This window comes from Mycobacterium sp. URHB0044 (genome assembly GCF_000620625.1).
GTDB lineage: Bacteria > Actinomycetota > Actinomycetes > Mycobacteriales > Mycobacteriaceae > Mycobacterium.
Genome location: NZ_JIAW01000009.1, coordinates 114,274 through 171,944 on the forward strand (window position 1 = coordinate 114,274; position 57,671 = coordinate 171,944).

Here is a 57,671-nt window from a genome sequence, read left to right on the forward strand (position 1 = left end):
CCGTAGGGGGCGAACGTGCCCAGCAGCGACATCACCCCGAGGTTCTGGCCGCGGGCGCGGCGGCGGTAGGTGCCGTCCAGCTGGGTGCCGGTCATGATCATGGCGCCGAGGTCGCAGAGGTTGGACTTGCCGTTGGCGCACCACTGGCAGCGCCCACAGGCGGGAAGGAAGGAGGCGACCACGTGGTCGCCGACCTTCAGGTCGCGCACGCCGGGCCCCACCTCCTCGACGATGCCCGCACCTTCGTGTCCGCCGACCATGGGCAGTGGCGCTCCGGTGAGGTCCCCGTTGCGGATGTGTTCGTCGGAGTGACACAGCCCAGTGGCTTCGAAGGAGACGAGCACTTCCCCGTCTTGGGGTGCGTCTAGGTCGATCTCTTCGACGCTCCAGTCGGCGTTGACTTCCCAGCAGATCGCCGCGGTTGTCTTCATTGGTGGTCTCTTTCCGTAGCCGTGGGTTATCGAGGCGTCAGCTCGTATCGGATGGGGAGGTGTTTGAGCCCGCCGACGAAGGTTGTGGCGACGTGTTGTGGGGGCCCGGCGACCTCGATGTCGGTCAGCCGCGGCAGCAACGCGGCGAAGAAACTGCTGATCTCCATGCGGGCCAGGGCGGCGCCGAGGCAGAAGTGCACGCCATGCCCGAACGCGAGGTGCCGGTTGGGATCTCGGGTGATGTCGAATCGGAACGGGTCGTCGAAGACCTCGCCGTCGCGGTTGGCCGACACGTAGGACAGCAGCAGTGATTGTCCCGCGGCGATGGGGATGCCGCGCACGGTGGTGTCGTCTGCGGCGGTGCGCATGAAGGCCTTGACGGGGGTGACCCAGCGGATCATCTCCTCGGTGGCCAGTGGTTGCAGGCCGGGGTCGGCTTGTAACCGTTGGCGCTGGTCGGGGTTGTCGATCAGGGCGTGCAGACCGCCTGAGATGGTTGCGCTGGTGGTGTCGTGTCCGGCGGTGGCCACGATGACGTAGTAGGAGATGGTGTCGATGTCGGGCAGGGGTTCGCCGTCGATGCGGGCGTTGGCGATCGCCGACCCGAGGTCCTCGGTGGGTTTGCTTCGTCGGTTGGCGGTCAATTCGGTGAAGTAGCTGAACATCTCGAGCAGCGCTGGAGCCTGTTCTTCCAGCGAGGGCCGCTTGTATTCGTCGTCGTCGCTGCCGAATAGTTCCTGGGTGAGTTTGAGCATGAGGGGAAAGTCGGACTCCGGAATGCCGAGCAGCGTCATGATGACGTACAGCGGGAACTTGACGGCGATGTGTTGGACGAAGTCACATTCACCGCCGGCGTCGGCCATGTCATCGACGTACCGCGCGGCCAGTTCGTCGATGCGGGTCTGCAGGGCGCGCATCGCTTTGGGCCGAAACCAGTCCGCTGCCACGGCGCGGACTTTGCGGTGTTGTTGCCCGTCGAGGTGGATCAGTGTGCTGACCCCGCTGCCGGCTTGCAGGTCATCGGCTTCGGCGGTGATCAGGATGGGTCGTGGCGCGTTGGTGAACGTCGCGTTGTCGCGTTCGACCTCGGTGATGTCGGCGTGTTTGGTGATCGCCCAGAAGGGCCGGTAGCCGGGCTGGTCGACCCAGGAGACCGGGCTTTGCAGGCGCAGCCGGGCCAGTGCGGTGTGCAGGGCGATCTCGTCGGTGTAGGACTGAGGGTCGGCCAGAACTCGGGCGAGCTGGTCCTCGGTGGGGGCAGTCATGGATGCTCCTCGTAGCGGTGGAGATCGTCGCGCGGGGCTGGGCGCGGCGTGGTGGTTGGTCATTCACCCGATAGCGACGGTGATCGGGGTGAGGTCGGGGTTGTCGGGAACGCACAGGCTGCCCAACCCGTGGAATCGTTCCGACTTCTGTTGCAGGACGGGGCCATCGGCGCAGGCCGCCCATGCGCAGGCCTTGAAGGCCCGGGCCGCCGAGGTGAGGCGATGCTCCATGGCGATGAGGTGTTGGCGCATTTCCTCGGGAGGGTCGCCCCACAGCGTGACTTCGGCGCAGCCGCGGCGCAGCCGGGTCAAGATGTCCTGGTAGATCTCGTCGCTACGCGCCAGCGCGGCACTAGACATTGCCAGCGCAGAAAAAGTCCTCAGCGGTGCCGGGGCGTCGATGCCGTCGTAGGGCAGCCCGAGGGCGCCGAGGATGTCCAGCGGGCGCGGGTCGAGGTCCTCGAAGACGAAGACTCTTGCGGTCCAGCCCCTGTGGATGCGGTCGAACATCAGGCCGCCGGCGGCCCGCACGGCGTCGGCGGCGTCGATGGCCACGACGTCGAGGGTGTATCCGCAGGGTTTCATAGCGGCGACGTTGGCCATCCGCCCCCAGACCCGGCGAGGATGGTGAGTCGTCATCGGCAGTGGACTCCGTTCTGCGGAGCTCTGTGCGGCAACGACGGTGCAGTCATCGGGGTGTGCTCCTGGACGCTGTCTCCGGCGCCGGTGCCGCGTAGGCCGGTTTACCCAGTCCTAGAACGTATTGGGCGATCATGTTGCGGAACACTTCGACGGTGCCGCCGTAGATCGCGACGAGCGGCGCGAACCGGAACAGGTATTCGCATGCGCCGTCGTCGGCGGCCCCGCCGACCCCGATCGGCAGCGCCGCAGCCGAACCCAGAGTGTCCATGACGTCGGCGGAGACCTCGCGCAGGGCTTGGGCGATGGCCACGCGCCCAAGGATGTTCGGGGTGGAGAGGGCGGCCTCCACACGGGCATAGTCGCGGCCCAACCGGTAGCGCACAGACTGGTCGTCGGCGAGACAGCGGCCGTGCGAATCGGGTTGGCAGGCACGGGCGATGGCGCCGTCGACGGCTTCGGCGAGCATGTCGGCCTGCTGCTGCATCACGGCGATGTCCTGCAAACCGTCGGGGTCGGCGTCCACGGCGCCGTGCTCGGCATTGAGCGGGTCGCGCAGCACCGTCCAGCCGCCGTCGACCTCGCCCATGCGGTATCTGTCGGGGACGCGGACGTCGTTGTAGTAGGTGAGGTTGGTGCGGTCCCCGTCGATACAGCGCACCCCGTGGACGTCGATGCCCGGCAGGTTCAGCGGCACCAGGAACATGGTCAGACTGTCGCGTTTGGGGGCGTCGGGGTTGGTGTTGGTGATGAGGAAGACGTACTGGGAGACGTGCGCACCGGTAGTGAACATCTTGGCGCCGTTGATGATCCAGTCCTCACCGTCGCGCACCGCGCGGGTCTTGCAGGCCATGATGTCCGAACCGCCCTCGGGCTCGGTGTAGCCCAGACACAGCCGGATCGTTCCACTGCACACCCCGGGCAGCACTTCGTTTTGCAGTTCTGGGCGGGCGAACTTGCGGACCGCGCGCGCCACCATGGCGGTGGTGCCCCACGCGATGTAGGGCGCGCGGGCGCGGCGCTTCTCCAGGTCGAAGATGCGCCGCGGCAGCCGGCTGAAGCCGCCTTCGGCGTGCGGGGTGAGCTGGGCGGCCAGCCAGCCACGGTCTCCCAACGCCAGATGCACTGTCTCGTCGAAGCTTTCGCCGGTGTCGTGCACGCGGTGTTTCACTTCGTCGGTGACGTGAGTGTCAAGGAAGTCGCGGGCTTGGGCGGCGAACGTGGCGTCGTCGTCGGCCAGGATGACACGGGAGAAGTCCATCGGTGTCCTCCTAGACCGGGGTGGGTTCGGCTGCCAGCGCGGCGGGTGGGGTGCGGGCGGCCAGTTCACGTTCGGCGACCAGTTTGGTGATGTGCTGCGCGGTGTGAGCAGGGTCTCCGCCGGCCAGGGCCCAGCCGCGGGCACGTACCAGATAGGCGCTGGCGGCCGCTTCGGCCGACACCCCCAGGCCGCCCTGAACATGCACGGCCACCGCCGCGGCCCGGGGTGCTTCACCGGCGATATAGACGAAGGCGCAGCTGGCCAGTTCGGGGCGCTCGCCGGGTTCGTTGTCGGCGAACCACGCCGCGCGCCGAGTCAGGTTGCGGGCGCCGCCCACGGTGATCGCGATGTCGGCCAGCGGATGGGAGATCGCCTGCAGGCTGGCGATCGGCACGCCCAGGGTGAAGCGGGTCTTGGCGAATTCGGCAGCGATCGTCATGGTCGCCTCGGTCAGGCCGGTCAGCGCTGCGGCGGTCAGCAGCCGCCACTCATCCAGCGCACGTTGATAGGCGACCGTCGCCTCGGGTCCGGAGGCCAGGACGTGGCGTTCGGCGGCCAGGGCGGGGTCCACCCAGGCCATCGGGAGGCGGCCGATGTTGTCGACCGCCGCCGGACGGCTCTCAAAGCGCAGGAGCACGACGTCGTGACCGTCGCGCACGATGAGATGGTCGGCGACCGCCCCCGCCGGCAGCAGCCGGGGCCCGCTGAAGTTGTCCTGGTGAGGATCCAGCGTGCAGATCTGCGCGCCGGTGACGACATCGGCGGGCACCTCCCCCACGGTGGCCCACAACCGGACCGCGGCGACGTGATCGAGCCAGGGCACCGGCGCTAGGGCGCGCCCGGCTTCCTCGGCGACCAGGGTGAGATCGACCAGGGTGGCGCCGTCGCCGCCGGCGGTTTCGGGTAGCGCCATGGTGGTGGCCCCTGTGGCACACAACCGTTCCCAGAGGTCCTTGTCGAAGCCGCAGGGTTCGGCGGCGCGCACCGTCTCGATCGGGCAGGTCGCGGTGAAGAACTCCCGGTAGGCGCGCTGCAGGTCGGTGTGGTCGGCAGACAGGCTGTAGTCCAGGCGGCGCAGCTCGTGGCGGTCCATGGCTCAGCCAACCTCGACGCTGAGGCCGGCGTGGGTAGTGGCGGTGCGGGCGGTGAAGAAGAACTCTTCGGCATTGTCGTGCAGGTACTTTCGCAGGACCTGCTGGGGCAAGTCCAGGGCGGCGGCTTCCGGCACGACGCGCTGCTGGCGCAGCACCGGGTAGTCCGAGGCGAAGATGACCTTGTCCGGTCCGCGGGTGCGCATGTAGTGCAGCAGGGATTCGGGCAGGCGTTTGGGCGACCACGCCGAGGTCATCAGCCGAAGATTCTGAAACTTGATGAGCATGCGGATAGCGACGTCCCACCACGGGTCGGCACCGTGAATCATGCACAGCTTCAACTCGGGGAAGCGCACGCACGCCCGGTCCAGATGGATCGGGTTTTGCACCTCGCCCGGTATCGGCGGTCCGGGAATGCCGGTGTTGACACACAGCGGCAGGTCGATCTCAGCGCACTTGGCGTACAGCGGGTAGTACACGGCGTCGCTGGGCGGGTACTGGCCATCGCCCCAGAAGCTGGGACCGACGACGGCATAGGCGACGGGCAGGTCGGCGGTCAGCGCGGTCAACTCGCGCAGGGAGGCCACCGGCCGCAGCAGGTTGACCCCGCCCATGGCCAGCGCGAACCGGTCGGGCCGTTCTTGCACGAACTTGCGGGCGGTCACCGATGGTTTGGCGATGTTGTCCATGAGGATCGCCTTGGTGACACCGTGGGCGTCCATCTCGTCGAGCAACGCGGGCAGTTCGATCTGCTCGTAGAGCGAGGAGGGTCCCTTGAAGTAATCATCGCGGACCTTGAGCATGAACTGGGGCTGCTGCGCGGTCTCACCGAAGTGGACGTTCACCAGGCAGTCGATCACATTGGGGCTCATACCTTCTCCGCATCGTGGGCCGCGGCGTCGACCGCTGCGGCGTCGGCGGCGACCTGCTTTGCCCACCGGTAGTCGGCCTTGCCGGTGCCCAGGCGGCGCACGGCGTCGACGAACACGATCGCCTTGGGGGTCTTGAAGCCGGCGAGCTGGGCGCGGCAGTAATGGCGGAGCTGGTCGCCGTCGGAATCGTGCCCGACGGTGGTGCTGACCACGGCGGTGACCTCCTGGCCCCAGCGCGGATGGGGGCGACCGACCACCAGGGCGTCGGCGACCGCGGGGTGGGTGCGGAGGACCTGCTCGACCTCTTCGACGAAGACCTTCTCCCCGCCGGTGTTGACCACCAAGGAGTCGCGGCCCAACAGGTGGATGGTGCCGTCGGATTCGATGGTGGCCCGATCCCCCGGGATCGATACCCGGAGTCCGTCGATGACCGGGAAGGTCGCCTCGGTGGCGTCGGGGTCGTCGAAGTATCCCAGCGGGATGCGTCCGGTCTTGGCGGCCCGATCTCGGTGTCGCCGGGGCAAAGGACGCGGCGACGGTCGTCCGAGAGCACCACTCCGCCGTTCCACGTCGAGAAGGTGTGTGACTGCCGGCCGTGCTGGCTCTGCCCGTAGCCCAGGCCGCCGGTCTCCGAGGAGCCGTAGCCGTCGATGATCGACAGTTGCGGCAACCGGGCCATCAAGGCCTGTTTGTGCTGCGGATGGGTGGCCGCACCGCCGGTGGCCAGGGCGACCAGTGTGGACAGGTCGTAGTCGGCGCGCTGCAGTTCGGCGGCCAGCGGTGCAGCGTAGGCGTCGCCGACGATGCTCATCATCGACACCCGGTGACGTTCGGCGGTGTTCCAGACCGCCCGGGGATCAAAGGGCTGACGGTCGTCGTGCAGGACCACGCTGTGCCCGCCGAGGATGGCGGCGAACGCGCTCCACAACCCGAGGGCGTGCATCAGCGGTGATACCGCGAACCAGGTCTGCCCGCCGGCGCGGGCGATGTCGGTGATCACCGAGGCGCTGGGGTGATCGGCGCCACCCATGGAGGAGACGTACATGTCACCCTGGCGCCACAGCACTCCCTTTGGGCGCCCAGTGGTGCCGCCGGTGCAGATCATCACGAGGTCGTCCGGGGACGTCGGCGTCGGTCGGGGATCGCCCATGGTGATCGCGGTGTCGTAGTCGATGGCGCCAGGCAGCAGCGGAGTGTCGCTGCCATCGTCGACCGAGATCAACAGGTCGGTGATCGCCGGTGTGATGGACTGGGCGACAACCGGTCCGAAGCTGCGGTGATAGCAGACGGCGCGGGGTCGCACGTAGTCCAGGAGGTCGGCGACTTCGGCGGCGGTGTAGTTGTAGTTGACGTTCACCGGAACCGTGCGGGCCTTGGTGGCGGCGATGAACGCCTCGGGATAGCGGTCGTTGCGCATCAGCAGCGCCACCCGGTCCTGACGACACTCCCAGCGCGCAGTGTCCTGGTGGCGTGCGTGGGCGCCCAGTCCCCGACTGGACAGGAAGTTGGCCAGCCGCGTGCTGGTCTGTGCCGACGCACCGAACGTCGTGACCCGGGGACCGCAGCGGGTCATCACCCGCTCGGGAACGGCCTCGGCGATGGTGTCGAGGACCGCGGCGAAAGACCATTCGGTCATGGGGTGCCTTTCCGGTGACGTCTCGGTGTCAGCGTGTGGGGGTGCAGTCGCCGGCCCGGCGACGGTGCCGCTCCTCCCCCGTGCCGCCGTTCGGCTCTGGCGAGATGAGTGGTTCAGGTGGTGGCCGGCACGGATATGCCGAGCAGCGTGAGGGCGTTGTCGCGCATGACCTTTCGGGTGTCCTCGGCACTGAACTCGGGGAACTGCGGGATGTCGGCGGTGAAGCTCATCGGGTCAGCCAGGCCTTCGCCGTGCGGCCAGTCCGAGCCGAACAGGATCTTGTCCACCCCGATGGTGTCGGCCAGTAGTTTCACGTCGTCCTCGTAGTAGGGCGTCACCCAGACGTTGTTTTTGAGCTGCTCGACCGGGTCCTCGGTGAAGTGATACGGCGCGGTGTTGGCGGCCTTGCGCAACCGCTTGATCAAGCGGTAAACGAAGTACGAGCCGTTCTCGATGCTGGCGACCTTCAGCGCGGGATGGCGGGTGAACACCTGATGGACGATCATCGAAGCCATCGTGTCGTGGATCGCGCGGTCATCGGCCAAGAACATGTCCAACGGATCCCGCTTCCCGAACCCCTCGAAGGTCCCCGTGCCACCCCACAACGCCGAAATCGCCAGGTAGCCACTGTCGGACAGATGGAAGATCACCGGCACGCCGGCTTCGGCCAACCGCGCCCACACCGGATCGTGGCTTGGGTCGCCCAGCGAGCGCGGCTTGACTACCCCAGGCACCGGCGCTGGGCGCACCAGCACCAGCTTGGCGCCGCGGCCCAGCACGAACTCGACCTCGTCGACGGCCTTGTCCGGATCGGCCAGTGAGATGATCGGCCCCGCCAGGATCCGGTGATCAGGCCGGTCGTAACCCCAGTCCTCGTCCAGCCACAGGTTGAACGCGTGCACCGACTCCATGGTCGCCTCGACGTCGCCTTTGAGGGCCTCCTCGACACCGCAAGCGAACGTCGGCAGGATGAAAATGGTCTCGAGGTTCTGCTTGTCGAGGATCCTCACCCGGGCATCCCTGTTCTGATACTCGGGGTGATCCGCCATCCTGTCGACTTTCATCAACGACGCCGGATCGACTCCCTCGGGGATGTCGCCGCGGAATAGCAGGTCCAGGCAGCCGGGCTCGATGATCGGATCGAATGTCGGGTTCGGGATGAAGTGGTTGGCCCGGCCCCCCATCAAGGCGATCGTGCGTTTGCCGTCCTGCACCATCTGGACACCACGGCGCTTGAACTCTTTGGGCAGGTGCCGGGTGAAGGAGTCGATCGGCTCGTAATAGTGCTCGTCGACGTCGATCGCCCGATAGCCCAGCGTGTTCATTGGGGTGACCTTCCTAGCGGCGGTGGTAGTGGACCGCTGCCCGACATCCTTCTGAAGAACAAGAATACTATTCTGAAGAATAAGATTCTTGATCGGGAAACGCAAGCAGCCAGCTGAGGGACTGCCGCCTAGGAGCGCACCCGGCTCTGCCGGGCATCTCACGGCCATTACGGCGCGCGGGCAGGTTGTGGCGGGACAGATCGGTCGGCGGCAGAATAGAATTCTGGTCATGCAGAACGCAGTGGAGTCCGGCGCAGGTGTGGCCGCCCGGATCGCAGCCCAGACCGCGGCGCGACGGACCAACTACCACAACGAGGTTCGGGCACTTATGGATGCCGCGGTGAAGATCATGGTCACCAACGGCATCGCCACCCGGGTGCGGGTATCGGACATCGTCGCCGCTGCCGGATTGTCAAACGATGCGTTTTACCGGCACTTCCCGTCCAAGGACGCCTTGGTCGCCGCCCTTGTGGAAGACGGCTCCGAACGCACCGCCGCGGGCATCGGACGGCGGATGGCCAAGGAACGCAGCCCTGAAGGACAGGTCAAACGATGGCTGGACGGGGTGCTCGCCCAAACCGAGGACGCCAACGCCGAAACGACGCTGGCGGTCCTGTGGAACAGCGTCAACCTCAACTCCGCGATCCCGATCGGCAGCCAGGTCTCCAAGCGGCCGCTGGCCAACCTCCTGCGGGAGCCGTTTACCGCATTGGGCAGCACCGACCCCGAATTGGACGCTGAGCTGGTCACCCAAGCCGTCGTCGGCCGAGTAGCCGGGCATTTGTGGGCCAAGACCAAACCCAGCCGCACGGAGGCCGAGCACCTCTTGAGATTCTGCCTGTCGGTGCCACGGTCCAGCTGAACCCGGCCTCACCGACAGTCGGTCTGCAATCGCCATCGAGAAGGGCCGGCGATGCCGCCCGTGGCCTCGCTGAGTGTGCTGGCCCGCGCAGGCGTCAGGAGGTCACCGCGGGTGTAGTCACAGCCGCGGCCGCGCCGGTCTTATCGGTGGCTTCGATCTGGTGCAGCGCGGCGACGAGGTCGGCCACGTCGGCGTCGGCGGGGGTGTAGCTGGAGAAATAGCAGCATACGTCGCTGGCGTGATCGCCAAAGCGCTCGCGGATCTGCACGGCACATTCCTCCGGCGTGCCGATGATGCCGAAGCTGCGCACCATGTCATCGCTGATAAGGGCACGCATCTCGGCGAACTTGCCCTCCTTGGACAACGCGTTGAGCGTGGGCTGCACGTCGGCGAAGCCCTCCTGCGCGAGCACCGGAAGATACGCAGGGGTGGATCCGTAGAAGCCGATTTGAAACGCCACCCCGTCGATGGCCTTGGCGAGGTCGGCCTCGGTGCGCCCCATCGCGACCATGGCCTGGGCCATGATCTGGCAGTCGTCCGGTGTCCGTCCCGCGCGCGTGAGTCCCTCGGTGTAGGAGGCCAGCGTCTTCTCCGCAAAGAACCGGTCACTGGTCAGCGGATGTATCAGCAGCCCGTCGGCGACCTCGGCCGCGGTGCGGGTCATCAGCGGGCCCAGCGCACCCATCAGTACGGGCGGCGCCCCGAACGGATTGGGTCCCGGATTGAACGCCATCGTCATCAGCGTGTGGGAGTAGAACTCACCGCGAAAGTCCAACGGGGCGGTACCTTCCCAGGCCGCGAAAATCGCCTTGACCGCCCGCACGGTCTCGGCCATCCGGGCCGCGGGCTTGCCCCACTGCGCACCATAACGTTTCACGATGTGTGCCCGGGTCTGCGAGCCCAACCCGAGACGGAACCGGCCCCCGCTATAGATCTGCAGATCATTGGCGGCGTGCGCCAGGTGGAGCGGGCTACGAGGGCCGGCCACGGCGATGTTGGTCATCAATTCCAGCTCAGTCTGGCCCGCGGCGGCCACCAGCGGAAAGAACACGTCGTTGGGGCCCTCGAAGCTGAACAATCCGTCGGCGCCCAGCTCGGCTATTTCACGTGCCCGCGCGGCCGCCTTGTCCGGCTGCCCCTTTCCCTGCAGATGTACCTTCATGCCGATACCTCGCGCCTTCTATCACCGGGGCCATGCGCAGCCACCACACGGTCAGTCCTACAGTCTTCTTCATGACCAGAATATGATTCTGAATCTACAGAACGCAATGCGCGTTCTCGACTGGCAGGTTGCACGGGTGCGCCATCGCGGCAGCCTTCTGCCAGCGCTTGCGCGCGTTCGGCGCGCAGCCGATCTACATCGCTCTGACCGAACGCCGACGCCCGATCATCTTCCTTACTCCGGCCCCCTCGTCTTTTCCTCCACTCACAGAGACCGCAATTTCCCGACAATTCCCACCCAACCTTGGTTACCTAACCGAAGTCTCTTGTGCTCCAGGGCAATTCGTATCGATTGTCCCAATTTCGCTATGGCACATTTGCACAAGGACGTGCGAGATTGGCGTTAGCACACGTAGGCGGTGCTGCCTGCGGGCGAGTGTGCCAGGCAATGTCGACGAGTGGCGGTGACTGAAGTGTTGACGATCGCGGAGCTCAAGCGGTGGTCGATCAACTACTACAACGACACCGCACGCGCGGCTGGGCAGGCGGCTAAAGACGCCAGGAAAGCCGGTGGCGGGACTTGGCACAGCCGGGGTCGCCCGTCGGGATGTATAGCCCCGTTTGAACTGGGCGAACATTGGTGGGCGCGGACGGTATCGAACCGCCGACCGCTGGTGTGTAAAACCAGAGCTCTACCACTGAGCTACGCGCCCGTGCTCGGGCAGGCTACACGCCGACGGCGGGCGACGGGAAATCCCGTCAGCCGACCTTCAGAGCGGCGAGCGCCTCATTCCACAGCGCCTGGTCGCGAACCTCCCCGGGCGCCTTCATCTCGGCGAACCTGATCACTCCTGCGCGATCGATCACGAACGTGCCGCGGTTGGCGAAACCGGTGACGTCGTTGAACACGCCGTAGGCCTGCGCGACCGCCCCGTGCGGCCAGAAGTCGGAGAGGATCGGGAACGTGAAGCCACTCTGGCTCGCCCACACCTTGTGCGTCGGCGGTGGCCCCACCGAGATCGCCAGCGTCGTGATGTCGTCGTTGTCGTACCTCGCCGGGTTGTCCCGGATCTCGTCGAGCTCCCCCTGACAGATGGCGGTGAACGCCAACGGGAAGAACACCAGAAGCACGTTCTTGGCGCCCAGGAAGGCACCCAGCGTGACGGGCTGGCCGCCCTGGTCCTTCAGCGTGAAGTCGGGCGCCTCGGTTCCGGCTTCCAGCACTAGCGCGCTTTGGCCTTCGACTTCGGTTGGACGAGGCGACTGGCAATCCAGTCGCCGAGGTTCGCCGATGACGTCTGCATCAGACCCGCGGTGGGCGCCGATTCGGCGATCTCCGCAGGCTGCACGTGTCCTGGCTTGCCGGTTTTGGGCGTGACCACCCAGATGACGCCGTCCTCGGCCAGCGGTGTGATCGCATCCATCAGGCGGTCGACGAGATCGCCGTCGTCGTCGCGCCACCACAGCAGCACCACGTCGACGACATCGTCCGCGTCCTCGTCAAGCAGCTCGCTGCCACACGCGTCCTCGACGTCGGCACGGATGTCGTCGTCGCTGTCCTCGTCCCAGCCAAGCTCCTGGACAACCTGATTCTTCTCGATGCCCAATCGCCGGGCGTAGTTCGGCGAGTCCGCCGCAACCACCGTGTCCTCCTTCAGCTTCAGCCTTCGGCCTGCATGTTTTGCTCGGACCTATACTCGCACGCCTGCGGCCAAGAGCCGACGCCTGGCACGCAGGTTGGTCAATATGCGGCGTCGCAGAGGGTCAGCGCGGCGGTCTTCGAGTCGTTCAACCGGCCGATCGCAGCGTTGAAGTCGTCCATTGACGCATTCCCCGAAATGGCTGTCGCCAGCGCCCTTGCCGCGTCCATCCACGCGTTCAGCGCTCCGGCGAGCTCGGGCGACAGCGGATCGGACAGGCTGCCGCCGACCAGGTCTGCGGTCCGGTGCAGCGCGTCGATCGCCGGGCCCGCGGTCGCGCCGACGTCCGCCGGGTGGTCGTTGTAGGCGTCGACGTACTTGTTCACGGCGTCGATCGCGTCGACGCTGCTGGAGCTGAGCGCCTCGCAGGACGTGTGCACCGCCTCGGTGGACAACGACGCCTGACGCTGCGATTCCTTCGAACTGGAGCTGGCGGACGACTCCTCGGCCGACGCCGAAAACGATGCCTGGTACACCGGCGCGTCGGCGCGATCGATGGTGGCGTTGCCCTGCGTGACGCTGGTGCAACCCACGATGATCATGGCCAGCGCAGCGAGGCAACCGATGGCCAAGCCGGCCACGCGCAACCGACGCACGCCCTGCCGCCACGCCGTCACGGTCTCCAGACGTTACCGGTTTGGCCCTGCGATCGCCGATTCATGCGAGTACGTCAACCCCGGCGGTGCATCTGCGGCACGATAGGAGCACGATGGAGACCGCCACGAGCACTGATTCCATTACCCAAGGAGCGGCTTTGACCACCGAGTTCGCGCGCCAAGACCTGGCCCAAAACTCCGGCACCGCAGGCGAACCCGACCGGGTTCGCGTGATTCGCGAAGGTGTTGCCTCGTACCTGCCCGACATCGACCCCGAAGAGACCACCGAATGGCTCGAGTCGTTCGACCAGTTGGTGGAACGGTCGGGTGCGGCGCGGGCGCGGTACTTGATGCTGCGACTTCTCGAGCGGTCCAGCGAACAGCGGGTCGCGATCCCCGCACTCACGTCCACCGACTTCGTCAACACCATTCCCACCGAGCTGGAGCCATGGTTTCCCGGTGACGAGGACGTCGAGCGCCGCTACCGCGCCTGGATCCGGTGGAACGCCGCGATCATGGTGCACCGCGCGCAGCGGCCCGGAGTCGGTGTGGGAGGCCACATTTCGACGTACGCGTCGTCGGCCGCGCTCTACGAGGTCGGCTTCAACCACTTCTTCCGCGGCAAGTCGCATCCGGGTGGTGGCGACCAGGTCTTCATCCAGGGTCACGCCTCCCCCGGCATCTATGCGCGCGCGTTCCTCGAGGGCCGGCTAACCGCCGACCAGCTCGACGGGTTCCGTCAGGAGCACAGCCACCCGGGTGGCGGGCTGCCCTCCTACCCCCACCCACGGCTGATGCCCGACTTCTGGGAGTTCCCCACGGTGTCGATGGGGCTGGGTCCGATGAACGCGATCTACCAGGCCCGGTTCAACCACTACCTGCACGACCGCGGCATCAAGGACACCTCCGACCAGCACGTGTGGGCGTTCCTCGGCGACGGTGAGACCGACGAGCCGGAGAGCCGCGGTCTGGCGCACGTGGCCGCGCTCGAGGGCCTGGACAACCTGACCTTCGTCATCAACTGCAACCTGCAGCGCCTCGACGGTCCGGTGCGCGGCAACGGCAAGATCATCCAGGAGCTGGAGTCGTTCTTCCGCGGGGCGGGCTGGAACGTCATCAAGGTGGTGTGGGGCCGCGAGTGGGATGCCCTGCTGCACGCCGACCGCGACGGCGCACTGGTGAACCTGATGAACACCACGCCGGACGGCGACTACCAGACCTACAAGGCCAACGACGGCGGCTACGTCCGCGACCACTTCTTCGGCCGCGATCCGCGCACCAAGGAACTGGTCAAGAACCTGTCCGACGCCGAGATCTGGAACCTGAAGCGCGGCGGCCACGACTACCGCAAGGTCTACGCGGCCTACCGGGCGGCCATGGAGCACAAGGGCCAGCCCACGGTGATCCTGGCCCACACCATCAAGGGCTACACGCTCGGCAAGCACTTCGAGGGTCGCAACGCCACCCACCAGATGAAGAAGCTTGCGCTGCAAGACCTCAAGGACTTCCGGGAAGCGCAGCGCATCCCGATCACGGACGCCCAGCTCGAGGAGAACCCCTACCTGCCGCCGTACTACCACCCCGGCCCCGACTCCCCGGAAATCCGGTACATGTTGGACCGCCGCCGGACGCTCGGCGGCTTCCTGCCGGAGCGGCGCACCAAGGCGAAGGTGCTCGCGCTGCCGGGCCGCGATGCCTACAAGGCCCTCAAGAAGGGGTCGGGCACCCAGGCGGTGGCCACCACCATGGCGACGGTCCGCACGTTCAAGGAGTTGTTGCGGGACAAGCAGATCGGGCCGCGCCTGGTGCCGATCATCCCCGACGAGGCCCGCACCTTCGGCATGGACTCGTGGTTCCCGAGCCTGAAGATCTACAACCGCAACGGCCAGCTGTACACCTCCGTGGACGCCGAGTTGATGCTCGCGTACAAGGAAAGCGAAATCGGGCAGATCCTGCACGAGGGCATCAACGAGGCCGGCTCGACGGCGTCGTTCACCGCCGTCGGCACGTCGTACTCGACGCACAACGAGCCGATGATCCCGATCTACATCTTCTATTCGATGTTCGGCTTCCAGCGCACCGGCGACGGGTTGTGGGCCGCGACCGACCAGATGGCGCGCGGTTTCGTGCTGGGCGCCACCGCTGGACGGACGACGCTGACCGGTGAGGGCCTGCAGCACGCCGACGGGCACTCGCTGCTGCTGGCCGCGACGAACCCCGCGGTGGTGGCCTACGACCCGGCGTTCGCCTACGAGGTCGCCTACATCGTGGAGAGCGGATTGTCCCGGATGTACGGCGACAACCCGGAGAACATCTTCATCTACATGACGATCTACAACGAGCCGTACGTGCAGCCGGCCGAGCCGGAGAACTTCGACCCCGAGGGGCTGCTGCGCGGCATCTACCGGTACCGCGCCGCCAAGGAGAAGCGCAGCAGCGTGGCGCAGATCCTGGCGTCGGGCGTCGCGATGCCCGAGGCGCTACGCGCGGCCGACGTGCTGGCCGCCGAGTGGGACGTGGCCGCCGACGTCTGGTCGGTGACCAGCTGGGGCGAGTTGAACCGCGACGGCGTCGCGATCGATCGGGAGCAGCTGCGCCATCCGGACCGCCCGGCAGGCGTCCCGTACGTCACGAAGGTCCTCGGCGACACCGCGGGCCCGGTCGTCGCGGTGTCGGACTGGATGCGGGGCGTACCCGAGCAGATCCGGCCGTGGGTGCCCAATACCTACGTGACGTTGGGCACGGACGGCTTCGGCTTCTCCGACACCCGTCCCGCGGCGCGGCGGTACTTCAACACCGACGCCGAGTCCGTGGTCGTGGCGGTGCTCGAAGCGCTCGCCCGCGACGGGGAGATCGACCCGTCCGTGGCGATCGCGGCTGCCAAGCAGTACAAGATCGACGACGTGCTGGCGGCGCCCGTGCAGACCTCGGATCCAGGCCCCGGAGCGTAGCGACTCGACGTGTTGGAGGAATCTGCCAGAAAACTGGCGTAGCTTTTAGGGGTGCTCGACAAGCAACCGATTCAGCCGCGCTCGCCGCTCGAGCTGATCGAGAACGTTCCGGAGGCACTGCAACGCCGGCTCAAGCAGTACTCCGGACGTTTGTCGACCGAGGCGGTCCAGGCGATGGCCGATCGGCTGCCGTTCTTCGGGGAACTGGAGGCGTCGCAGCGGTCCAGCGTTCAGCTGGTGGTGCAGACGGCGGTGGTCAACTTCGCCGAGTGGATGCGCAACCCGCACAGCAACGTCGGCTACACCGCGGAGGCGTTCGCCTTGGTTCCGCAGGATCTGACCCGTCGGATCGCGCTGCGCCAGACCGTCGACATGGTGCGGGTGAGCATGGAGTACCTCGAGGAGGTCGTGCCTGCGCTGGCCCGCAACGAGGAACAGCGCATCGCGTTGACCGTGGGCATCCTGCGGTACAGCCGCGAACTCGCGTTCGCCGCCGCGTCGTCCTATGCCGTGGCGGCGGAGACGCGCGGCGCGTGGGACACCCGGATGGAGGCCAACGTCGTCGACGCGGTGGTCCGTGGAGACGTCGGGCCGGAGCTGCAATCGCAGGCCGCGACCCTGAACTGGGACGCCACCGCCCCCGCGACGGTGATCGTCGGGTTGCCGCAGCCGGGCCGGATCGACATGGCCAGCGAAGACGTGCACGCGTTCGCGGCGCGCAGTGGGCGCGCGGCACTGTCCGACGTGCACGGCACGTGGCTGGTCGCCATCGTGTCCGGTCCGCTCTCGGCGACCGACAGGACGTTGGGTGAGCTGCTCGAGGTGTTCGCCGACGGGCCGGTCGTGGTCGGTCCGACCGCGCCGACGCTCAACGCAGCGCACTACAGCGCCACCGAGGCGATCGCGGGGATGAACGCGGTGGCGGGCTGGAGTGGCGCGCCGCGGCCGGTGGCGGCCCGCGAGCTACTTCCCGAACGGGCTCTGCTCGGCGACGCCACGGCGATGGCAGCGCTCGAAACCGAGGTCATGCGTCCGCTCGCCGATGCGGGGCCCGCGCTGGCAGAGACGTTGGATGCATACCTGGATTCCGGTGGCGCGATCGAAGCCTGCGCGCGGGCATTGTTCGTTCATCCAAACACCGTCCGCTACCGACTCAAACGGATCGGCGACTTCACCGGACGCGATCCGACCACGCCGCGCGACGCGTACGTTCTGCGGGTGGCTTCGACCGTCGGGCGGCTCAGTCGTCAGGCGACGCATCCGAGCACGACAAATGCCGCTGTGGCGCAGCGCACACCTGCGTTCGCCGACCCCGGAAGTTCGCAAAGTGGATTGACAGGTCGCGGCGAGGTATCGGTGTAGTCGCATCACATGCCGTTTTGTAGAGACCCCACAAAAACATAAGACGAGGTTCATATTCTCTTACACCGCGCAAAACCGTCTTCACAGTGTTCTCTTAGAGAGTGCTTGCATTGCTTGCGCCCGGACAGGGCTCTCAGACTCCCGGCATGCTCACCGCGTGGCTCGAACTGCCCGGTGCTGCCGAGCGTCTCGCTGCCTGGTCGGAGATCAGCGGTCTCGACCTGGCCCGCCTCGGTACCACCGCGACGGCCGAGGAGATCACCGATACGGCCGTGACGCAGCCGCTGGTCGTGGCCGCGACGCTACTTGCGCATCAGGAACTCATCAACCGCGGCCTACTGGCCGGCGCCGAGACCGTCGTGGCAGGCCACTCCGTCGGTGAGATCGCCGCCTATGCGATCGCCGGCGTCATCTCGGCCGACGACGCCGTCAAGCTGGCCGCCACCCGGGGCGCCGAGATGGCCAAGGCCTGCGCCGTCGAGCCCACCGGCATGTCCGCGGTGCTCGGTGGCGACGAGGCCGAGGTGCTTGCCCGCTTGGAGGCGCTCGACCTGGTGCCCGCAAACCGGAACGCTGCAGGACAGATCGTGGCCGCAGGCGCGCTGTCGGCGCTGGACAAGCTGGCCGAGGATCCGCCGGCCAAGGCCCGCGTCCGGCAACTGGCCACGGCAGGCGCGTTCCACACCCGCTACATGGCATCCGCGCTCGACGGCTACGCCGCGGCCGCCGACGGCGTGACCGCCGCAGAGCCCACCACGAACCTGCTGTCCAACGCAGACGGCCAGCCGGTGACGTCGGCCGCGGATGCGATGACCAAGCTGGTCGCGCAGCTGACCCGGCCCGTGCGCTGGGACCTGTGCACGGAGTCGATCCGCCAGCGCGAGGTGACGGCGATCGTCGAGTTCCCGCCCGCGGGCACGCTCGTCGGAATCGCCAAACGAGAACTTCGGGGAGTGCCGACGCACGCCGTCAAGACCCCCGCAGACCTGGACGGGCTCGCCGAGCTCTGAACCAGTACAACCGCACGACGACGTTCAATACGGCGCTCCACGAGGGAGCGCCGATCACGAAGAAATATATGAAGGAGCCAAAATGGGCGCCAGCCAAGAAGAAATCATCACCGGTCTCGCGGAGATCATCGAAGAGGTCACCGGCATCGAGCCGTCCGAGGTGACCCCCGAGAAGTCGTTCGTCGACGACCTGGACATCGACTCGCTGTCGATGGTGGAGATCGCGGTGCAGACCGAGGACAAGTACGGCGTGAAGATCCCGGACGAGGACCTCGCCGGTCTGCGCACCGTTGGTGACGTCGTCGCCTACATCCAGAAGCTCGAGGAAGAGAACCCCGAGGCCGCCGCAGCACTGCGCGAGAAGTTCGCACAGTGACCAGGCCTTCCACTGCTAATGGCGGTTTCCCCAACGTCGTCGTGACCGCCGTCACGGCGACCACCTCGATCGCGCCGGACATCGAAAGCACGTGGAAGGGTTTGTTGGCCGGCGAGAGCGGCATCCGCGTTCTCGAGGACGACTTCGTCAGCAAGTGGAATCTTCAGGTCAAGATCGGCGGGCACCTCAAGGAGCCCCTCGATCCCCTGATGACCCGGCTGGAACTGCGTCGCATGTCCTACGTCCAGCGGATGGCGAAGTACCTCGGCAACCAGCTGTGGGAGACCGCAGGTCGCCCCGAGGTCGATCCCGACCGGTTCGCGGTCGTGATCGGCACCGGGCTCGGCGGTGGCGAGAAGATCGTCGAAACCTACGACGCGATGAACGAGGGTGGGCCCCGCAAGGTGTCCCCCTTGGCCGTTCAAATGATCATGCCGAACGGTGCGGCCGCGGTGGTGGGCCTCGAGCTCGGTGCCCGCGCCGGTGTCATCACGCCGGTGTCGGCCTGCTCGTCGGGCTCGGAAGGCATCGCGCACGCATGGCGGCAGATCGTCATGGGTGACGCCGACATCGCCGTGTGTGGCGGTGTGGAAGGCGGCATCGAGGCACTGCCCATCGCGGCGTTCTCGATGATGCGCGCCATGTCGACCAACAACGACGATCCCGAAGGGGCGTCGCGTCCGTTCGACAAGAACCGCGATGGATTCGTGTTCGGCGAAGCCGGTGCGCTCATGGTCATCGAGACCGAGGAGCACGCCAAGGCCCGTGGCGCCAAGCCACTGGCCAGGCTGTTGGGTGCGGGCATCTCGTCCGACGCCTTCCACATGGTGGCGCCGGCACCGGACGGCCTTCGGGCCGGGCACGCAATGAAGCGTGCGATGGAGACTGCGGGGTTGTCCCCCAAGGACATCCACCACGTCAACGCCCACGCCACTGCCACGCCGATCGGTGACACCGCGGAGGCAAACGCTCTCCGTGTCGCCGGTGTGGAGCACGCCCCGGTGTATGCGCCGAAGTCGGCGCTGGGCCACTCCATCGGTGCGGTCGGTGCGCTGGAGTCCATCCTGACGGTGCTCACGTTGCGTGACGGTGTCATCCCGCCGACACTCAACTACGAGACACCCGACCCCGAGATCGATCTCGATGTCGTTGCGGGTAAGCCTCGATACGGCGAGTACCAGTACGCCCTCAACAATTCGTTCGGCTTCGGTGGACACAATGTCGCTCTGGCCTTCGGGCGCTACTGACCGCTGGTGAAGTACGGAGAGGAACGTTCGGAGCAGTAATGGCAGGGTTGGCCACGGGGAAGGGTTTCCCCAATGTCGTCGTCACCGGTTTTGCCATGACGACTGCCCTCGCTACCGATGCTGATGGCACCTGGAAGAGGCTGCTGGACGGAGAGAGTGGCATCCGCACGCTGGATGACTACTTCGTCGAGCTGTACGACCTTCCGGTGCGGATCGGTGGACATCTCCTGGAGGACTTCGACGCGGAGTTGACGAAGGTCGAACTGCGTCGGCTCTCCTACCTTCAGAAGATGTCCACCGTCATCGGTCGACGGGCTTGGCAGGATGCCGGCTCACCGGAAGTCGACACCCGGCGGCTGATGGTGTCCGTCGGCACCGGCATGGGCAGCAGCGAGGAATTGCTCTACGCCTATGACGGCATGCGCGAGAAGGGCCTCAAGGCCGTGTCTCCTCTCGCCGTTCAGATGTACATGCCCAACTCGCCCGCAGCTGCGGTCGGCTTGGAGCGCAAGGCGAAAGCCGGCGTCATCACCCCGGTGTCGGCGTGCGCCTCCGGCAGTGAGGCCATCGCCAACGCGTGGCGCACCATCGTCCTCGGCGAGGCCGACATCGCGATCTGCGGTGGGGTCGAGACCAGGATCGAGGCCGTGCCGATCGCAGGATTCGCACAGATGCGAATCGTGTTGTCCACCACCAACGACGACCCGGCGGGAGCCTGCCGGCCCTTCGACAAGGACCGCAACGGCTTCGTGTTCGGCGAGGGCGGCGCGCTCATGGTCATCGAGACCGAGGAGCACGCCAAGGCCCGCGGCGCGAACATCGTCGCCCGACTGATGGGCGCGGGCGTCACCTCGGACGGGTTCCACATCGTGGCTCCCGACCCGACCGGTGATCAGGCGGGGCACGCGATGACGCGTGCGATCCAACTCGCCGGCTTGACCCCGGCGGACATCGACCACGTCAACGCGCACGCCACCGGAACGTCGGTCGGCGACGTGGCAGAGGGCAAGGCGATCAACAACGCCCTCGGCACGAACAAGCCCGCGGTGTATGCGCCGAAGTCGGCGCTCGGTCACTCCGTGGGAGCAGTCGGCGCGGTGGAGGCCATCCTCACCGTGATGGCGTTGCGGGACGGCGTCATTCCGCCCACGCTGAACTTGCGCAACCTCGATCCGGAGATCGATCTGGACGTGGTGGCGGGAGAGCCGCGACACGGCAACTACGAGTACGCGATCAACAATTCGTTTGGATTTGGCGGGCACAACGTTGCGCTCGCCTTCGGGAAGTACTGAGTGACCGGCGGCTGTCAAAGTCCCACGGGCACAGGAGGTTATCTATGACGATCATGGCCCCAGACACGGCAGCTGAATCGCTGGACCCACGCGATCCGCTGCTGCGGCTGAGCACGTTCTTCGACGACGGCACCGTGGAATTGCTGCACGAGCGGGACCGCTCCGGCGTGCTCGCCGCGGCAGGCACGGTCAACGGCGTACGCACCATTGCGTTCTGCACCGACGGCACCGTCATGGGCGGCGCCATGGGCGTCGACGGCTGCCGGCACATCGTGAACGCGTACGACACCGCCATCGAGGAGCAGAGCCCGATCGTCGGCCTCTGGCACTCGGGCGGCGCACGGCTCGCCGAGGGCGTCAAGGCGCTGCACGCAGTCGGATTGGTGTTCGAGGCCATGATCCGCGCCTCCGGTTACGTCCCGCAGATCTCGGTCGTCGTCGGCTTCGCCGCCGGTGGCGCCGCCTACGGGCCCGCGCTGACCGACGTCGTCATCATGGCGCCGGAGGGCCGCGTGTTCGTCACCGGTCCCGACATCGTTCGCAGCGTCACCGGCGAAGACGTCGACATGGCCTCGCTCGGTGGCCCGGACACGCATCACAAGAAGTCCGGCGTGTGCCACATTGTCGCCGACGACGAACTCGACGCCTACGAGCGTGGTCGCCGCCTGGTCGGATTGTTCTCCCAGCAGGGCCATTTCGACCGCACCAAGGCCGAGTCGGGTGACTCCGACCTGCACGCACTGCTGCCGGATTCCCCGCGTCGCGCCTACGACGTGCACCCGCTGATCAGCGCGCTGCTCGACGACGATGCGCCGTTCGAGGAGTTCCAGGCCAAGTGGGCGCCGTCGATGGTGGTCGGCCTCGGCCGGCTGGCCGGTCGCAGCGTCGGCGTGCTCGCCAACAATCCCCTGCGCCTCGGTGGCTGCCTGAACTCCGAGAGTGCCGAGAAGGCAGCACGTTTCGTGCGGCTGTGCGACGCGTTCGGCATCCCGCTGGTCGTCATCGTCGACGTGCCCGGCTACCTGCCCGGCGTGGACCAGGAGTGGGGCGGCGTGGTTCGCCGCGGCGCCAAACTGCTGCACGCCTTCGGCGAGTCGACCGTTCCGCGGGTCACCCTGGTCACCAGGAAGATCTACGGCGGCGCCTACATCGCGATGAACTCGCGGTCGCTTAACGCCACCAAGGTGTTCGCGTGGCCCGACGCCGAAGTCGCCGTGATGGGCGCCAAGGCCGCGGTCGGCATCCTGCACAAGCGCACCCTGGCCGCCGCGGCTCCCGAGGAGCGCGAGGCGCTGCACGAGCAGTTGGCGGCCGAGCACGAGCGGATCGCGGGCGGCGTCGACAGCGCCATCGAGATCGGCGTCGTGGACGAGAAGATCGACCCCGCGCACACCCGCAGCAAGGTGACCCAGGCATTGGCCGAGGCGCCCGCGCGCCGCGGTCGGCACAAGAACATCCCGCTGTAATTGCTCAGCGGGTAATTGCCAGGAATTCCTGCGCTACGTCGGCGACGCGCGCGCGGTCCTCTGCGACGAGGCCGATGCGGGTGCGACGGTCCACGATGTCGTCGACCGTCAGCGCGCCCTCGTGCGTCACTGCGTACTCGAATTCCGCTCGGGTGACGTCGATTCCGTCGGCCACCCGAACGGTGGGCCGTTCACAGGTGGCGCGGGCGATGACGTTGGGCGCCTCGGCACCGAAGCGGGCCACCAGTGACGACGGCAGATCGCCCTGCGAGCGCAAGGTCGCGACGGGATTCGACGGCGCACCGACGAGTGGCAGGTTGCGGGTGCGACAGGGGGTCGCCTCCAGTCCGCGCAGCGTGATCGCGCGGTCCAGCACGTCTTGGGCCATGAACCGGTATTCGGTGAGCTTGCCGCCGATCACGCTGAGTACGCCGTTCGTCGACTCGACGACGGCGTGCTCACGCGATACGTCGGCGGTGCGGCCCGCGCCCGTGTCGATGAGCGGCCGCAAACCGGCATACGCGCCGATCACGTCGGCGGGCCCCAGGGCGACGTCGAGCGCCGTGTTGACGGTCTCCAGCAGGAATGCCACTTCTTCCGAAGTGGGCTCGGGGACGTCGGGTATCGGGCCTGGCGCATCCTCGTCGGTGAGTCCGAGGTAGACCCTTCCCAGCTGTTCCGGCATGGCGAAGACGAACCGATTGATCTCACCGGGGATCGGAATGGTCAGTGCGGCAGTGGGATTGCCGAAGGCGGCCGCATCGAATACCAGATGCGTTCCGCGGCTGGGCCGCAACCGGATCGATGGGTCGACGTCTCCGGCCCAGACACCCGCGGCGTTGATCACCGCGCGCGCCGACACGTCGAGGGATTCACCGGTCAGCTCGTCGGTGAGCCGGACCGACGTCCCGGTGGCGTCGGACGCGCTGACCCGGGTGAGGATGCGCGCTCCGTGCTGCGCGGCGGTGCGGGCGACGGCGGCGACCAGGCGCGCGTCGTCGATCAGTTGGCCGTCGTAGGCCAGCAGACCACCGTCGAGCCCGGCGCGGCGCACCGTCGGCGCCAGCTCCACCGCGCGGGCCGCATCGACGCGTCGCGACCGCGGCAGCGTCGTGGCCGGTGTTCCAGCCAGCTTCCGCAGACCGTCGCCTGCGATGAAGCCGAACCGCACCAGTGCACGCGAGGCCGAGGTCATCGACGGCAGCAGCGGAACCAGTTGCGGCATCGCCTTCACCAGGTGAGGTGCGTTGCGGGACATCAGGATTCCGCGCTCGACGGCGCTGCGACGGGCGATGCCGACATTGCCGGTGGCCAGGTAGCGCAGGCCGCCATGGACCAGCTTGGAACTCCACCTGCTGGTGCCGAACGCCAGATCGTGCTTCTCCACCAGCACCACCGACAGGCCGCGCGTCGCGGCATCCAGCGCGATGCCCGTCCCGGTGATGCCTCCCCCGATCACCACGACGTCGACGCAGCCGCCATCCCCCACGGCCGCGAGGTCGGCGGCGCGGCGTGCGGCGTTGAGTGCGGTGGTCGAAGTCATGGCATCAGGTATCCGTTCAAGGCGCAAGCCAGTTCGGCCGCAAGAGTTTCGGCGTCCAGGATCTGTCCGACCATCTGTGCCGACAGGATCGTCGACTGGGTGATCAGCAGGCTCATGGCGGCCAGTTGGCGGGCGTCGCCGGGACGGACGCTGCCGTCGTCCTGGGCGGCCTTGATCTCACCGGCCACGGTGTCGAGCAGGATCTGCTGGCTGGTGCCAAGGCGTTCCGAGATGTAGACCATCGCGAGGTCGGAATCCTGGTGCAGGACGGACATGATGACGTCGTCGTGGCGCAGCCGATCGGCCACCGCCACGATGCGCTCGACGATCAGTTCACGACCGACCCCCCGGCTGGGCACGTCGTCGAGGGCGTGGGTGATCCGCAGTGTCAGCAGCGCCGCGAGGATCGAGCGGGTGTCGGGAAACCGCCGGTACACCGTGGGGCGGCTGACGCCGGCGCGGCGGGCGATCTCGGCCAAGGTGACGCGGTCGACGCCGTACGCGAGCACGCAGCCGGCCGCGGCGTCGAGGACCCGATCCTCGATCGACGTCGGCTTTGCGTTACTGATTGACAGCATCTGTAATACTGTAATGCATGATTCGACCGGACGACCAATTACTGCCGCCGATGAAGTGGAATGCCTGGGGCGACCCGGCAGCGGCCAAGCCACTTCCCGACGGCGTTCGCACCTTGCTCAAGCAGGCGCTTGGCGTCGACGGGCCGGCCGTGCCCGACCTGGAAGCGGATCAGGTGCGGCTGCGGCCGTCGGCGTTGTCCGAGGCGGACGTCGACGCGCTGGTGGCCATCGTCGGTGATGGGTACTGCATCTCGGACGACCACGGCAGGCTGTTGCGGGCGGGCGGCAAGTCCACGCTGGACTTGTTGCGCCGCAAGGACACCGGTGTCCAGGACGCGCCCGATGCAGTGCTCCTGCCCGCCGACGAGGACCAGGTCGCGGCGATCCTGCGCCACTGCGCCAAGCGCAGCATCGCGGTCGTGCCGTTCGGCGGCGGCACCAGTGTGGTCGGTGGCGTCGATCCGGTCCGCGGCGACTTCAAGGCCGTCGTCGCCCTCGATCTGCGCCGCATGGATGAACTGCACGATCTCGACGAGGTGTCCGGCGAGGCCGAACTCGGGGCAGGCGTCACCGGACCGGAGGCCGAACGACTGCTCGGGGAACGCGGCTTCTCGCTCGGTCACTTTCCGCAGAGCTTCCAGTTCGCGACCATCGGCGGCTTCGCGGCGACGCGGTCCTCCGGTCAGGACTCGGCGGGCTACGGTCGCTTCGACGACATGGTCCGCGGCCTGCGCGCGGTGACCCCTGCGGGCGTGCTCGACCTCGGCCGCGCGCCGGCGTCCGCGGCGGGCCCCGACCTGCGTCAGTTGATCCTCGGCTCCGAAGGCGTCTTCGGGGTGATCACCCGGGTGCGCGTGCGGGTGCATCCCGTCCCGGAGACCACGCGGTACGAAGCGTGGTCCTTCCCCGACTTCGCCACCGGGTCAGCGGCGCTTCGCGCGGTCGCCCAGACCGCGACCGGCCCGACCGTGCTTCGGCTGTCGGACGAAGCCGAGACGGGCGTCAACCTCGCCACCACCGAGACGATCGGCGAACAGAGCATCACCGGCGGCTGCCTGGCGATCACTGCGTTCGAGGGCACCGCCGCGCACACCGAGAGCAGGCACGCCGAGACGCGGGCGGTCCTCGAAGCGCACGGCGGCACGTCGCTCGGCGACGAACCGGCGCGGGCCTGGGAGCACGGGCGCTACGGCGCGCCCTACCTGCGCGACGCGCTGCTGTCCGCGGGAGCATTGTGCGAGACGCTGGAGACCGCGACCAACTGGAGCAACGTCGATGCGCTCAAGGCGGCGGTGACGGAGGCGCTGACGACGGCTCTCTCCCAAACCGGCACGCCGGCACTGGTGTTGTGCCACATTTCCCATGTGTATCCCACCGGGGCGTCGCTGTACTTCACGGTCGTCGCGGGCCAGCGGGGCAACCCGATCGAGCAGTGGCGCACGGCAAAGGCCGCCGCGTCCGATGCGATGGTCCGCAACGGCGGGACCATCACACACCACCATGCCGTCGGCGCCGACCACCGTCCGTGGATGCGCGACGAGATCGGTGATCTCGGCGTCGAGGTGCTGCGCGCGGTCAAGACAGTGCTCGACCCGACGGGAATCCTCAACCCGGGCAAGCTGATTCCGTGACCATCGCGCGGGTCACCGTGCTGACCAACCCGGCGTCGGGGCACGGCCACGCGCCGCACGCGGCCGAGCGCGCCATCTCGCAGTTGCATCGGCGCGGCGTCGACGTCGTCGCGATCGCGGGCACCGATGCGGAACACGCGCGACGCCTCGTCGAGGGCGCCCTCGAGCGCGGCATGGACGCGCTAGTGGTCGTCGGCGGTGACGGCATCGTCTCGCTGGCGCATCAGGTACTCGCGCAGAGCGACATACCGCTCGGCATCATTCCTGCCGGCACGGGAAACGACCATGCCCGCGAATTCGGCATTCCCACGAAGGATCCCGAGGCGGCGGCCGACGTCATCGTGGATGGCGTGGTGAAGACCATCGACCTGGGCCGGATCAAGGGCGCGGATGGCACCGACCGCTGGTTCGGCACCGTCATGGCGGCGGGTTTCGACTCACTGGTGACCGATCGGACCAACCGGATGCGGTGGCCGCACGGCAGGATGCGCTACAACCTCGCGATACTCGCCGAGTTGTCGCAACTGCGTCCGCTGCCGTTCCGGCTGGCCTTCGACGGCGGCGACGAATTGGTCACTGACCTAACGCTGGCCGCGTTCGGCAACACCCGTAGCTACGGCGGCGGCATGCTGGTCTGTCCCGACGCCGACCCCACCGACGGACTCCTCGACGCGACGATGGTGCAGTCGGAGTCGCGACTCAAGCTGATCCGGTTGTTCCCCACTGTCTTCAAGGGCACGCACGTCGACCTCGAGCAGGTGCGAACGGCGAGGGCAAAGACCATCACCGTGGACTCACCGGGCATCAACGCCTACGCCGACGGCGAGTTCGTCTGCCCGCTGCCGGTCGAGGTGTCCGCGGTTCCCGGTGCGTTGAAGATCCTGCGCCCGGTTAGCCCACTCCCCGATTGAGCCAGCTGACCTCACCGGTGTCGCCGCCACCGCGGTAGGGCTCGAGCGCTTCGTCCCAGGCGGTGCCGAGCACCGTATCGAGGTCGGAGGCGAGGGCGTCCGCGCCGGACGCCATCATCGCGCGCAACCTCAGCTCGCCGACCATCACGTCACCGTTGGCGCTCATCACGCCGCTCCACAGTCCCAGCTGTGGGGTGTGGCACCAGCGGTGCCCATCCACTCCCTCGCTGGGGTCCTCGGTGACCTCGAACCGCAGCACCGACCATGACCGCAGCGCATTGGCCAGCTGGGCGCCGGTCCCGACGGGACCGACCCAGTTGGTGACCGCACGCAGTTGTCCGGGCGTGGCGGGTTGCGGTGTCCACTTGAGGTTCGCCCTCGCCGACAGGGTCGACGAAAGCGCCCACTCGACATGTGGGCATACCGCCGCGGGCGAGGCATGGACATAGACCACACCGGTCGTCGCGTCGGCGAACTGGTTCGACGAACGCATCTCTTGCTCCTTTGGCTTCACAGGGACGTCTTCCCCAACGACCTGGTGAATCCAAAAGGAGTGAGATTGAGTTGTGTCTGTTGCTTGCGTGTCTATTGTGCCTTGTGGGACCCGTGTTGCGCTAGTGTGCTCGGAATTCTCTCAGGACTCCATCAGACAGGGCCGGCCAGAGGGGGTACGCCCACTGGTCGAAGTCCCGGTCGGTGAGCACGACGAGGGCCAGGTCCGCCGCCGGATCGGCCCAGATGAACGTGCCCGATTGGCCGAAGTGCCCGAACGTGCGATCCGAGTTCGCCGACCCGGTCCAGTGCGGCGACTTGGCGTCGCGCAGCTCGAAGCCCAGCCCCCAGTCGTTGGGCCGCTGGACGCCGAAGCCGGGCAACACGCCCGACAAGCCGGGAAATTGCACGGTGATCGCATCGGCGTGCATCTGGTGCGACACCAACGTGGGGCGCAGCAGCTCAGCGGCGAACGCGGCGAGGTCCGCGACCGTCGACTCGCCGCCGAAGCCGGCCGCCTGCGCTCCGCCGATGAGCGCCGACGAGTCCATGCCGAGCGGTTCGAAGACCGCCTCGGCCAGGTACTGCTCGAAGTCGATTTCCGACGCGTGCTGCACCGTTTCGGCGAGCACCCCGAACCCGTAGTTGGAGTAGATCCGGCGCTTGCCCGGGGCTGAGGTGGTCTCGGCCGACCGCATCGACAGGCCCGAGGTGTGGGCCAGCAGATGACGCACCGTCGACCCGCTGGGACCCGCCGGGGTGTCGAGCTCGACGACGCCCTCCTCGACCGCGACCTGTACCGCGCGGGCGACGAGCGGCTTGGTGACCGATGCCAGAGCGAATCGCTGGGCGGTGTCGCCGAATTCCGCGAGCACTCCGGACGGTCCGACCACTGCCGCCGCAGCGGCGGGGACCGGCCAGTCGGCCATTACGTCGAGCGCGCCCATGGCGCCCATCAGACCAGTTCTATCGACCGCTTCGCCAGTCCCATCCAGTAGCCGTCGATCACCTGCCGCGGCGTCTGACCCGGATCACCGGAGGCGCCGAGCGCGACGAACAGAGGTGAGAAGTGCTCGATCGTCGGATGCGCATACGGCATCCCCGGCGCCTTGGAGTGGAAGTCGATCAGTGCGTCGAGATCGCCTGCCGCCAACCGTTCCGATGCCCAGGCGTCGAATTCGACCGACCAACCCGGCGGTGTGGCGCCCGGCGACGGGTCGTTCAGGAACGGCAGCCCGTGCGTGGTGAAACCGGACCCGATCACCATGACGCCCTCGTCGCGCAGCGGCCGCAATCTGGTCCCGAGGTCGAGCAGGCGCCGCGGGTCGAGGGTCGGCATCGAGATCTGCAGGGCGGGGATGTCGGCGTCCGGGTACATCACGGTCAGCGGCACGTAGGCGCCGTGGTCCAACCGTCGGGACGGGTCGTGCGTCACCGGTTCGGTGGCGGGCATCAACGCCTCCACCCGAGCGGCTAGCGCGGGTGCGCCCGGCGCGTCGTAGGTGGTGTCGTAGTAGCGCTGCGGAAATCCCCAAAAGTCATAGGTGAGCGGGGTTTCCGTGCTCGTGGACCCGATGGTCAGCGGCGCGGCCTCCCAGTGCGCCGACACCACGAGGATCGCCTCGGGTCGGGGCAACTCCGTCGACCAGCGTTCGAGTTCCGATACCCACCTGGCGTCGTCGACCAGCGGCGGTGCGCCATGCGAGAGGAAGAGTGTGGGCATCACCCGTCCAGCCTGCCATCCCCGTCGATCCCTTAGGTTGTAGCCATGAGTCAGACAGTGCGCGGCGTGATCTCCCGGAGCAAGAAGCAGCCGGTCGAAGTGGTGGACGTCGTGATCCCCGATCCCGGCCCCGGCGAGGTGGTCGTCGACGTGATCGCGTGCGGCGTGTGCCACACCGACCTGACCTACCGCGAGGGCGGGATCAACGACGAGTACCCGTTCCTGCTCGGACACGAGGCGGCAGGCACCGTGGAGTCGGTCGGCGAGGGCGTCACGCACGTGGCACCGGGTGACTTCGTGGTCCTGAACTGGCGTGCGGTGTGCGGTGAGTGCCGGGCGTGCAAGCGTGGCCGGCCCTGGTACTGCTTCAACACCCACAACGCGGCGCAGAAGATGACGTTGACCGACGGCACCGAACTCACCCCCGCCTTGGGCATCGGTGCATTCGCCGACAAGACACTCGTGCACGAGGGCCAGTGCACCCTGGTCGACCCCGAGGCAGACCCCGCCGTCGCCGGCCTGCTCGGCTGCGGAGTGATGGCGGGCCTCGGCGCCGCCATCAACACCGGCGCCGTGCAGCGCGACGACACCGTCGCCGTGATCGGCTGCGGCGGCGTTGGTGACGCAGCCATCGCAGGCGCCGCGCTGGTGGGCGCCAGGCGGATCATCGCCGTCGACATGGACGACACCAAACTGAACTGGGCCCGCGAATTCGGGGCCACCCACACCATCAACGCCAAGGAGCTCGACGTCGTCGAGACCATCCAGGACCTCACCGATGGCAACGGCGCGGACGTGGTCATCGACGCCGTCGGGCGGCCCGAGACCTGGAAGCAGGCGTTCTACGCCCGCGACCTCGCAGGCACCGTCGTCCTGGTCGGCGTCCCGACTCCCGACATGACGTTGGAGATGCCGCTGGTGGACTTCTTCTCCCGCGGCGGGTCGCTGAAGTCCTCCTGGTACGGCGACTGCCTGCCCGAGCGCGACTTCCCCACCCTGATCAGCCTCTACCGGCAGGGTCGCCTGCCGCTGGAGAAGTTCGTGTCCGAGCGCATCGGACTGGACGGCATCGAGGACGCCTTCCACAAGATGCACGCCGGTGAGGTGCTGCGGTCCGTGGTGATCCTGTAATGAACGGCGGCCCCATCGGACGCGTCGTCACGCACGGCAGCTTCGAACTCGACGGCGGCAGTTGGGAAGTCGACAACAACATCTGGGTGGTCGGTGACGACTCCGACGTCGTGGTCTTCGATGCGGCCCACGACGCCGCGCCGATCATCGAGGCCGTCGGCGGTCGCAACGTCGTCGCCGTGGTGTGCACCCACGGCCACAACGACCACGTCACCGTCGCGCCGGAGCTCGGCAAGGCATTGGACGCACCGGTGCTGCTGCATCCCGGCGACGACGTGTTGTGGCGGATGACGCACCCGGACAAGGATTTCCGTGCCGTGGACGACGGCGAAAGACTCATCGTCGGCGGCATCGAGCTGCAGGCCCTGCACACGCCGGGCCACTCCCCTGGATCGGTGTGCTGGTACGCACCCGAGCTGGGCGCGGTGTTCAGCGGCGACACGCTGTTCCACGGCGGCCCCGGCGCCACCGGTCGGTCCTACTCGGACTTCCCGACCATCCTGGCATCCATCTCGGAGCGACTCGGCAAGTTGCCCGCCGACACCGTCGTCTACACCGGCCACGGTGACAGCACCGTGATCGGCGACGAGATCGTGCACTACGACGAGTGGGTCGCCCGCGGCCACTAGCGGCCGTCGAGGACCCGCTTCTTCTCCGCTTCGTACTCCGATTGGGTGAGCGCCCCCGAATCACGCAGTCGGGCAAGCGTATTGAGCTGCTCGATCCGGATGCCCTGATCGGTCGGGGTGTACGGGTCGACTGGCGGCGTCGACATCGCCGGAGGCGGTGAATACACGGGCGGGACGTAGCCACCGGTCGACCACGTCGACGTGGCCGGCGGCGTGCTGCGCCTGGCCCTGGACGCCCAGATCCGCGCGAGCACCAGATCGACGACGGCGAGACCGAAGACCACCGCGAAGATGATCGGCAGGTTGCCGTAACTGCTGCCGTGACCGAACGCGAGCCGCGGGTCCAGGAAGGCACTGACGTTGCCGTCGGTCGTGATCTCGTAGGTACCCTCGGCCGGCACGTGCAGATAGCCGATGCGGACCCGCGCGTCGTTGTTCACCGTGGTCGTGCTGCCGTAGTCCTCGGTCAACTCCGGCTCGGCGAGACCGTCGGGCGACTCGATGCGGTACTTCAACGGCGGCACGGGCAGTCCGCCGCTCCCGCTGCTGCCGATGAGCACCGTGTGAAAGGTGACGGTCACGTCGCCCGCAGGCAGGTGCAGGCTGGTCGAACCGGGGATGGAGACCTCGCCGTACGCGTCGTACTCGTCGAACACGAACGCATTGAGGATCAGCGTGGCGATGAACCCGATCAGCGACACGACCATGGCCGCCACGGCCACGAAGGTGAGCACCCGCGGCGCGGTCCGGCGACTCATGGACCGCAGTGTGTCATGGCGACGTCGGCACCGCCGTGTCATTTGGCCGTGTTCGCCCGCCGGCAAATACGTGGCCGACAAACGCGGCCGACCAGCGTCGCAAGGACTACCGTTTGAGACATGCCCGAATCGAGCGTCGTGGTACGGCCGGAGCCCATGGACAGCGGCTCCTACACGGCCAACTCACGGCTGCAGGCGGCCGGATTGCGAGGAGCGATAACGCTTTTCGAGCAGGCGGCACAGGTGGTGCCCATCCCTCGGTCGCCGCACCCCATCGTCATCGCCGATTACGGCGCGGCAAACGGACACAACTCGTTGCTTCCGATCAACGCGGCCATCGCCGTGCTCCGGAAGCGGACTCGACCGGAACACTCCGTGCTGGTGACGCACACCGACGTCCCCGAGAACGACTTCACCGCGCTGTTCCGCACGCTGTCCGACGATCCGGACACCTATCTCAAGAAGGACAGTGCCTGCTTCGCGTCCGCGGTGGGACGGTCGTTCTACAGCCAGATTCTGCCGTCGAACAGCGTCAACCTGGCGTGGAGCTCATGGGCCATCCAATGGCTGGGACGCACGCCGGCGCCGGTACCCGACCACATCCAGGTCGCCTACACCAACGACGAGACGGTGCGGGCCGCGTACGCCAAACAGGCCGCGCACGACTGGCACGAGTTCATCGCGTTCCGCGGCCGCGAGCTGTGCCCGGGCGGCCGACTCGTCGTGCTGACACTCGCGATCGACGAGGACGGCGAGTTCGGTTACCGCCCGCTGTTGACGGCCGTGGTGGAGACGCTGGCCGAGATGACCGAACGGGGCCTGTTGACCGACGCCGAGGTCGGTCAGATGTCGATTCCCATCGTCGGCCGCCGGGAACGCGACTTCCTCGCACCGTTCGCGCCGTCCGGAGTCTTCGAGCGGTTGTCCGTCGCCCATCTCGAGGTGTTCGACGCCGAGGACCGGTTCTGGACCCAGTATCGGAAGGACCAGGATGCAACGGCCTTCGGCGCCCAGTGGGCGGCGTTCTCCGGGGCATCCGTGTTTCCCACGCTGGCCGACGCGCTCGAGGGTGGGCCTGCCGATCCGCGACGGACGGAGTTCCTCGCCACCCTCGAAAAGGGCGTAGCCGCTCGGCTGGCCGCCGCTCCCGAGGAGATTCGGATTCCGCTCGCGCAGTTGGTCATCGAGAAGAAGCAACGCATCCAGCACTGACCCGCTGCTTGAATCCAAGCTGTGCCGTCGGCAAGATCTCGGCGACAGCTGGCCATCTGGTCGCTAGCCCGCACGCGGTCCGCGCCGCCAAGATGACCGCATGCATGCCCAGTTGGTGTTGTTCGACGGCTTCGACCCGCTCGACGTGATCGGCCCCTTCGAAGTCCTCGCGGCCGGCGGCGATGCCGTCGACGGTGACCTGATCGTCGAATTGGTCTCCGCCGAGGGGCCGCGCCCGGTCGTCAGTGGCACCCTTGGATTGACGTTGCAAGCGACGGCACAACTCGATCCGTCGAAGCCCGGCTACGTCATCGTGCCTGGCGCATCCGGGCCGATCGAGGGCGACCCCGATGAGATCGACACCATCCCGGTGCTCCTCGCCCGATTCGGTGAGACCGGCGCGATCGAGTTGATGCGCAAGGCGTTCGCGAACCCGGACGTCACGGTGGCGACGGTGTGCGGCGGTTCGCTCGCCTTGGCGATGGCAGGCCTGTTGGAGGGACGCAACGCGGTCACGCACGTCCTCGGCCTCGACGTGCTGGAGGCCACCGGTGTCAACGTGGTGCGCTCACGGGTGGTCGACGACGGTGACCTGGTGACGGCGGGCGGCGTGACCTCCGGTCTGGATCTGGGGCTGCATCTGCTGGAACGCAGCTACGGCCCGCGCGTCGCGATCGCCGTCGAGAAGCTGTTCGAGTACGAGCGACGGGGCACGGTGTGGAGGTCCGAAGACGACAACGAGTGAGGATCGCAGCGAGGAACGAGCGAGGACCGGAGCGAGGAGGAGTCGAGGCATGGGCGCTGCCATAACGGGAGATTGGGACGTCACGATCAAGACGCCGATCGGATCGCTGGCCGTCGCGTACGCGTTCACCGAGTCAGACGGCGCGATCACCGGCAGCGCGACGGGCAGGGGTGAGACGGTATCGCTTCGCGACGTCGTCGTTGACGGACAACGGGTTACGTGGCGTCAGTCGGTGACCAAGCCCATGCGGCTGAACCTGGAGTTCGACGTCGTGATCGACGGCGACCGATTGTCCGGTCATTCGAAAGCCGGTCGGCTACCGCGTTCGGCGGTGACGGGTGTGCGTCGGGTTACGTGAGCTCGCACCCTTCGTACTCGCCTTTCTCCCACGCCTCGCGGATGGCGAACTTCTGGACCTTTCCGGATCCCGTCAAGGGATAACCATCGACGGCGTACCACCGCGTGGGTGTCTTCTGTGGCGACATGTGAGCGCGCATGTGAGAGGTCAGCTCGGCGACGGTAGGCGGCGCGGCCGGCTCGCGTAGCCGAACGAACGCACCGACGACCTCTCCCCAGCGCTCGTCGGGCAGGCCCACGACCACAGCCTCCGCGATGGCGGGATGACGGTAGAGGACTTCTTCGATCTCTGCCGGAAAGTGGTTCTCCCCGCCGCGGATGATCATGTCCTTGAGTCGGCCGACGATTCGGCAGTAGCCCCGTTCGTCCATCGTCGCCAAGTCGCCGGTGCGGACCCAGCCGTCCGAGGTCAACGTCTTGGCGGACGCGTCTGGCATCTCGAAGTAGCGAAGCATCGCGAAGCCTCGCGCCCACAGCTCCCCCGATGCGCCAATCGGCACGGTCTCCAACGAGGCCGGATCGACGATTCGTACCTCTAGGTGGGGCAACGGCTTTCCGACGGTCAATCCCTTGTCCGCGGCACTGTCGGACGGCAACCCGTTGGTGATCACCGGCGAGCATTCGGTCTGGCCATAGATGATCGTGAAGGTGACGCCGAGCGTGTCCTCGACGCGCCGCACGAGCGCCTCTGGCACCTGAGCACCACCCGCCACGACCGACCGCAATGATGAGAGATCCCTCCGCGAAAGGTCAGGATGTTCCATCCCGGCGATGAGCATCGTTGGTACGCCGGCTGCGAACCACGGCCGCTCCCGCTCAATCAACTCGAGGAACCGGCCGGGTTCGAACATTGGCATCAGGATGAGTTTCGCGCGCCGGTCCAGAGCCCCGAGCACCGCCATCACGCACCCGGCCGTGTGGAACAGCGGCATCGGCGTCAGCATGCCGACCCCATCGGGGATTTCGACCCTGTCGACCCACAGCCGCGCATTGTTGACGATGCTGGCGTGGCGCAGCATGACGCCCTTGGGACGGCCGGTCGTGCCACTCGTGTATTGGATCTGCGCCGGGTCGTCGGCGTGGACGGTCGGCAGCGCGAAGTCGCGCTCGCCGGCCTCGGCCATGAGTTCGTCGAACAGATCGAGCCGTAGCACGTGACGCAGATCGGGCAGCTCCGCGCGGATCGCCTCAATGTGTGCGGTCAGGGGGTTGCCGCGGACCTCGGGCACGAGGAACACCCCGGCCGCTCGCGACTGGGCGAGGATGTACGCCGCCTCAGCAGGCTGCAGGCTCGGATTGACGGTCACCACAGTCACTCCGGCCAGTGCGGCACCGTACTCGAGGATCACCCACTCCGGCAGATTGTGCGCCCAGATCGCCACGTGTTCGCCAGGCACGAAGTGTCGCAGAAGGAGGCGGGCACAGCGTTCCGCATCACTGAGCAACTCCGAATAGGTCCACTGCCGTCGGTCATTCGTCGGCAGTCCCTCGACGAGCGCGACGCGGTCGGGCACCTCGGCAGCGACCTCTCGCAGCCGACTGCCGACCGTCGCGTCCTCCAATAGGGTCGGCCCGCCGCCGTCGGGAATCCAGTGCGAGCTCGTCAACCGTGAAACCGTACTCATTCGTCCCCCCGGACTTTCAGGGCGCCATTTCGTAGGCACCGTCGTACGCCTTGACCCGCTCCCACATGCGGTTGAAGCGGTCCGCATCGGGCACCGGCTTGCGGATCGCATCGACCACCCAGTCCTGCTGAGCCCGGGTCGAGGTCGGCTTGCCGTGCAGCGCAACGGCATACGTGCTGAAGTCGCGGATCTGGAAGTCGAAGATCGAATCGACGATGTCGTCGTCGAGGCCCGTCAACGCGGCCTGCTCGAGGATGAGCTGTCCGTAGACGATGAGCGAGAACAGGTGCCCGACGGTCAACATGAAGTCCAGGTCCTTCTGCTGCTCGGCATCGGGTGCCGCAGTGGCGAGCAGCGTCCGGAACGCCTCGGCTTGTTCGTGGAACCGTGCGACGTTCGGAATGTGTGCGTGCTGTTCGTACACCGGCGCCCAGTCGGCGAACTGCACCTTGCCGGCCCCACGGGTCGGGCCCTGCTTCCAGAAGAAGACGTCGTCGGCTGCCTCGTTGCGGGTCGGAATCGGTGGGTATTCCTTGGGATTGAACATGTAGTTCGGCATGAACTTGAGCACGAGGCCGACGTTCACGTGCACGGTTCCCTCCAACCGCGGCAGCGTGCCGATGACCTGAGCGACCAAGCGGAACATCGTGTTCTTCTCGTAGCCCTTGGCGGCGATCACGTCGTGCAGCGACCGCAGGACGGTCTCGCCCTCCATCGTGACCTTGGCCTTGGTCATCGGGTTGAACAGCAGATAGCGCCGGTCCTCGAGGCTCGCGCTGCGGAAGTAGTCGACCGCGCGCTGACTGAACGCCTTCATCGCGATCAGCCGCGCGTAGGAGTCGACGAAGTTCACGCGCACGTGCGTGAAGTCGGTCACCGGGTTGCCGTAGAGGATGCGGTTCTGCGCGTGCGTGATCGCCTCGTAGAACGCGTGCTCGGCCATCCCGATCGACGCCGAGCACAGATTGAACTTGCCGACGTTCACCGTATTCAGCGCCGCCGCAAAGGCTTCCACGCCGGTGTGCAGGATGTCCTCCGCACGCACCGGATAGTTCTCCAGCCGGAAGGTGCTGACGTAGATCTGCATGTGCACGACGTTGTCGATCAGGTGGTAGTTCTCGTGTCGGCTGTCCACGGCGAAGAACACGTACGCGTCATTCCCCTCCACGTCACCGCGCCGCCCGAACACCGACACCAAACTCGCGACGTTGCCGTTGCCGATGTAGTACTTCTCCCCCGACGCCCGGAACAGGATGCCGTTCGCACGGTCCTCCTCGCTCGCAGGCACGAGCACCAGGTCGGTGTTGTACACGTCGGCGCCGTGCTCGCGCTCGGACAGCCCGAATGCCATCACCTCCCCCGCCTCCAGGTCGTCGGCCGCCCTGAGTTTGGCGTCCTTGTTCTCGCTCTGCCAGACCGGCCCGAGACCAAGGATGGTGACCTGCTCGGTGTACCAGTAGGTGAGGCCGTAAAACCCGAGGATCTCGCCGAGGGCGGCGTTCCGCGCTGCGTCCCAACGCTTGTCGGGGTTGCCGTCGGCGAACTCGGATGGCGTGAGGAACGTGGCGAACAGCTTTTCCCGCTTGACGAAGTCGATGAACTCACCGGGCCACCGCGCCGAGAGGTCGTCGTCGAGCAGGCGCTTCTTGCCTTGACCCTCGAACCAGTCGATGGTGGCGCGCAGCAGCCGACGTGTCTCGGCATCGAATTGCGGTGGGTCGTAGGTGTTGGGGTCGAAGAGGAGACTGTCTCTCATGGCGCGAGCCTAGGGCGGCGGCGGCTGGAAAGGCGCCGGAACGAACGGCAGACCGGGAATCGTCTCGTACGGCAGCGTCGGGATCAACGGCGGCTGCGTCGTTTCCGGCGGCGGAGGGGGCGGTGTCTCGGGTGGAGGTGGTGGCGGTTCCTCGGTGGGCGGAGGCGGGGGTGGCGGGGACTCGGTGACCGTCACAGGGGGTTGTGGCCGCGGGACGACCGTTCGGGTTTGTGGCGCCTGGGGCTGCGCCGGCGCGGGCTCCGCCGGGGGCGGGAGCGGCGCGGGGGTGGACGGCACGGTAGCCGTGATCGACGGTGTGGTGGTCGGCGTCGTGATGGTCGAGGGCGTTGGGTCGTCGTCCCGGTTGAGCAACACGATGGCCGCGGCGATCGCCGCAAGCAACACCGCGATGCCCGCGGCGACGATGACGAACGGATGGCGGTACCAGGGCAGCGGCGCGGCCCCATCCCGGTCGGGCTCGTCCGGCTCCGCGAACGCGATCAGGGGACGTGGGCCGTCACCTAGCTGGCCGGCGCCGAAGGCCGCCTCGTCGCCGTAGTCCGGTGCGGGTGCCACGTCCGGAATGTCCTGGGCGTCTGACCACGCCAACGCCGCGGGTGTACCCGACGTCGCCTGCTCCGCCGGGTTGGGCGCGACGGCCGCGGCAGCAGCGGTCGCGGCAGCGGCGGCCCCGACCGCGGGCAGCGCGGCCATCGAGGTGGCGCCTTCCTCGACCGTGCCGCGCGCGGCTTTGAGTCCCGACCCGATGGCGGCAGCCAACTCGGGCTGCGCACCGGTCACGATGGGGACCCGCAGGTGCTCCGACAGCGTCGTCGTGATGATCGGAATGCGCGCACCGCCGCCGACCGACGCCACGGCAACCAGATCTGCTGGACGAATTCCGCTGCGCTGCAACGTATCCTGCAGCTCATCCATGAACCCGGCCAGCGGCGGGCGGATCGCGTCATCGAGTTCGTTGCGGGTGAGTCGAACCTCGCCGCGATGCGCGGGCAGATCGGCGGTCAGGGAGGTCACCGCGGCGGTGGACAGCCGCTCCTTGGCCGCCCGGCATTGCGCCCGGAGCCGGGTGAGCGACCCGATGGCCGAGGTGCCCGACAGATCCATCGAGCCCGCTTCCGACAGGTCGGCGATCACGCGGGTGAGCAGCGCCTGATCAATCAGGTCGCCGGACAGGTCGGGATATCGGACCGTCGGGGCAAGGGGTGCGAATCCGTGCCCGGCGTCGGCGAGGGTGATGCTGGTGCCCGTGCCGCCGAAGTCGCACAGCGCGATCACCCCGCGGGCGGGGACACCCGGGGCGTGTTGCAGCGCCGTCAAGGCGGCCACGGCGTCCGAGAACAGCGGTGCGGGGGTGCCGAATTCGGGCACCGCCGCGAGCGCGCCACGCAGCGCATCGACGGCCGGCGGCCGCCAGTGCGCGGGATGGGCGACGCCGACCGGACCCGCGGGTGGTTGGCCGCGGGTCACGGCGTACAGCATCGAGCGCAGTGCGTCGGCGAGCAGCACCTCGGCGCGGTGCGACGACCCGTCGGAGGCAACGATTCCCACCGGATCTCCGACCCGGTCGACGAAGCCGTTGATGATCAAGCCACGTTCACTCGCCAGATTCGGGTTCTCGCTGGGCAGGCCAACCTCGGGCGGCCGGTGCGGATACCGCGTCAGCACGGCCGTTCGCGTCACCGCCGCCCGGTCGACCACCACTGCGGTGAGGTTGGTGGCACCGATCGAAAGACCTAACCCGGAAGCCATGTCAGCGAATCGTGCCCGCTCCCGCGATCAGCGGGAGATCCAATGGGGTGACCCAGCCCGGCGGCAGATCGTTGACGGCCGGCACCGCGTTGAGAGCGCGAAGGCCGGTCGCCAGGCAGCCGGCCGCTGCCGCGTCGCGGCCGGAGCCGTCGGTGAACCGGAACGCCGTCTCCTGGAAGATGCTTGGGGTGCCCTGGATGTCGACGCGGTAGACGTCGTTCTCGTTGCCCGACGGCCAGTCCGGCGCCGCGTCGTCGCCGATCCGGTTGACGTGCTCCAACTGGATGCGGGTCTCGCCCTTGAACACGCCGTTGATGGTGAACCGGACCGCGGCGACGTTGCCCGGTGCGATGATCCCCTTCGCGGTCTTGCGTTCGTTCGGCGTCACCCACTTGTCCCAGGTCGTGGTGATGCCGTCGAGTTCGATGCCCGCCGCGTGGGCGATCATCGGAACCGTTGCGCCCCAGGCGAAGACGAGGATGTCCGGCGTCTCGAGCAGCGGGCGGTGCTCGGGCGGTTTGCCGATGCCCATCTCGTACTCGTAGTCACCTTCGTAGTTGGTGTAGTCCAGCAGTTCGGAGGCCCGCACCGTGCGGATCTCCGAGCACAACCCCATCAGCGTCATCGGGAAGAGGTCATTGGCGAACCCGGGATCAATGCCGGTGGTGAAGCACGACGACTGCCCGGCCTCGCACGCGTCGGTGATCGGTTGAATCCAATTCGGCGGGTTCAGCGCCATCTTCGGCCACACCCACGGCGTCATCGACGTGGAGCACACATCGATGCCCGCGCGCAGGAAGCGGGTGATGAGCGCGATGTTGTCGTCGGCGTGCGCAGCCGTCGGGCCGTAGTGCACCAGCGCGTCGGGCCGCAGTGCGATCAGCGCGTCGACGTCGTCGGTGGCCGTCAGCGCCAACGACCTACCTAGGCCGCATATCTCACCGACGTCGCGGCCAACCTTCTCGGGATTGCTGACGCCGACCCCGACGAGGTCGAACTGCGGGTGCTTGACGATCTCCGTGATCACCATCTTGCCGACGAAACCCGTGCCCCAGACCACGACCCGCTTGGTCATCTGCCGCCTTCCACGGTTAGCTGCGTTGTCTTCGGTTACCGGCTTCACCATAGGCGGGTTCGCTGCTCCAGCGGGCAAAACCGGGGCAGGAGGGGAATGATCGCGACGTGGCGCGCATTGACCACGTCGGACGTCAAGCATGATCGGTCCGAGCATGGACCGGCACCGAAAGGACACGAGATGACCGCAACATCCGAGGGCACGACGAGCGCGCTACCGCTGACGGGACGCCGGGCGCTGGTGACGGGCGGCTCGCGCGGCATCGGCGCCGAGATCGTGCGCCGGTTGGCCGCCGACGGTGCCGCCGTCGCCTTCACCTATGGCGCATCGGCCGTGGAGGCCGAGAAGTTGACCGCCGAGGTCGAGGCCGGCGGTGGAACCGCGGTCGCGATTCAGGCCGATAGTGCCGACGCAGAGCAGGTCGTCAGGTCGGTCGACGAGACGGTGTCGTCGCTTGGCGGGCTGGACATTCTGGTCAACAACGCCGGCGTGGCATACGGCGCCGACATCGAGTCGTTCCCGATGGAACAGTTCGACCGGATGGTCGCGATCAACGTCAAGAGCATCTTCACCGCAACCCAGCGGGCCGTTCCGCACCTCGGCGAGGGCGGCCGCATCATCAACATCGGCAGCATCAATGCCGACCGGGTGCCGCAGGCCGGCTTCTCGGTATACGCCATGACCAAAGCGGCGGTCGCCGGAATGACGCGTGGGCTCGCCCGCGAACTCGGGCCCCGCGGAATCACGGTCAACAACGTCCAACCGGGGCCCATTGCCACCGACATGAATCCCGAGGACGGCCCGTTCGCCGAGGCGGCAATGGCGTTGCTCGCCGTCGGGCACTACGGCCGGACCCAAGACATTGCCAGTGTGGTCGGCTTCCTGGCAGGGCCGGAAGCAGGCTACGTGACGGGCGCCAATTGGAACGTGGACGGCGGCTTCACGGTCTGAGCCAAACCCGCCTCAGAAGCAGCGCCGGAGACCGCCGGGCTCGCAGTAGAGCGGGTAGCGCTGGACCGGGATCGGCAGCGGCCCCTTGTAGGCCAGCGTGAACGGGTGCGTTTCGATGTTGGCGGGCACACCGCACACGTCGTTGTGCGACAGCGATCGCGTACCGGTCATGGTGAGGTCGTCGAACTCGTAGATGTCCAGCTGCGGCGCCGTGCTGCCGTCCGGGCACTTGAAGCCGTCCAGCATGTTGACCGAGTAGGACCAGACACCACCGGTCAATCGCGCTGCGCCGGGACTGACCTTCGTCGACGGAGTGGCTGCGACGTGCAGCGTGCAGGCCACCGGCAGCTCCAGGTTGACCCGCAGGTCGCCGACCGTGGGAACGCACGTCGGGTAAATGGTCCAGTCGGCGACGATGTCGCCCTGGGTGTAGGTGTAGATGCCCTCCATCACCTGATCGGCATGGGCCGGTCCGGCGGATCCGAACATCACACTCGCCAAGACGGCGGCGACTGCGAGCACGCGGGCGATCGTCATGCCGACGAGTATCGCAGTGTGCCCCAGCAAAGTCACCGCTTTGTCCGACGTGGCATCGGCGCACGCACGGCGCCATGAGAAGGTGCAGCCATGAAGTCACTCGAGGGCAAGGTCGCCCTGATCACCGGAACGTCGTCGGGACTGGGCGCGGCGACGGCCACGTTGTTCGCCGAGCGGGGCGCATCGGTGTTCGGCATCGCGCGCGACGCGGAGCGCATTGCCGCCGTGTTCGCCGAGGTACCGGGCGGCAAGTACGCGTCGGTGGACATCACCACGCCTGCCGCGTGCCGGCAGGCGGTGGCGGACTGCGTATCGGAGTTCGGCAGGCTCGACGTGCTGGTCAACGTCGCCGGCTTCCATCAGATGCGCCATACGCCGACGATGTCCGACGACGACTGGGAGCGCGACCTCGCGGTCAACCTGAACGGCCCCTTCTACCTTTGCCGCGCGGCACTGCCCCACCTGCTCGAGACCGCGGGCAACATCGTCAACGTCGCGTCGATCGCGGGTGTCGAGGGCGAGGTGTACTCGGCCGGTTACTGCGCAGCCAAGCACGGCCTGATCGGTCTGACCCGGGCGCTGGCAGTCGAATTCACGAAGGCGAAGATTCGCGTCAACGCGGTGTGCCCCGGCGGCATGCCGACCGCACAGACGACGGAATTCCAAGCACCGGACAACGCCGACTGGGACCTCATCCTGCGGATCGCCTCCCCTCGCGGGTTCATGGAGACCGCCGACGTCGCCAAGACCATCGCGTTCCTCGCCAGTGACGACGCGGCAGCCATCCACGGTGCGGTGTACCGCGTCGACAACGGCAAGGGCGCCGACTGACGCCGTGAGCCGGTGGTGCGCCGTTCATCTCGGCGACTCCCGATGCCGGTCTGGCGTGCACGCGCGGGTGTGAGAATCGCGCGGTGACTGACGTCGTGCACACTTCTGCCGAGACATCCGCCGTACGCGCCGGATTGGACGTCGACGACCTGAGACAGGCCATCGTCGACCATCTGCGCTACTCGATCGGGCGTCCGGCGGCCGCCTTGCGACCCGAGCACTATTACCGCGCGACCGCGTTGGCCGTGCGAGACCGCATGCAGGACAACCGAATGGCCTCCACGCAGACGTCGCTCGATCTCGGGCGCAAGGTGACCTGCTACCTGTCGGCTGAGTTCCTGATGGGGCCACAGCTGGGCAACAACCTGCTCAGCTTGCGGATCGAGGACGTTGCGCGCGCGGCGCTCGATGCACTCGGCCAGGATTACGACGAGGTGCTCGCGTGTGAAGAGGAGCCTGGCCTTGGCAACGGTGGCCTCGGCCGCCTCGCCGCGTGTTATCTGGACTCGCTGGCCACGCTGGAGCGTCCTGCCATCGGTTACGGCATCCGCTACGAGTTCGGCATCTTCGATCAGGACTTCCACGACGGTTGGCAGATCGAGAAGACCGACAACTGGCTGGTCAATGGAAACGCCTGGGAGATCGCCAAACCCGACGTGAACTACCGCGTCGGCTGGGGTGGCCACACCGAGCGCTACGTCGACGCGACCGGCGTCCAGCGCGTGCGCTGGCTGCCGAAGACCGCGATGAAGGGCATCGCATACGACACGCCCATCCAGGGTTACGGCGTCCACACCTGCAACGTGCTGACACTGTGGAGCGCCCGCGCCATCGAATCCTTTGCACTGGAAGCCTTCAACACCGGCGACTACTACAAGGCCGTCGAACAAGAGGTCACCTCGGAGACCGTCACGAAGGTGCTGTACCCCAACGACGAACCGGAGGCGGGCAAGCGGCTACGCCTGCTCCAGCAGTACTTCTTCGTGTCGTGCTCGCTGCAGCACGTCGTGCACATCCTCGATGACCTCGCCGATGTGTCGGTGCGAGAGCTGCCCCAGCGATTCGCCTTGCAGCTCAACGACACCCATCCCTCGATCGGCGTTGCCGAGCTGATGCGGATCCTCGTCGACGAACGTCACCTCGACTGGGACGAGGCCTGGACGATCACGGTGGAGACGTTCGGCTACACCAACCACACGCTGCTTCCGGAGGCACTCGAGACCTGGCCGTTGGCGATGTTCGGCGAGTCGCTGCCCCGCCACATCGAGATCGTCTACGAGATCAACCGCAGGTTCCTCGACGAGGTGCGGTCACGCTTTCCCGGCGACGACGACCGCCTGCGGCGGATGTCGCTGATCGGCGAGGACAACGGCAAGAGCGTCCGCATGGCGCATCTCGCGACGGTCGGCAGCCACGCCATCAACGGCGTAGCGGCGCTGCATTCCGACCTACTGAAGGCCAGTGTCCTGAAGGACTTCTACGAGCTGTGGCCCGAGCGCTTCTCCAACAAGACCAACGGCGTCACGCCACGTCGCTTCCTTGCGCTGTCCAACCCCGGCCTGCGGCGGCTCATCGACCGCACGATCGGCGAGGGATGGTTGACGGACCTGGACCGGCTGCGCGGGCTCGAGGCCTACGCCTCCAGCCCCGAGTTCGGGCTGCAGTGGCGGGATGTCAAGCGCGCGAACAAGGCCCGGCTCGCCGAATACGTCAGCGCGACGGCGGGCGTCGAGTTGGACCCCGCATGGTTGTTCGACGTCCAGGTGAAGCGCATCCACGAATACAAGCGCCAACACCTGTCCGTGTTGAACATCATCACGCAGTACCACCGACTGAAGCAGAACCCGGGCCTCGAGATCCCGCCGCGCGCCTTCATCTTCGGCGGCAAGGCGGCACCCGGGTACTTCATGGCCAAGCGAATCATCAAGCTGATCAACGCCGTCGGCGCCACGGTCAACGCGGATCCGGACGTCAACCGGTACCTGAAGGTCGCGTTCGTGCCGAACTTCAACGTGAAGAACGCTCACCTGATCTATCCGGCCGCCGATCTCTCCGAGCAGATCTCGACCGCGGGCAAGGAGGCCTCCGGCACCGGGAACATGAAGTTCATGCTGAACGGCGCGCTGACCATAGGGACGCTGGACGGCGCGAACGTCGAGATCCGCGAAGAGGCCGGCGAGGAGAACTTCTTCCTCTTCGGTCTGAACGTCGACGAGGTCGAACGCCTCAAGCGCGACGGCTACCGCCCCGGCGACTACGTCGCGGCCGACGACGAGTTGGCCGCGGTGTTGCAGCTGATCGCCGACGGAACGTTCTCCGACGGCGACACCGAAGTGTTCCGGCCGCTCGTCGACAACCTGACCCACGACGATCCATTCCTGGTGCTTGCCGACTATGCGTCGTACGTGAAGGCCCAGGATCGGGTGTCGGCCGCGTGGCTGGATACCGAGGCGTGGACGCAGATGTCGATCCTCAACACCGCACGCAGCGGCAAGTTCTCGTCGGACCGGGCGATCACCGAGTATTGCGACGACATCTGGAACGTGCAGCCGGTGACCGTACGGGTCTGACGGTCACAAGTTGCCGATCACGTCCGACGCGAGCAGATCCAGCGTCGCGTCGGACGCGCGGTCGTGGGTGAAGAGCACGATCTGCCCGAACCCGAGCGACTCCCATTGCTTGATGCGGTCGACGATCTGGTTCGGCGTGCCGACCAGCCCACCCTCGCGCAGTCCGAAGCCTGGCCCACCGAACCGCCGCTCGGCGACCTCGCGAACGGCTGCCAGCGACGCCTGATCGGGGGCAAGGGCCATGACGGCCTCGACCGACAACACGATGTCGGCGGGGTCGCGGCCGATGTCCGCGCAGATCGACCGCAGTACCGCCACCTTGTGCTCGAGCTCCCCAAGCGCGTAGGTCGGCACGTTCCACACGTCGGCGTAACGCGCGACCAGGGGCAGGGTGTACTTCTCGCCGACGCCGCCGACGACGATCGGCGGACGAGGCCGTTGGACCGGCCCGGGCACGATCGGCATGTCGCGCACCGTGTAGTGGCTGCCTGCAAAGTCGACGCGCTCATTGGCGAAGGCCTGAGTCAGGATCTCCAGCGTCTCGCCGAGCCGCTCGGACCGCTCCCGAAAGCTGCCCCACGGCAGTCCCGTCCGCTGATGCTCGTCCTCCATGGAGCCGCTACCGATGCCGAGTTCCAGCCTGCCATCGGAGATCTGGTCGAGGGTGGTCGCCATCTTCGCCAGCACCGCTGGGTGACGAAACTGGTTGCACAGCACCATGTGTCCGACGCGGAGGCGGTCGGTGCGGCTGAGCAGCGCCGTCGCCAGCGTCCAGGCCTCCAGCGACCGAATGTTCGGCACGCCGGGACCGTACAGGTGGTCGTAGAGCCACAACGTTCCGATGCCCAATTCCTCGCACCGTTTGGCCCGGTGCAGCACGTCGGCGAACGAGAAGCCCAGCTGGGGCACGTACACACCGACGTCGGGACTCACCGGCGCTCCATTCCGTCCGGGACCGGCGCGGTCAGCCCTGTTCTGCTGGCAAGGCGGCACCGGCCGGCGCCGGGAGTGGTGCGGGATTGTTCGCGATGCTCGTGAGCACGGGCCGCTGATCCTCGCAGTAGTAGTTGATGGCCGCACCGAGGAACTGGTAGGTCTGCTGCTCGGTGTTGCCCTTCTGCAGGTTCGAATGCAGGAACACCGCCGCCTCGTACGCGTTCGCGTCCAGCCCGGTGCGCAGCCGCTTGCACGTGATCTTGCCGATCCACGCGTTGAAGTCCTTCTGCCCGTAGATGCCGTAAGTGTGCAGCTCATTGGCAAAATCGGTGTCGACGTCGGCACTGGCCGGCGCGGCCAAACCGAGGCCCATTGCCGCCGCGAATGTTGCCAAGATCACTGCTCTCACAAAGCGCATTCTATGCCCACTCATATCGTCACTTACCCCAATCGCCCGGCCGCGTGATTCACTTGTCCCGCAACCCATTTGGTTGGTCCCCGCTCCGTGGCCCAGAATGTCCGGCGAGCAGCGGCGACGAGGTAGGGTCGCGGTGATTAACTTAACTCAGCTAATCTATCAGTTATATTGGCTAATCTGTCGCGGGAACGAGATCCGGCCGTGACCGACAAGAGCGAGGTGGGGATGAAACCGACGAGCGCGGCCGAAGCCAAGAACACGACCGCAGCACTCGCCTCCGGCTCCGCATTCGTGCGGTCATGATGCGCGTACTCAAGCGGGTCTGGATCCCGCTGGTCATCGTGCTGGTGGTGGTCGTCGCCGGTTTCACCGTTCAGCGGATCCGCGGCTTCTTCGGCGCCGAAGGCATCATCGTCACGCCCAAGAACTTCGCCGACGATCCCGAACCGTTCAACCCCAAAGTGGTGAAGTACGAGATCTTCGGCACGGGAGCGTACGCCGACATCAACTACCTCGACCTGGATTCGAAGCCGCAGCGAATCGACGGCGCCGCGCTGCCGTGGTCGCTCGTGTTGAGCACCACCGCACCATCGGTCCTGCCGAACATCGTCGCCCAGGGCGACGGCGACTCGATCAGCTGCCGCATCACCGTCGATGATGAAGTCAAAGATGAGAGGACCTCGACCGGCGTGACTGCCCAGACCTTCTGCCTGGTGAAATCCGCGTGAGCCAGCCCGTCAACGAGCCCACCACCGACGCGATACCCACCGCTCGGCATGCGGAGCGGTCCTTCATCCCCCGGATCATCCGCAAGCTGTCAATACCGATCATCCTGGTGTGGATCGCGGTCATCGCCCTCCTGAACGTCATCGTCCCGCAGCTCGAGACGGTCGGGCAGATGCGCTCGGTGTCGATGAGCCCCGACGAGGCGCCCTCGATGATCGCCATGAAGCAGGTCGGCGAGCAGTTCCAGGAGTTCAAGTCCAACAGCGCGGTGATGATCGTGCTGGAGGGCCAGCAGCCGCTCGGCGACGAAGCGCACGAGTTCTACAACCAGATGGTCGCCAAGCTTCAGGCCGACCCCAAGCACGTCGAGCACGTCCAGGACTTCTGGAGCGACCCGCTGACCGCGGCGGGATCCCAGAGCAACGACGGCAAGGCCGCCTACGTGCAGGTCTACCTGGCAGGCAACCAGGGTGAAGCACTGGCCAACGAGTCGGTCGAGGCCGTCCAGAAGATCGTGGACAGTGTCCAGGCACCCAACGGAGTGAAGGCGTACGTGACGGGACCGGCGGCGCTCGCCGCCGACCAGCACATCGCCGGCGACCGAAGCATGCAGCTCATCGAGCTGGTCACGTTCTCCGTCATCATCCTCATGCTGTTGCTCGTCTACCGGTCGATCGTCACCGTGCTGATCGTGCTGGTGATGGTCGTACTCGAACTCTCGGCGGCGCGCGGTTTCGTGGCATTCCTCGGCTTCTACGACATCATCGGGCTGTCGACGTTCGCGACCAACCTGCTCGTCACGCTCGCGATCGCCGCGGCAACCGACTACGCGATCTTCCTGATAGGCAGATACCAGGAGGCCCGCGGTATCGGCGAGGACCGAGAGTCGGCCTACTACACCATGTTTGGCGGAACCGCCCACGTGGTGTTGGGTTCCGGCCTCACCATCGCTGGCGCCACGTTCTGCCTGCACTTCACGAACCTGCCGTACTTCCAGTCACTCGGCATCCCGTTGGCCATCGGCATGGTGATCTGCGTCCTCGCGGCGCTCAGCCTCGGGCCCGCGGTGGTGACGGTCGCGAGCCATTTCGGCATGCTGGAGCCCAAGCGGGCGATGCGCGTGCGCGGCTGGCGCAAGATCGGCGCCGCGGTGGTCCGCTGGCCCGGACCCATCCTGGTCGGAACGATCGCCCTGGCACTGGTGGGCCTGCTGACCCTGCCCGGTTACCGGACCAACTACAACGACCGCAACTACCTGCCCAACGATCTGCCTGCCAACGAGGGCTACGCGGCCGCCGACCGGCACTTCTCGCAGGCGCGGATGAACCCCGAACTGCTGTTGATCGAGAGTGACCACGACCTGCGCAACTCCGCGGACTTCCTGGTCGTCGACAAGATCGCCAAGGCGGTGTTCCGGGTCCCGGGCATCTCGCGCGTGCAGGCCATCACCAGGCCGCTGGGAACACCGATCGAGCACACCTCGATCCCGTTCCAGATCAGCATGCAGAGCACGACGCAGAAGATGAACGAGAAGTACAACCAAGACCTGATGGCGAACATGCTGAAACAGGCCGACGACATGCAGACCACCATCGACACGATGACCAAGATGCAGGGCATCACGGTGCAGATGGCGGCCACCACGCACAGCATGGTCACCAAGATGAAGGGGATGGTCGTCGACATCCAGGAGTTGCGGGACAACATCTCGAACTTCGACGACTTCTTCCGGCCGCTGCGCAACTACTTCTACTGGGAACCGCACTGCTACGACATCCCCGTCTGCTGGTCGATCCGGTCGATCTTCGACACCCTCGACGGCATCGACACGATGACCGACGACATCCAGGCCCTGATGCCCGACATGGAGCGCCTGGACACGCTGATGCCGCAGATGGTCGCGCTGATGCCGTCGATGATCGACACGATGAAGAACATGAAGAAGATGATGCTGACGATGTATGCCACCCAAAAGGGCATGCAGGATCAGCAGACGGCGATGTCGGACAACTCGACCGCCATGGGTGAGGCGTTCGACGCCTCGAAGAACGACGACTCGTTCTATCTACCGCCCGAAGTCTTCGACAACCCCGAGTTCAAGCGCGGCATGAAGAACTTCCTGTCGCCGGACGGACATTCGGTGCGCTTCATCATCAGCCACGAAGGCGATCCGATGACCCAGGAGGGCATCGAGCACATCGACGCCATCAAGCAGGCGGCAAAGGAAGCCATCAAGGGCACCCCGCTGGAGGGCTCCAAGGTCTATCTCGCAGGTACCGCGGCGACCTTCAAGGACATGTCCGACGGCTCCACCTTCGATCTGATGATCGCCGCGATATCGGCGCTGGCCCTCATCTTCATCATCATGCTGCTCATCACCCGCAGCGTCGTGGCGTCGGCCGTCATCGTCGGCACCGTGGTGTTGTCGCTCGGCGCCTCGTTCGGGCTCTCGGTACTGATCTGGCAGCACATCCTCGGCATCGAACTGCACTGGATGGTGCTGGCGATGTCGGTGATCATCCTGTTGGCCGTCGGCGCCGACTACAACCTGTTGCTGGTCTCCCGTTTCAAGGAGGAGATACACGCCGGGTTGAACACGGGCATCATCCGCGCGATGGGCGGTACGGGGTCCGTCGTGACCTCCGCCGGACTGGTGTTCGCGTTTACGATGATGTCGATGGCGGTCAGTGAGCTGACCGTGATCGGACAGGTGGGTACGACGATCGGGTTGGGCCTGCTCTTCGACACCCTGATCGTCCGTTCGCTCATGACGCCGGCCATCGCCGCGCTGCTCGGTAAGTGGTTCTGGTGGCCGCAGCGTGTGCGGTCCCGACCCGTGCCCGCGCCGTGGCCGTCCCCACCACCGAAGAACCCCGAAACCGTCCCAACTGCACCAGGAGGATCGTCATGATGAAGGACATCCGCAGGCTCGTTTTCCGCAGCGGGCTGGTAGCCGCCGCTTGTGGCGTGCTGGCGACGGGGTGGGCCGGGCCGGCCTCCGCCGATGCGACGGACGACTATCCGATCCCGAAGCGGATGCTCGAAACCCATTGCGACACCGAGCAATACCTGCAGGCGGTTCGCGACACCAGCCCGGTGTACTTCGAGCGGTACATGATCGACAAGAGCAACCGGCCCGCCGACATCCAGCAGATGGCCGAGGACCGCATCCACTGGTTCTTCTCGCTGGACAGGGCCGGTCGCCGGCAGTACTCCGAGGACACCGCCACCAACGTGTACTACGAGCAGGTGGCCACGCACTGGGGCAACTGGGCGAAGGTCTTCTTCAACAACAAGGGCGTGGTCGCCCATGCCACCGACGTGTGCATGAACTACCCGCCTGGCGACATGTCGGTGTGGGACTGGCCGGTCACGCCCTGACCTCAGCCCCGACGGCAGCCCTGGCGTGCGAGAAATGTTCTGCGCCAGGGAATTCGATGGAGGCGAAATCCGGTGATTCCGAAGCCCTCACGGATCAGGCCTGATCGGTGCTAGACTCTCTGCATGGGTGTATCGAATTACATTCATTCAGTAAGAAGAAAGAAGTAAAAAGTATGACACAGGGAACTGTGAAATGGTTCAACGCCGAAAAGGGTTTCGGTTTCATCTCGCCTGATGGCGGAGCACAGGACGTCTTCGTCCACCACTCCGAGATCCAGAGCGAAGGCTACCGGAGCCTCGACGAGAACCAGCGTGTTCAGTTCGAGATCGCCCAGGGCGCCAAGGGTCCCCAGGCAGTCGGCGTCACCGCCGTCTAAGAAGCTTGCGAAATTCCCTGCGCTGACGCCGGATTCAATCCGGTTTCAGCGCAGGGTTTTTTGTTTTCCGCACCAATTCACTAAATTCACGCCTGCGTTGGCGACCAGTAAGCGAGCATTTCGCCGAACGTGTCGAACGCCGCCTTATTGACGCCGTATGCCGCTTCGAAGTGGATGCTCAGCGGAAAGCCGAGCTCCCCGACACCGTCGATCACCCGCTTGTACAGGTCCACCATCAGCCGACGCCGCTGGACGGGCTCGGTGCCGGCCAATGACTTCACGAATTCCTGCTCCGCGGCCACCGCGGCGTTCCCCGGATCCTGGATGAGCCAGTTGATCAGGCCGACGCGCTCCTCGACCTTCGGCACGAATCCGAAGGACAACAGGATCTCGGGCCGGTGCTCGGTGTTCTTGGCAAACTCGTTGAGGAAGCCCACGATCGCGTCCGAGTACAGCAACTGGGTCATGCCGTAGGTCGCGCCCTGCTTGCACTTGAACTCGAAGCGGCCCTGCTCGCCGTCGCGGGTGGGGATCAGGATCGCGCCGCGGTTGTCCACCAGCTCCTCGAAGATCGAGAGCGCATCGGTGGGCGCGACGCCGGACCCCTCGCCGTCGTTCATGGTGCGTGGCACGCCGACGAAGGCGATGCCCTCGATGCCGCTGTCGCCGAGTGCCGTCAAACGTTGCCGCAGGGTCGGCTCGTCCATGAAGGCCGTGACCTGGGTGCACAGACCCCGCACCTCGGGTAGCTCCGGCTTGACGATCGACCAGAAGTCCAGCACGTCCATCTTCGGCTTCATCTCGAGGGGCCTGCCGTCGTCCTCCTCGATCATCCCGGGCATCATGACGTGCCGGATTACTCCCTCGAGACCCGAGTCCGCTGAGCTTTGCAGCACTTTCTGCGCGTCTTCCAGAGCCTGCTCCCGACCGTGTTCCACGTTCGGTGGGACGAGTTCGAGCGCGATGGTGCTAAGGGTCACGTGGCTGCTCCTCATGGGTTTTCTTCGCCGCGGCAAGTCGACTGTGGCAACGCCGCACTGCGCTGCGAGCGGAAGGCGACCTCTAGCTAGTTTAGCTAATCTCCGATTACGCACTCCGCCGCGCGTGCGCGGCGAGGCACACAGCCATACCCGCGTGTTACCCACCAGCTAACCATGCGGCCGACTGGCGACCCCGCCCCACCCACGCCCTCCGCGGGCGAGCAGGCCCTAGTGCTGCGTGCGCCGACGACCGAGCATGACGGCCCACAGCACGGCGCCGAGGCTCAGCAGGCCGAGCACACCCGCCGACGCCATGAGGTAGACGTCCCTGCTGGTGAAACCGTCGCTCGCCGACTGGTCGGACGCCAACCGCAATTGGTAGTCACCGGGTAACGGGCCTTCGCGCGGCTCGTCCAGGCCGGGGAACTGCTGCGTCTTGTGGATCTCGAACTGCCGTTCACCTGCCGCGTTCTGCGTCCACTCGCCCCACGCCGGCGTCACCCCGTCGAGGAGGACCTTGCGCTCGCCGTACTGCGAGTCATTGCCGACGTCGACGATCCGCTGCACACGGAACGGCTCGTAGACGTTGTTGTTCGAGTAGCGCACCTGGACGGGGACGTTGTCGTACCGCCAGACCGGTGGTGGGGGCGGTGGCAGCGGCAGCCCGATGCCCGGGAAGTACCCGCCGCCGAAGAAGCTACCGACCGCGACGTTGACGGCGGTGTTGACCGCGGTGTTGATGGCGGTGTCCACGATGGCCGTGAAGCTGTACGCGGCGAACTGCGCGACCTCGAGCACGATCCTCGCCAACGGCGGGATGTACACGATCCGGGGGGCGTTTTGATAGACGTAGATGATCTTGACCGTGTTCCGGTACGGATTGGAGATCACCGGGCGGTAGTAGTCGTCGTACTGGACCCAGTCCGGGTCCCACTGCCGCACGTGCCGATTCCAGTCGCGGTCTCCGTCGGGTCGGAAGTCGCGGTCCTTGAAGTCACGGTCCTTGCGGGACGCGTTCCCGTCCCGGAAGTCGCGGTCGAAGTCCGGCAGGTCGATCGCCCTGGCGAACTCGGCGACGTCCTGTTTCGGGGCCGGAGCCGGAAGCAGCTCCTCCACCGGCTTCGCGCTCTTGGCCAACACCACATCCTGCTCGGGCGCCTTCAGCGTCTGAGGTTCGACGGTCTCGATTTCCTTGGCGGCCTGCGAGACGCTCGAGGATGCCGTCTGGCCGGCGCGGGAGCTGCCCGACGCGCTCGTCGGCTCACTCTCGGTCGCCGGGCTCGGCGATCCACTGGTCTCGGTCGACGGCTCGCCACTCTTGGCCGGAGCCTGGCTCGCGTCCGTCGGCGCGACGAGTGCCGTCGACGGGCTGACGCCGGTCGCCGTGGTCGTCTCGGATGAGGGCGCCGGTGCCGCGCTCTTCTCGGCCGACGTGGCCGGGGCCTGCTCGTCGGTGGACGGGTGCGCGGTCCGCGGCGTGGACGCTTCGGCAGTGGGCGCGGGCGCAGGCGCCGCCGTGCTCGACGCCGCCGTCGTGGGCTTGGCGGTCGACGACTGGGTTTCGGGTGCCCGAGTTACGGGCGCCTGGGTCTGCGGCGCTTGGATTTGGGGTGCCTGCGTTTGCGGCGCCTGGGTCTGCGGCGCCTGGGTCTGCGGTGCCTGCGTTTGAGGTGGCGCCTCGACGACCTCAGGTGGCTCGGGAGCCTTCTCAGGTGCCTTGGTCTGCGGCGGTGCCTCGACGACGGCGGGCGGCTCCGGCGCCTTCTCGGGCGCCTTCGTCTCCTTCGGCGCCTCCTCTTGCGGAGCCTGCTGCTCCGGCTCGGGCACGACGACGGTCGTCGTGGGTGTCGCAGGATCGTTCTTCGGGGCCGCAAACGCGGGCGCGATCCCGCCCGTCATGGCGGTCAACGAGATCACGACACCCGATGCCAGGACGGCAACGGCGGTTCGCTTACGACAAATTTCCAGCGGTGCACCCATCGTGCATCGACTCCTCTGTTCTCAAGGAGCGTGGCGATTTTCAGTCGCCAGCTGCCATGCGCAGCCATCTCCCCCAACACTGATCCCAGACCAGCAGCTGCCGCGGCGCTCTTCCACTAGATCCATCGGCCGATTCGTCGTTTCGTTACAGCCGATCCGCGGTGAATTTCAGGGCATCGGTTGGCGCGGCCGGACCGGTGGTACGGCAGCGAGCAGGGCGCGGGTGTATTCCTGCTCGGGCGCGGCGAACAGGTCCGCGGCGGGGCGGTACTCGACGGCCGCACCGTCGCGCATGACCAGCACCTCGTGGCTCATCTGCTGGATCACCGCCAAGTCGTGACCGATGAACAAGAAGGTCAATCCGAGGTCGCGCTGCAACGCGGCCAGGAGGTCGAGCACCCGCGCCTGCACCGACACGTCCAGGGATGCCGTGGCCTCGTCGAGGATCATCAACTCGGGCTCGACTGCGAGTGCCCGCGCGATGCTGACGCGCTGTCGTTGCCCGCCCGAGATCTCGTGCGGATAGCGCGATGCGAAGGAGCTGGGCAAGCCGACGAGGTCGAACAGTTCGGCGATCCGCGCTTGGCGCTGCACCTTTCCATCGACCAGCCGGTGCACCGTCAAGGGCTCACCGACGGCCGCTCCCACGGGCGCCCGGGGATCCAGCGACGAGAAGGGATCCTGAAACACCAGGCTGATCCGGCGCCGCAGTGCCTTTCTGGCGCGGCGGCCGCCGGCCTGCCCGACCGCGAGCAGGTCGGCGCCGTCCAGCAGTGCTCGTCCGGAGTCGGGTGTGACCAGGCCGGTGAGCGCGGCCGCCACGGTCGACTTTCCCGAGCCGGACTCCCCCACCAGACCCAGGGTGGTCCCGCGCCGGATCGCGAAGGAGAGGTCCTTCACCGCGTGGACGGTGGTCCGACCGACCGGGGTGGTGACCGGGAACCGGACGTCGAGGCCGTCGACGTCCAGCAGGACGGTTGCATCGGTCGGCGCGGGCTCGGGGCCACTGACTCCGATGAAGGGGCGGGCGTCGAGTAGTTTACGCGTGTACGGCTGTTGCGGTCGGTCGAACACGTCGAGCACCGGCGCCTGCTCCACAGCCTCGCCGTCGTGCAACACCGTCACGTCGTCGGCGACCTGGCCGATGACGCCGAGGTCGTGACTGATCCACACCACGGCGGTGCCGAAGTCGCGTTGCAGATCGCGTACCAGATCGATGATCTGCGCCTGCGTGGTGACGTCGAGCGACGTGGTCGGTTCGTCGGCGACGAGTAGTTCCGGGTCGCAGGCCAGCGCGATGGCGACCATCACCCGCTGCCGTTGGCCGCCCGACAGTTGGTGCGGATACGCGTGCAGGCGCGCCTGCGGGTCCGGCAGGCCGACGGCGTCGAGCAGTTCCAGCGCTCGTGCCCGGGCCTCCCTCGGGGTTTGACGGCGATGTGCCTCGAGGGACTCGGTGATCTGGCGCTCGAGCGTGAACAGCGGGTTGAGCGACGTGCCGGGGTCCTGAAAGACGAAGCCGATCCGGCCACCGTGCACGCTGCGCAGCACACGCCCTGCCGCGCCGACGAGCTCGATCGAATCACCTTCGCCTGCAAGGTGACTCGAGCCGGTGACGACGGCACCTGGCGCGTCGAGCAAACCGGTTGCCGCGAGTACCGTCATCGACTTGCCGGATCCGGATTCGCCCACGATGCCCAAGGTCTGCTCGCGCTCGACCCGAAACGAGATGCCGCGCACGATGTGGCGGCTGCCGATCCGCACGTGCAGGTCCTCGACGGTGAGTACGGGCTCGGTCACTGCTTCCTCCGCGCTTCCAGCATCGTGCGCTGCTTGGGATCCAGCACGTCGCGCAAGCCGTCACCGAGCAGGTTGAACGCCAGCACGATGACGAAGATGGCCGCACCGGGAAACACGGCCATCCACCAGGCGAGGGTGACGAAGCCCTGCGAGTCGAAGATCATCCGGCCCAATGACGGTTCCGGCGGCTGAATGCCCAAGCCCAGGAACGACAAAGCCGCCTCCGACAGGATCGCGAAGGCCAGCGACAGTGACGTCTGCACGATCAGCGGACCGGTGATGTTGGGCAGGACGTGGCGGGTGAGAATGTACGCGTGGCCGGTGCCGATGGTCTGGGACACCGCGACGTAGGGTTCGGTCCTGACGCTGAGCGTGCTGGCGCGGGCCACCCGCGCGAAGATCGGCGTGTACACGATCCCGATCGCCAGCATCGTGGTGGTGACGCCGGGACCCAGGATCGCCACGATCGCCAACGCGAGCAACAGCACCGGGAACGCGAACATGACGTCGACGACGCGCATGAACACCGTGTCCAGCCAGCCACCGAAGTAGCCGGCGATCACCCCGATCGCGACGCCGACCACGACGGCGAAGGCCACGCTGACGACGGCGACGCGCATCGAGGCCTGTATCGCGACGAGCACGCGCGACAGCACGTCGCGCCCGAGCTCGTCGGTGCCGAACCAGTGTGTGCCACTGGGACTTTGCAACGCGCTCGGTACGTCGACGTCGTTGATGCCGTACGGGATGAGCCATTGCGCGCACATCGCGAGTATCACCACGAGGGCCAGCAGCACGGCGCTGGCCAGCGTGACCGGATTGCCCACCAGGAGCCGCCACCAGGTGACTCTGGTGCTCTCGTCGAGCGACTGATCGGTCATGACAGCCGGATTCTCGGGTCGACGACCGCGTAGAGCAGATCCACGATGAGATTGATGAGCAGGAAGAGGACGGCGATCAGTAGCACGGCGCCCTGGATCACGGGATAGTCGCGGGCGGCGACGGCGTTGTACACCAGTCGACCGAGGCCGGGCCAGGCGAACACCACCTCGACGACGATGACGCCACCGAAGATGGTGGCGAGCTGAATTCCCGTGATGGTGAGGATGGGCACCAGCGCGTTGCGGACGGTGTGCCGGAACGTCACCACGCGTGGCGACAGTCCCTTCGAGCGCGCGGTCCGCACGTAACCCATTGCGGCGACTTCGAGTACGGCCGCGCGGACGTAGCGGGTCAGGATGGCGGCGGCGACCAAGCCGACGGTGAGGCCGGGCAGGACGAGGTGCTGCAACCAGCCGCCGGGGTCACCGAGCAACGGCCGGTAGCCGGACGTGGGCAGCCACCCGAGGGTGGTGGAGAACAACGCGATGAGCAAGATGCCCAACCAGAAGTCGGGCACCGAGACTCCGAATTGGCTCGTCACCCGCACGATGGCGTCGCTGATCCTGCCTTCGTGCAGTGCCGACCAGATGCCGGCGGGAAGCGCTATCGCGCAGGCGATCACGATGCCGGCGACGGCGAGTGACGCAGTGGCGGGGAGCCGGTCGAGGAGGATCTGCGTCACTGGGTCACCGTTGCGGAAGCTGACTCCGAGATCTCCGGTCAGCGCAGATCCGAGGTAGCCGAAGAACTGCTGGATGATCGGACGGTCGAGTCCGCTGGCCGATCGCAGGGCGTCGTACGCCTCCGGCGTGAAACGGGTACC

The 57,671-nt window shown here is 66.9% G+C and carries 51 protein-coding genes, 1 tRNA gene and 1 pseudogene (2 of these 53 only partly in view); 22 read left to right on the forward strand and 31 right to left on the reverse strand.

What is annotated here, in order from left to right:
- The 8 genes and pseudogenes from N536_RS0119460 to N536_RS0119510 all read right to left on the reverse strand — a co-directional run.
- A protein-coding gene (locus N536_RS0119460) for an NDMA-dependent alcohol dehydrogenase (protein ID WP_029115142.1) crosses the window boundary here: on the reverse strand, positions 1-431 show its 5' end (the start). It extends 685 nt beyond the left edge of the window; the window shows 431 of its 1,116 coding nt (coding positions 1-431); its start codon is at positions 429-431; its stop codon lies off the left edge, out of view.
- 26 nt (positions 432-457) lie between these two features.
- Positions 458-1,696 (reverse strand): cytochrome P450, encoded by a 1,239-nt coding sequence (locus N536_RS0119465; RefSeq protein ID WP_029115143.1) that lies wholly within the window; start codon positions 1,694-1,696, stop codon positions 458-460.
- 63 nt (positions 1,697-1,759) lie between these two features.
- Positions 1,760-2,335: a hypothetical protein gene (locus N536_RS38915; RefSeq protein ID WP_155948653.1), complete on the reverse strand. Its 576-nt coding sequence runs from the start codon at positions 2,333-2,335 to the stop codon at positions 1,760-1,762.
- Between the two features lie 49 nt (positions 2,336-2,384).
- Entirely contained in the window at positions 2,385-3,596 is a 1,212-nt protein-coding gene (locus N536_RS0119475; protein WP_029115144.1) for an acyl-CoA dehydrogenase family protein, read from the reverse strand.
- 10 nt (positions 3,597-3,606) lie between these two features.
- Entirely contained in the window at positions 3,607-4,689 is a 1,083-nt protein-coding gene (locus tag N536_RS0119480) for an acyl-CoA dehydrogenase (protein WP_029115145.1), read from the reverse strand.
- Positions 4,690-4,692: 3 nt separating this feature from the next.
- Positions 4,693-5,559: an amidohydrolase family protein gene (locus N536_RS38920; RefSeq protein WP_051574623.1), complete on the reverse strand. Its 867-nt coding sequence runs from the start codon at positions 5,557-5,559 to the stop codon at positions 4,693-4,695.
- Positions 5,556-7,195 (reverse strand): annotated as a pseudogene (locus N536_RS38925) (acyl-CoA synthetase). Before N536_RS38925 ends, N536_RS38920 begins: the two are co-directional and overlap by 4 nt.
- A 113-nt stretch (positions 7,196-7,308) precedes the next feature.
- A complete protein-coding gene (locus N536_RS0119510; RefSeq protein WP_029115148.1) occupies positions 7,309-8,520 on the reverse strand; it encodes an amidohydrolase family protein in 1,212 nt (403 codons plus the stop codon).
- Between the two features lie 229 nt (positions 8,521-8,749).
- On the opposite strand from N536_RS0119510, the gene N536_RS0119515 reads away from it, so the two are divergent.
- Entirely contained in the window at positions 8,750-9,382 is a 633-nt protein-coding gene (locus N536_RS0119515) for a TetR/AcrR family transcriptional regulator (RefSeq protein ID WP_029115149.1), read from the forward strand.
- Positions 9,383-9,476: 94 nt separating this feature from the next.
- Here N536_RS0119515 and N536_RS38930 read toward each other — a convergent pair whose 3' ends face one another.
- From N536_RS38930 to N536_RS0119540, 5 genes are all read right to left on the reverse strand, one after another.
- Positions 9,477-10,544, reverse strand: coding sequence for a TIGR03617 family F420-dependent LLM class oxidoreductase (locus tag N536_RS38930; protein WP_051574624.1), 1,068 nt, complete (start codon positions 10,542-10,544; stop codon positions 9,477-9,479).
- A gap of 637 nt (positions 10,545-11,181) precedes the next feature.
- A tRNA-Val gene (locus N536_RS0119525) sits at positions 11,182-11,256 on the reverse strand.
- A 46-nt stretch (positions 11,257-11,302) separates the two neighbouring features.
- A complete protein-coding gene (locus N536_RS0119530) occupies positions 11,303-11,767 on the reverse strand; it encodes a peroxiredoxin (protein ID WP_029115150.1) in 465 nt (154 codons plus the stop codon).
- Entirely contained in the window at positions 11,767-12,186 is a 420-nt protein-coding gene (locus N536_RS0119535) for a DUF3052 domain-containing protein (RefSeq protein WP_029115151.1), read from the reverse strand. The genes N536_RS0119530 and N536_RS0119535 overlap by 1 nt, the downstream gene beginning before the upstream one ends.
- A 98-nt stretch (positions 12,187-12,284) precedes the next feature.
- On the reverse strand, positions 12,285-12,785 hold the full coding sequence (locus N536_RS0119540) for a hypothetical protein (RefSeq protein WP_231514586.1): 501 nt from the start codon (positions 12,783-12,785) through the stop codon (positions 12,285-12,287).
- A gap of 212 nt (positions 12,786-12,997) precedes the next feature.
- On the opposite strand from N536_RS0119540, the gene aceE reads away from it, so the two are divergent.
- The 7 genes from aceE to N536_RS0119575 all read left to right on the forward strand — a co-directional run bounded on the left by aceE (position 12,998) and on the right by N536_RS0119575 (position 22,543).
- On the forward strand, positions 12,998-15,790 hold the full coding sequence (aceE, locus tag N536_RS0119545) for a pyruvate dehydrogenase (acetyl-transferring), homodimeric type (protein WP_029115153.1): 2,793 nt from the start codon (positions 12,998-13,000) through the stop codon (positions 15,788-15,790).
- Positions 15,791-15,841: 51 nt separating this feature from the next.
- Positions 15,842-17,152: a CdaR family transcriptional regulator gene (locus N536_RS38935; protein WP_081809280.1), complete on the forward strand. Its 1,311-nt coding sequence runs from the start codon at positions 15,842-15,844 to the stop codon at positions 17,150-17,152.
- A 101-nt stretch (positions 17,153-17,253) separates the two neighbouring features.
- Positions 17,254-18,162, forward strand: coding sequence for an ACP S-malonyltransferase (locus tag N536_RS0119555; protein ID WP_081809281.1), 909 nt, complete (start codon positions 17,254-17,256; stop codon positions 18,160-18,162).
- Between the two features lie 82 nt (positions 18,163-18,244).
- Positions 18,245-18,538 (forward strand): meromycolate extension acyl carrier protein AcpM, encoded by a 294-nt coding sequence (acpM, locus tag N536_RS0119560; protein WP_029115155.1) that lies wholly within the window; start codon positions 18,245-18,247, stop codon positions 18,536-18,538.
- Positions 18,535-19,785, forward strand: coding sequence for a 3-oxoacyl-ACP synthase KasA (kasA, locus tag N536_RS0119565; protein ID WP_029115156.1), 1,251 nt, complete (start codon positions 18,535-18,537; stop codon positions 19,783-19,785). Before acpM ends, kasA begins: the two co-directional genes overlap by 4 nt.
- Positions 19,786-19,823: 38 nt before the next feature.
- Positions 19,824-21,077: a 3-oxoacyl-ACP synthase KasB gene (gene kasB / locus N536_RS0119570; RefSeq protein WP_029115157.1), complete on the forward strand. Its 1,254-nt coding sequence runs from the start codon at positions 19,824-19,826 to the stop codon at positions 21,075-21,077.
- A gap of 44 nt (positions 21,078-21,121) precedes the next feature.
- Positions 21,122-22,543: an acyl-CoA carboxylase subunit beta gene (locus N536_RS0119575; protein WP_029115158.1), complete on the forward strand. Its 1,422-nt coding sequence runs from the start codon at positions 21,122-21,124 to the stop codon at positions 22,541-22,543.
- Positions 22,544-22,547: 4 nt separating this feature from the next.
- Here N536_RS0119575 and N536_RS0119580 read toward each other — a convergent pair whose 3' ends face one another.
- Positions 22,548-24,086 carry a glycerol-3-phosphate dehydrogenase/oxidase gene (locus tag N536_RS0119580; RefSeq protein ID WP_029115159.1) on the reverse strand — a complete coding sequence of 513 codons (1,539 nt, stop codon included), beginning with the start codon at positions 24,084-24,086 and terminating at the stop codon, positions 22,548-22,550.
- Positions 24,083-24,664: a TetR/AcrR family transcriptional regulator gene (locus N536_RS0119585; RefSeq protein WP_029115160.1), complete on the reverse strand. Its 582-nt coding sequence runs from the start codon at positions 24,662-24,664 to the stop codon at positions 24,083-24,085. Before N536_RS0119585 ends, N536_RS0119580 begins: the two co-directional genes overlap by 4 nt.
- A gap of 50 nt (positions 24,665-24,714) precedes the next feature.
- On the opposite strand from N536_RS0119585, the gene N536_RS0119590 reads away from it, so the two are divergent.
- Positions 24,715-26,295, forward strand: a complete 1,581-nt coding sequence (locus N536_RS0119590) for an FAD-binding oxidoreductase (RefSeq protein WP_029115161.1) — start codon at positions 24,715-24,717, stop codon at positions 26,293-26,295.
- Positions 26,296-26,297: 2 nt separating this feature from the next.
- On the forward strand, positions 26,298-27,206 hold the full coding sequence (locus N536_RS0119595) for a diacylglycerol kinase (protein ID WP_029115162.1): 909 nt from the start codon (positions 26,298-26,300) through the stop codon (positions 27,204-27,206).
- Here N536_RS0119595 and N536_RS0119600 read toward each other — a convergent pair.
- From N536_RS0119600 to N536_RS0119610, 3 genes are all read right to left on the reverse strand, one after another.
- Entirely contained in the window at positions 27,187-27,699 is a 513-nt protein-coding gene (locus tag N536_RS0119600) for a DUF3145 domain-containing protein (protein WP_036437032.1), read from the reverse strand. The two genes, N536_RS0119595 and N536_RS0119600, sit on opposite strands and share 20 nt — an antisense overlap.
- Positions 27,700-27,820: 121 nt before the next feature.
- Positions 27,821-28,645: a serine hydrolase gene (locus N536_RS0119605; RefSeq protein WP_029115164.1), complete on the reverse strand. Its 825-nt coding sequence runs from the start codon at positions 28,643-28,645 to the stop codon at positions 27,821-27,823.
- Between the two features lie 8 nt (positions 28,646-28,653).
- A complete protein-coding gene (locus tag N536_RS0119610; RefSeq protein ID WP_029115165.1) occupies positions 28,654-29,421 on the reverse strand; it encodes a dioxygenase in 768 nt (255 codons plus the stop codon).
- A gap of 45 nt (positions 29,422-29,466) precedes the next feature.
- Between N536_RS0119610 and N536_RS0119615 the strand changes: the two genes are divergently transcribed.
- Complete coding sequence (locus N536_RS0119615) at positions 29,467-30,552, forward strand: S-(hydroxymethyl)mycothiol dehydrogenase (RefSeq protein WP_029115166.1); 1,086 nt, start codon at positions 29,467-29,469, stop codon at positions 30,550-30,552.
- Positions 30,552-31,181: an MBL fold metallo-hydrolase gene (locus N536_RS0119620; RefSeq protein ID WP_029115167.1), complete on the forward strand. Its 630-nt coding sequence runs from the start codon at positions 30,552-30,554 to the stop codon at positions 31,179-31,181. Before N536_RS0119615 ends, N536_RS0119620 begins: the two co-directional genes overlap by 1 nt.
- Here the strand turns inward: N536_RS0119620 and N536_RS0119625 are convergent.
- Entirely contained in the window at positions 31,178-31,939 is a 762-nt protein-coding gene (locus N536_RS0119625) for an SHOCT domain-containing protein (RefSeq protein WP_029115168.1), read from the reverse strand. The genes N536_RS0119620 and N536_RS0119625 overlap by 4 nt on opposite strands.
- 120 nt (positions 31,940-32,059) lie before the next feature.
- On the opposite strand from N536_RS0119625, the gene N536_RS0119630 reads away from it, so the two are divergent.
- The 3 genes from N536_RS0119630 (at position 32,060) to N536_RS0119640 (ending at position 34,254) form a co-directional block, all read left to right on the forward strand.
- Positions 32,060-33,151, forward strand: a complete 1,092-nt coding sequence (locus N536_RS0119630) for an SAM-dependent methyltransferase (protein WP_029115169.1) — start codon at positions 32,060-32,062, stop codon at positions 33,149-33,151.
- A gap of 100 nt (positions 33,152-33,251) precedes the next feature.
- Positions 33,252-33,896 carry a DJ-1/PfpI family protein gene (locus tag N536_RS0119635; protein WP_029115170.1) on the forward strand — a complete coding sequence of 215 codons (645 nt, stop codon included), beginning with the start codon at positions 33,252-33,254 and terminating at the stop codon, positions 33,894-33,896.
- Positions 33,897-33,945: 49 nt separating this feature from the next.
- On the forward strand, positions 33,946-34,254 hold the full coding sequence (locus tag N536_RS0119640) for a hypothetical protein (protein WP_029115171.1): 309 nt from the start codon (positions 33,946-33,948) through the stop codon (positions 34,252-34,254).
- Here N536_RS0119640 and N536_RS0119645 read toward each other — a convergent pair.
- The 4 genes from N536_RS0119645 to N536_RS0119660 are packed head-to-tail and all read right to left on the reverse strand — an operon-like array spanning position 34,247 to position 40,479.
- A complete protein-coding gene (locus N536_RS0119645) occupies positions 34,247-35,860 on the reverse strand; it encodes an AMP-binding protein (protein WP_231514580.1) in 1,614 nt (537 codons plus the stop codon). The two genes, N536_RS0119640 and N536_RS0119645, sit on opposite strands and share 8 nt — an antisense overlap.
- Positions 35,861-35,894: 34 nt before the next feature.
- Positions 35,895-37,634 carry an acyl-CoA dehydrogenase family protein gene (locus N536_RS0119650; protein WP_029115173.1) on the reverse strand — a complete coding sequence of 580 codons (1,740 nt, stop codon included), beginning with the start codon at positions 37,632-37,634 and terminating at the stop codon, positions 35,895-35,897.
- A 9-nt stretch (positions 37,635-37,643) separates the two neighbouring features.
- The gene (locus N536_RS0119655; RefSeq protein WP_029115174.1) at positions 37,644-39,404 is read right to left on the reverse strand and encodes an Hsp70 family protein; all 1,761 of its coding nucleotides are present in this window, start codon (positions 39,402-39,404) and stop codon (positions 37,644-37,646) included.
- Between the two features lies 1 nt (position 39,405).
- Entirely contained in the window at positions 39,406-40,479 is a 1,074-nt protein-coding gene (locus N536_RS0119660; RefSeq protein WP_029115175.1) for a dihydrodipicolinate reductase, read from the reverse strand.
- A gap of 180 nt (positions 40,480-40,659) precedes the next feature.
- On the opposite strand from N536_RS0119660, the gene N536_RS0119665 reads away from it, so the two are divergent.
- On the forward strand, positions 40,660-41,430 hold the full coding sequence (locus N536_RS0119665) for a 3-oxoacyl-ACP reductase family protein (RefSeq protein ID WP_051574630.1): 771 nt from the start codon (positions 40,660-40,662) through the stop codon (positions 41,428-41,430).
- 12 nt (positions 41,431-41,442) lie between these two features.
- Here the strand turns inward: N536_RS0119665 and N536_RS0119670 are convergent, their stop codons facing one another.
- Positions 41,443-41,967, reverse strand: coding sequence for a hypothetical protein (locus N536_RS0119670; RefSeq protein ID WP_029115177.1), 525 nt, complete (start codon positions 41,965-41,967; stop codon positions 41,443-41,445).
- Between the two features lie 90 nt (positions 41,968-42,057).
- On the opposite strand from N536_RS0119670, the gene N536_RS0119675 reads away from it, so the two are divergent.
- Together N536_RS0119675 and N536_RS0119680 are read left to right on the forward strand one after the other, a co-directional pair.
- Positions 42,058-42,798, forward strand: a complete 741-nt coding sequence (locus N536_RS0119675) for an SDR family NAD(P)-dependent oxidoreductase (protein WP_029115178.1) — start codon at positions 42,058-42,060, stop codon at positions 42,796-42,798.
- Positions 42,799-42,893: 95 nt separating this feature from the next.
- Positions 42,894-45,368, forward strand: coding sequence for a glycogen/starch/alpha-glucan phosphorylase (locus tag N536_RS0119680; protein ID WP_029115179.1), 2,475 nt, complete (start codon positions 42,894-42,896; stop codon positions 45,366-45,368).
- Between the two features lie 3 nt (positions 45,369-45,371).
- Here N536_RS0119680 and N536_RS0119685 read toward each other — a convergent pair whose 3' ends face one another.
- Together N536_RS0119685 and N536_RS38940 are read right to left on the reverse strand one after the other, a co-directional pair.
- Positions 45,372-46,301: an LLM class flavin-dependent oxidoreductase gene (locus N536_RS0119685; protein WP_029115180.1), complete on the reverse strand. Its 930-nt coding sequence runs from the start codon at positions 46,299-46,301 to the stop codon at positions 45,372-45,374.
- A 31-nt stretch (positions 46,302-46,332) separates the two neighbouring features.
- Complete coding sequence (locus N536_RS38940; protein ID WP_081809283.1) at positions 46,333-46,722, reverse strand: DUF732 domain-containing protein; 390 nt, start codon at positions 46,720-46,722, stop codon at positions 46,333-46,335.
- 299 nt (positions 46,723-47,021) lie between these two features.
- Between N536_RS38940 and N536_RS0119700 the strand changes: the two genes are divergently transcribed.
- From N536_RS0119700 to N536_RS0119715, 4 genes are all read left to right on the forward strand, one after another.
- Positions 47,022-47,450, forward strand: a complete 429-nt coding sequence (locus N536_RS0119700; RefSeq protein ID WP_029115181.1) for an MmpS family protein — start codon at positions 47,022-47,024, stop codon at positions 47,448-47,450.
- A complete protein-coding gene (locus N536_RS0119705) occupies positions 47,447-50,359 on the forward strand; it encodes an RND family transporter (protein WP_029115182.1) in 2,913 nt (970 codons plus the stop codon). Before N536_RS0119700 ends, N536_RS0119705 begins: the two co-directional genes overlap by 4 nt.
- Positions 50,359-50,829 carry a DUF5078 domain-containing protein gene (locus tag N536_RS0119710; protein WP_029115183.1) on the forward strand — a complete coding sequence of 157 codons (471 nt, stop codon included), beginning with the start codon at positions 50,359-50,361 and terminating at the stop codon, positions 50,827-50,829. The genes N536_RS0119705 and N536_RS0119710 overlap by 1 nt, the downstream gene beginning before the upstream one ends.
- Positions 50,830-51,002: 173 nt before the next feature.
- On the forward strand, positions 51,003-51,206 hold the full coding sequence (locus tag N536_RS0119715) for a cold-shock protein (protein WP_029115184.1): 204 nt from the start codon (positions 51,003-51,005) through the stop codon (positions 51,204-51,206).
- An 86-nt stretch (positions 51,207-51,292) separates the two neighbouring features.
- On the opposite strand, the gene N536_RS0119720 is transcribed toward N536_RS0119715, so the two are convergent.
- From N536_RS0119720 to N536_RS0119740, 5 genes are all read right to left on the reverse strand, one after another.
- Positions 51,293-52,186 (reverse strand): mycobacterial-type methylenetetrahydrofolate reductase, encoded by an 894-nt coding sequence (locus tag N536_RS0119720; RefSeq protein WP_029115185.1) that lies wholly within the window; start codon positions 52,184-52,186, stop codon positions 51,293-51,295.
- A 228-nt stretch (positions 52,187-52,414) separates the two neighbouring features.
- Positions 52,415-54,166 carry a hypothetical protein gene (locus N536_RS0119725; RefSeq protein WP_029115186.1) on the reverse strand — a complete coding sequence of 584 codons (1,752 nt, stop codon included), beginning with the start codon at positions 54,164-54,166 and terminating at the stop codon, positions 52,415-52,417.
- Between the two features lie 168 nt (positions 54,167-54,334).
- On the reverse strand, positions 54,335-55,966 hold the full coding sequence (locus tag N536_RS0119730; RefSeq protein ID WP_029115187.1) for an ABC transporter ATP-binding protein: 1,632 nt from the start codon (positions 55,964-55,966) through the stop codon (positions 54,335-54,337).
- On the reverse strand, positions 55,963-56,847 hold the full coding sequence (locus N536_RS0119735) for an ABC transporter permease (protein WP_029115188.1): 885 nt from the start codon (positions 56,845-56,847) through the stop codon (positions 55,963-55,965). The genes N536_RS0119730 and N536_RS0119735 overlap by 4 nt, the downstream gene beginning before the upstream one ends.
- Positions 56,844-57,671: the 3' portion of an ABC transporter permease gene (locus tag N536_RS0119740; RefSeq protein WP_029115189.1), read on the reverse strand. The gene runs 147 nt beyond the window's last position; the window shows 828 of its 975 coding nt (coding positions 148-975); its start codon lies off the right edge, out of view; it ends in the stop codon at positions 56,844-56,846. Before N536_RS0119740 ends, N536_RS0119735 begins: the two co-directional genes overlap by 4 nt.

Coding starts and splice junctions, on each gene's coding strand:
- N536_RS0119465 (WP_029115143.1), bottom strand. CDS start 1,696: ATGACTGCCCCCACCGAGGACCAGCTCGCCCGAGTTCTGGCCGACCCT.
- N536_RS38915 (WP_155948653.1), bottom strand. CDS start 2,335: ATGACGACTCACCATCCTCGCCGGGTCTGGGGGCGGATGGCCAACGTC.
- N536_RS0119475 (WP_029115144.1), bottom strand. CDS start 3,596: ATGGACTTCTCCCGTGTCATCCTGGCCGACGACGACGCCACGTTCGCC.
- N536_RS0119480 (WP_029115145.1), bottom strand. CDS start 4,689: ATGGACCGCCACGAGCTGCGCCGCCTGGACTACAGCCTGTCTGCCGAC.
- N536_RS38920 (WP_051574623.1), bottom strand. CDS start 5,559: ATGAGCCCCAATGTGATCGACTGCCTGGTGAACGTCCACTTCGGTGAG.
- N536_RS0119510 (WP_029115148.1), bottom strand. CDS start 8,520: ATGAACACGCTGGGCTATCGGGCGATCGACGTCGACGAGCACTATTAC.
- N536_RS0119515 (WP_029115149.1), top strand. CDS start 8,750: ATGCAGAACGCAGTGGAGTCCGGCGCAGGTGTGGCCGCCCGGATCGCA.
- N536_RS38930 (WP_051574624.1), bottom strand. CDS start 10,544: ATGAAGGTACATCTGCAGGGAAAGGGGCAGCCGGACAAGGCGGCCGCG.
- N536_RS0119540 (WP_231514586.1), bottom strand. CDS start 12,785: ATGATCATCGTGGGTTGCACCAGCGTCACGCAGGGCAACGCCACCATC.
- acpM (WP_029115155.1), top strand. CDS start 18,245: ATGGGCGCCAGCCAAGAAGAAATCATCACCGGTCTCGCGGAGATCATC.
- kasB (WP_029115157.1), top strand. CDS start 19,824: ATGGCAGGGTTGGCCACGGGGAAGGGTTTCCCCAATGTCGTCGTCACC.
- N536_RS0119575 (WP_029115158.1), top strand. CDS start 21,122: ATGACGATCATGGCCCCAGACACGGCAGCTGAATCGCTGGACCCACGC.
- N536_RS0119580 (WP_029115159.1), bottom strand. CDS start 24,086: ATGACTTCGACCACCGCACTCAACGCCGCACGCCGCGCCGCCGACCTC.
- N536_RS0119585 (WP_029115160.1), bottom strand. CDS start 24,664: ATGCTGTCAATCAGTAACGCAAAGCCGACGTCGATCGAGGATCGGGTC.
- N536_RS0119590 (WP_029115161.1), top strand. CDS start 24,715: ATGAAGTGGAATGCCTGGGGCGACCCGGCAGCGGCCAAGCCACTTCCC.
- N536_RS0119600 (WP_036437032.1), bottom strand. CDS start 27,699: ATGCGTTCGTCGAACCAGTTCGCCGACGCGACGACCGGTGTGGTCTAT.
- N536_RS0119605 (WP_029115164.1), bottom strand. CDS start 28,645: ATGGGCGCGCTCGACGTAATGGCCGACTGGCCGGTCCCCGCCGCTGCG.
- N536_RS0119610 (WP_029115165.1), bottom strand. CDS start 29,421: ATGCCCACACTCTTCCTCTCGCATGGCGCACCGCCGCTGGTCGACGAC.
- N536_RS0119615 (WP_029115166.1), top strand. CDS start 29,467: ATGAGTCAGACAGTGCGCGGCGTGATCTCCCGGAGCAAGAAGCAGCCG.
- N536_RS0119620 (WP_029115167.1), top strand. CDS start 30,552: ATGAACGGCGGCCCCATCGGACGCGTCGTCACGCACGGCAGCTTCGAA.
- N536_RS0119625 (WP_029115168.1), bottom strand. CDS start 31,939: ATGAGTCGCCGGACCGCGCCGCGGGTGCTCACCTTCGTGGCCGTGGCG.
- N536_RS0119630 (WP_029115169.1), top strand. CDS start 32,060: ATGCCCGAATCGAGCGTCGTGGTACGGCCGGAGCCCATGGACAGCGGC.
- N536_RS0119635 (WP_029115170.1), top strand. CDS start 33,252: ATGCATGCCCAGTTGGTGTTGTTCGACGGCTTCGACCCGCTCGACGTG.
- N536_RS0119640 (WP_029115171.1), top strand. CDS start 33,946: ATGGGCGCTGCCATAACGGGAGATTGGGACGTCACGATCAAGACGCCG.
- N536_RS0119650 (WP_029115173.1), bottom strand. CDS start 37,634: ATGAGAGACAGTCTCCTCTTCGACCCCAACACCTACGACCCACCGCAA.
- N536_RS0119655 (WP_029115174.1), bottom strand. CDS start 39,404: ATGGCTTCCGGGTTAGGTCTTTCGATCGGTGCCACCAACCTCACCGCA.
- N536_RS0119660 (WP_029115175.1), bottom strand. CDS start 40,479: ATGACCAAGCGGGTCGTGGTCTGGGGCACGGGTTTCGTCGGCAAGATG.
- N536_RS0119665 (WP_051574630.1), top strand. CDS start 40,660: ATGACCGCAACATCCGAGGGCACGACGAGCGCGCTACCGCTGACGGGA.
- N536_RS0119670 (WP_029115177.1), bottom strand. CDS start 41,967: ATGACGATCGCCCGCGTGCTCGCAGTCGCCGCCGTCTTGGCGAGTGTG.
- N536_RS0119675 (WP_029115178.1), top strand. CDS start 42,058: ATGAAGTCACTCGAGGGCAAGGTCGCCCTGATCACCGGAACGTCGTCG.
- N536_RS38940 (WP_081809283.1), bottom strand. CDS start 46,722: ATGCGCTTTGTGAGAGCAGTGATCTTGGCAACATTCGCGGCGGCAATG.
- N536_RS0119700 (WP_029115181.1), top strand. CDS start 47,022: ATGATGCGCGTACTCAAGCGGGTCTGGATCCCGCTGGTCATCGTGCTG.
- N536_RS0119710 (WP_029115183.1), top strand. CDS start 50,359: ATGAAGGACATCCGCAGGCTCGTTTTCCGCAGCGGGCTGGTAGCCGCC.
- N536_RS0119715 (WP_029115184.1), top strand. CDS start 51,003: ATGACACAGGGAACTGTGAAATGGTTCAACGCCGAAAAGGGTTTCGGT.
- N536_RS0119725 (WP_029115186.1), bottom strand. CDS start 54,166: ATGGGTGCACCGCTGGAAATTTGTCGTAAGCGAACCGCCGTTGCCGTC.
- N536_RS0119735 (WP_029115188.1), bottom strand. CDS start 56,847: ATGACCGATCAGTCGCTCGACGAGAGCACCAGAGTCACCTGGTGGCGG.